This is a genomic window from Rhizobium sp. PRIMUS64 (assembly GCF_023006465.1).
GTDB lineage: Bacteria > Pseudomonadota > Alphaproteobacteria > Rhizobiales > Rhizobiaceae > Rhizobium > Rhizobium leguminosarum.
Map to the genome: position 1 here is coordinate 1 of NZ_JALBGX010000021.1, position 57531 is coordinate 57531.

The 57531-nt window shown below is 61.6% G+C and carries 49 protein-coding genes, 1 pseudogene and 1 riboswitch (1 of these 51 only partly in view); of the genes and pseudogenes, 26 read left to right on the forward strand and 24 right to left on the reverse strand.

Annotated elements, in window-relative coordinates; genetic code table 11:
- The 3 genes and pseudogenes from MOV76_RS11455 to MOV76_RS11465 form a co-directional block, all read left to right on the forward strand.
- Positions 1-326: pseudogene (locus MOV76_RS11455) on the forward strand (alanine--glyoxylate aminotransferase family protein); the annotation flags it as partial.
- 71 nt (positions 327-397) lie between these two features.
- Complete coding sequence (locus MOV76_RS11460) at positions 398-1261, forward strand: glycerophosphodiester phosphodiesterase family protein (RefSeq protein WP_247264539.1); 864 nt, start codon at positions 398-400, stop codon at positions 1259-1261.
- Between the two features lie 128 nt (positions 1262-1389).
- Positions 1390-3048, forward strand: a complete 1659-nt coding sequence (locus MOV76_RS11465; protein ID WP_247264540.1) for a GGDEF domain-containing protein — start codon at positions 1390-1392, stop codon at positions 3046-3048.
- Between the two features lie 75 nt (positions 3049-3123).
- On the opposite strand, the gene MOV76_RS11470 is transcribed toward MOV76_RS11465, so the two are convergent.
- From MOV76_RS11470 to MOV76_RS11500, 7 genes are all read right to left on the reverse strand, one after another.
- Complete coding sequence (locus MOV76_RS11470) at positions 3124-3933, reverse strand: inositol monophosphatase family protein (RefSeq protein ID WP_247264541.1); 810 nt, start codon at positions 3931-3933, stop codon at positions 3124-3126.
- Complete coding sequence (locus tag MOV76_RS11475) at positions 3933-4937, reverse strand: LacI family DNA-binding transcriptional regulator (RefSeq protein ID WP_247264542.1); 1005 nt, start codon at positions 4935-4937, stop codon at positions 3933-3935. Before MOV76_RS11475 ends, MOV76_RS11470 begins: the two co-directional genes overlap by 1 nt.
- Positions 4921-5700 carry a glycerophosphodiester phosphodiesterase gene (locus MOV76_RS11480; RefSeq protein ID WP_247264543.1) on the reverse strand — a complete coding sequence of 260 codons (780 nt, stop codon included), beginning with the start codon at positions 5698-5700 and terminating at the stop codon, positions 4921-4923. Before MOV76_RS11480 ends, MOV76_RS11475 begins: the two co-directional genes overlap by 17 nt.
- Positions 5700-6755, reverse strand: coding sequence for an ABC transporter ATP-binding protein (locus tag MOV76_RS11485; protein WP_018247003.1), 1056 nt, complete (start codon positions 6753-6755; stop codon positions 5700-5702). The genes MOV76_RS11480 and MOV76_RS11485 overlap by 1 nt, the downstream gene beginning before the upstream one ends.
- Positions 6755-7597 carry a carbohydrate ABC transporter permease gene (locus tag MOV76_RS11490; protein ID WP_018448958.1) on the reverse strand — a complete coding sequence of 281 codons (843 nt, stop codon included), beginning with the start codon at positions 7595-7597 and terminating at the stop codon, positions 6755-6757. The genes MOV76_RS11485 and MOV76_RS11490 overlap by 1 nt, the downstream gene beginning before the upstream one ends.
- 2 nt (positions 7598-7599) lie before the next feature.
- A complete protein-coding gene (locus MOV76_RS11495) occupies positions 7600-8901 on the reverse strand; it encodes a carbohydrate ABC transporter permease (RefSeq protein ID WP_168278604.1) in 1302 nt (433 codons plus the stop codon).
- Between the two features lie 63 nt (positions 8902-8964).
- Complete coding sequence (locus MOV76_RS11500; protein ID WP_247264544.1) at positions 8965-10311, reverse strand: extracellular solute-binding protein; 1347 nt, start codon at positions 10309-10311, stop codon at positions 8965-8967.
- 247 nt (positions 10312-10558) lie between these two features.
- Between MOV76_RS11500 and MOV76_RS11505 the strand changes: the two genes are divergently transcribed.
- Both MOV76_RS11505 and MOV76_RS11510 read left to right on the forward strand, forming a co-directional pair.
- Positions 10559-11017, forward strand: coding sequence for a YbaK/EbsC family protein (locus MOV76_RS11505; RefSeq protein ID WP_003549231.1), 459 nt, complete (start codon positions 10559-10561; stop codon positions 11015-11017).
- An 84-nt stretch (positions 11018-11101) separates the two neighbouring features.
- Positions 11102-12097 carry a Tim44 domain-containing protein gene (locus tag MOV76_RS11510; protein WP_247264545.1) on the forward strand — a complete coding sequence of 332 codons (996 nt, stop codon included), beginning with the start codon at positions 11102-11104 and terminating at the stop codon, positions 12095-12097.
- Between the two features lie 131 nt (positions 12098-12228).
- On the opposite strand, the gene MOV76_RS11515 is transcribed toward MOV76_RS11510, so the two are convergent.
- Positions 12229-13260, reverse strand: coding sequence for a hydroxyacid dehydrogenase (locus tag MOV76_RS11515; protein ID WP_247264546.1), 1032 nt, complete (start codon positions 13258-13260; stop codon positions 12229-12231).
- 276 nt (positions 13261-13536) lie between these two features.
- Between MOV76_RS11515 and MOV76_RS11520 the strand changes: the two genes are divergently transcribed.
- The 7 genes from MOV76_RS11520 (at position 13537) to cydX (ending at position 21473) form a co-directional block, all read left to right on the forward strand.
- On the forward strand, positions 13537-14136 hold the full coding sequence (locus MOV76_RS11520; RefSeq protein WP_018247009.1) for a HupE/UreJ family protein: 600 nt from the start codon (positions 13537-13539) through the stop codon (positions 14134-14136).
- Positions 14137-14416: 280 nt separating this feature from the next.
- Positions 14417-14995 (forward strand): GbsR/MarR family transcriptional regulator, encoded by a 579-nt coding sequence (locus tag MOV76_RS11525; protein WP_026188818.1) that lies wholly within the window; start codon positions 14417-14419, stop codon positions 14993-14995.
- Between the two features lie 4 nt (positions 14996-14999).
- A complete protein-coding gene (cydD, locus tag MOV76_RS11530; protein ID WP_247264547.1) occupies positions 15000-16745 on the forward strand; it encodes a thiol reductant ABC exporter subunit CydD in 1746 nt (581 codons plus the stop codon).
- Positions 16742-18433, forward strand: a complete 1692-nt coding sequence (locus MOV76_RS11535) for an amino acid ABC transporter ATP-binding/permease protein (protein WP_247264548.1) — start codon at positions 16742-16744, stop codon at positions 18431-18433. Before cydD ends, MOV76_RS11535 begins: the two co-directional genes overlap by 4 nt.
- Positions 18434-18508: 75 nt before the next feature.
- Positions 18509-20089, forward strand: coding sequence for a cytochrome ubiquinol oxidase subunit I (locus MOV76_RS11540; RefSeq protein ID WP_130654143.1), 1581 nt, complete (start codon positions 18509-18511; stop codon positions 20087-20089).
- A gap of 6 nt (positions 20090-20095) precedes the next feature.
- The gene (cydB, locus tag MOV76_RS11545) at positions 20096-21250 is read left to right on the forward strand and encodes a cytochrome d ubiquinol oxidase subunit II (RefSeq protein WP_130654142.1); all 1155 of its coding nucleotides are present in this window, start codon (positions 20096-20098) and stop codon (positions 21248-21250) included.
- A gap of 100 nt (positions 21251-21350) precedes the next feature.
- Positions 21351-21473, forward strand: a complete 123-nt coding sequence (cydX, locus tag MOV76_RS11550) for a cytochrome bd-I oxidase subunit CydX (RefSeq protein ID WP_017957645.1) — start codon at positions 21351-21353, stop codon at positions 21471-21473.
- A gap of 43 nt (positions 21474-21516) precedes the next feature.
- Here the strand turns inward: cydX and MOV76_RS11555 are convergent, their stop codons facing one another.
- From MOV76_RS11555 to MOV76_RS11575, 5 genes are all read right to left on the reverse strand, one after another.
- Positions 21517-23520 carry an aldo/keto reductase gene (locus MOV76_RS11555; protein ID WP_130654141.1) on the reverse strand — a complete coding sequence of 668 codons (2004 nt, stop codon included), beginning with the start codon at positions 23518-23520 and terminating at the stop codon, positions 21517-21519.
- Between the two features lie 38 nt (positions 23521-23558).
- Positions 23559-24641, reverse strand: coding sequence for an ABC transporter ATP-binding protein (locus tag MOV76_RS11560; protein WP_247264549.1), 1083 nt, complete (start codon positions 24639-24641; stop codon positions 23559-23561).
- Between the two features lie 20 nt (positions 24642-24661).
- On the reverse strand, positions 24662-25498 hold the full coding sequence (locus MOV76_RS11565; protein ID WP_018247017.1) for a carbohydrate ABC transporter permease: 837 nt from the start codon (positions 25496-25498) through the stop codon (positions 24662-24664).
- Positions 25495-26355 (reverse strand): carbohydrate ABC transporter permease, encoded by an 861-nt coding sequence (locus tag MOV76_RS11570; protein ID WP_018247018.1) that lies wholly within the window; start codon positions 26353-26355, stop codon positions 25495-25497. The genes MOV76_RS11565 and MOV76_RS11570 overlap by 4 nt, the downstream gene beginning before the upstream one ends.
- 83 nt (positions 26356-26438) lie before the next feature.
- Positions 26439-27713, reverse strand: a complete 1275-nt coding sequence (locus MOV76_RS11575) for an extracellular solute-binding protein (RefSeq protein WP_018247019.1) — start codon at positions 27711-27713, stop codon at positions 26439-26441.
- 86 nt (positions 27714-27799) lie between these two features.
- On the opposite strand from MOV76_RS11575, the gene MOV76_RS11580 reads away from it, so the two are divergent.
- The 8 genes from MOV76_RS11580 to atzF all read left to right on the forward strand — a co-directional run bounded on the left by MOV76_RS11580 (position 27800) and on the right by atzF (position 38730).
- A complete protein-coding gene (locus tag MOV76_RS11580; RefSeq protein WP_018448943.1) occupies positions 27800-28717 on the forward strand; it encodes a helix-turn-helix domain-containing protein in 918 nt (305 codons plus the stop codon).
- Positions 28718-28931: 214 nt separating this feature from the next.
- A riboswitch (guanidine-I (ykkC/yxkD leader) is annotated at positions 28932-29040 on the forward strand.
- Between the two features lie 74 nt (positions 29041-29114).
- The gene (locus MOV76_RS11585; RefSeq protein WP_018448942.1) at positions 29115-30188 is read left to right on the forward strand and encodes a putative urea ABC transporter substrate-binding protein; all 1074 of its coding nucleotides are present in this window, start codon (positions 29115-29117) and stop codon (positions 30186-30188) included.
- 65 nt (positions 30189-30253) lie between these two features.
- Positions 30254-31072, forward strand: coding sequence for an ABC transporter permease (locus tag MOV76_RS11590; RefSeq protein WP_247264550.1), 819 nt, complete (start codon positions 30254-30256; stop codon positions 31070-31072).
- Complete coding sequence (locus tag MOV76_RS11595; protein WP_130654136.1) at positions 31069-31899, forward strand: ABC transporter ATP-binding protein; 831 nt, start codon at positions 31069-31071, stop codon at positions 31897-31899. The genes MOV76_RS11590 and MOV76_RS11595 overlap by 4 nt, the downstream gene beginning before the upstream one ends.
- Positions 31896-32717 (forward strand): urea amidolyase associated protein UAAP1, encoded by an 822-nt coding sequence (locus MOV76_RS11600; protein ID WP_113543959.1) that lies wholly within the window; start codon positions 31896-31898, stop codon positions 32715-32717. The genes MOV76_RS11595 and MOV76_RS11600 overlap by 4 nt, the downstream gene beginning before the upstream one ends.
- A gap of 12 nt (positions 32718-32729) precedes the next feature.
- A complete protein-coding gene (locus MOV76_RS11605) occupies positions 32730-33380 on the forward strand; it encodes an urea amidolyase associated protein UAAP2 (protein ID WP_247264551.1) in 651 nt (216 codons plus the stop codon).
- Between the two features lie 3 nt (positions 33381-33383).
- Complete coding sequence (gene uca, locus MOV76_RS11610; RefSeq protein WP_247264552.1) at positions 33384-36923, forward strand: urea carboxylase; 3540 nt, start codon at positions 33384-33386, stop codon at positions 36921-36923.
- A 1-nt stretch (position 36924) separates the two neighbouring features.
- On the forward strand, positions 36925-38730 hold the full coding sequence (gene atzF, locus MOV76_RS11615) for an allophanate hydrolase (RefSeq protein WP_247264553.1): 1806 nt from the start codon (positions 36925-36927) through the stop codon (positions 38728-38730).
- Positions 38731-38827: 97 nt separating this feature from the next.
- On the opposite strand, the gene MOV76_RS11620 is transcribed toward atzF, so the two are convergent.
- Genes MOV76_RS11620 through MOV76_RS11630 form a run of 3 tightly spaced genes read right to left on the reverse strand, consistent with a single transcriptional unit; the run spans position 38828 to position 41375 of the window.
- Entirely contained in the window at positions 38828-39238 is a 411-nt protein-coding gene (locus tag MOV76_RS11620; protein WP_131647142.1) for a VOC family protein, read from the reverse strand.
- Between the two features lie 18 nt (positions 39239-39256).
- The gene (locus tag MOV76_RS11625) at positions 39257-40354 is read right to left on the reverse strand and encodes a Gfo/Idh/MocA family protein (RefSeq protein WP_247264554.1); all 1098 of its coding nucleotides are present in this window, start codon (positions 40352-40354) and stop codon (positions 39257-39259) included.
- 10 nt (positions 40355-40364) lie between these two features.
- On the reverse strand, positions 40365-41375 hold the full coding sequence (locus tag MOV76_RS11630; RefSeq protein WP_018247030.1) for a Gfo/Idh/MocA family protein: 1011 nt from the start codon (positions 41373-41375) through the stop codon (positions 40365-40367).
- Between the two features lie 366 nt (positions 41376-41741).
- On the opposite strand from MOV76_RS11630, the gene MOV76_RS11635 reads away from it, so the two are divergent.
- Positions 41742-42902, forward strand: coding sequence for a fumarylacetoacetate hydrolase family protein (locus tag MOV76_RS11635; RefSeq protein WP_247264555.1), 1161 nt, complete (start codon positions 41742-41744; stop codon positions 42900-42902).
- A 63-nt stretch (positions 42903-42965) separates the two neighbouring features.
- On the opposite strand, the gene scpA is transcribed toward MOV76_RS11635, so the two are convergent.
- Positions 42966-45104, reverse strand: coding sequence for a methylmalonyl-CoA mutase (gene scpA, locus MOV76_RS11640; RefSeq protein WP_168278577.1), 2139 nt, complete (start codon positions 45102-45104; stop codon positions 42966-42968).
- 233 nt (positions 45105-45337) lie between these two features.
- On the opposite strand from scpA, the gene MOV76_RS11645 reads away from it, so the two are divergent.
- Positions 45338-46696, forward strand: coding sequence for an LLM class flavin-dependent oxidoreductase (locus tag MOV76_RS11645; RefSeq protein WP_026231070.1), 1359 nt, complete (start codon positions 45338-45340; stop codon positions 46694-46696).
- A 1-nt stretch (position 46697) separates the two neighbouring features.
- Here MOV76_RS11645 and MOV76_RS11650 read toward each other — a convergent pair whose 3' ends face one another.
- The 5 genes from MOV76_RS11650 to MOV76_RS11670 form a co-directional block, all read right to left on the reverse strand.
- Positions 46698-47351, reverse strand: a complete 654-nt coding sequence (locus MOV76_RS11650; protein WP_018448929.1) for a methionine ABC transporter permease — start codon at positions 47349-47351, stop codon at positions 46698-46700.
- The gene (locus MOV76_RS11655) at positions 47332-48417 is read right to left on the reverse strand and encodes a methionine ABC transporter ATP-binding protein (RefSeq protein ID WP_247264556.1); all 1086 of its coding nucleotides are present in this window, start codon (positions 48415-48417) and stop codon (positions 47332-47334) included. The genes MOV76_RS11650 and MOV76_RS11655 overlap by 20 nt, the downstream gene beginning before the upstream one ends.
- An 89-nt stretch (positions 48418-48506) precedes the next feature.
- Entirely contained in the window at positions 48507-49337 is an 831-nt protein-coding gene (locus MOV76_RS11660; protein ID WP_247264557.1) for a MetQ/NlpA family lipoprotein, read from the reverse strand.
- 243 nt (positions 49338-49580) lie between these two features.
- The gene (gene msuE / locus MOV76_RS11665; protein ID WP_018247037.1) at positions 49581-50141 is read right to left on the reverse strand and encodes an FMN reductase; all 561 of its coding nucleotides are present in this window, start codon (positions 50139-50141) and stop codon (positions 49581-49583) included.
- 219 nt (positions 50142-50360) lie between these two features.
- Entirely contained in the window at positions 50361-51563 is a 1203-nt protein-coding gene (locus MOV76_RS11670; protein ID WP_247264558.1) for an MFS transporter, read from the reverse strand.
- 355 nt (positions 51564-51918) lie between these two features.
- Between MOV76_RS11670 and MOV76_RS11675 the strand changes: the two genes are divergently transcribed.
- Both MOV76_RS11675 and MOV76_RS11680 read left to right on the forward strand, forming a co-directional pair.
- Positions 51919-52377 carry a helix-turn-helix domain-containing protein gene (locus tag MOV76_RS11675; RefSeq protein WP_247264559.1) on the forward strand — a complete coding sequence of 153 codons (459 nt, stop codon included), beginning with the start codon at positions 51919-51921 and terminating at the stop codon, positions 52375-52377.
- A gap of 27 nt (positions 52378-52404) precedes the next feature.
- Positions 52405-52842, forward strand: coding sequence for a hypothetical protein (locus tag MOV76_RS11680; protein ID WP_247264560.1), 438 nt, complete (start codon positions 52405-52407; stop codon positions 52840-52842).
- Positions 52843-53677: 835 nt separating this feature from the next.
- Here MOV76_RS11680 and MOV76_RS11685 read toward each other — a convergent pair.
- Entirely contained in the window at positions 53678-53824 is a 147-nt protein-coding gene (locus MOV76_RS11685) for a DUF1127 domain-containing protein (RefSeq protein WP_003552150.1), read from the reverse strand.
- 817 nt (positions 53825-54641) lie between these two features.
- Between MOV76_RS11685 and MOV76_RS11690 the strand changes: the two genes are divergently transcribed.
- A complete protein-coding gene (locus MOV76_RS11690; protein WP_247264561.1) occupies positions 54642-55571 on the forward strand; it encodes a TauD/TfdA family dioxygenase in 930 nt (309 codons plus the stop codon).
- Between the two features lie 201 nt (positions 55572-55772).
- Here the strand turns inward: MOV76_RS11690 and MOV76_RS11695 are convergent, their stop codons facing one another.
- Entirely contained in the window at positions 55773-57149 is a 1377-nt protein-coding gene (locus MOV76_RS11695) for an FAD/NAD(P)-binding protein (RefSeq protein ID WP_247264562.1), read from the reverse strand.
- 372 nt (positions 57150-57521) lie between these two features.
- On the opposite strand from MOV76_RS11695, the gene cysE reads away from it, so the two are divergent.
- Positions 57522-57531, forward strand: partial view of a serine O-acetyltransferase gene (gene cysE, locus MOV76_RS11700; RefSeq protein ID WP_247264563.1) — the start only. Its footprint extends 839 nt past the window's final position; the window shows 10 of its 849 coding nt (coding positions 1-10); the start codon lies at positions 57522-57524; its stop codon lies off the right edge, out of view.

Below are 57531 nucleotides of genomic sequence, written 5' to 3' on the forward strand. Positions count from 1 at the left end.
CGACACGGGCGGGGCTTGACGCGCTCGGCGCCCCGGACTGGGTACCGGCAGCAAAGGCTTCGAACCTGGTGACGGCGGTGCCGGTGCCGGAGGCACTGGCGCCTGCCGCGCTGATCGCAGCCGCCGGGCAGTTGGGAGTCGAGCTTACCGAAGGCGTCGGAACTGGGCCGGCCCGTCTCTTGCGGCTGAACCACACTGGTCCGCGCGCCGCATTCCAGACGGTGCTCTCGAACGTCGTGGCGTATGGCGCGGCCCTCAGGCAGACCGGCCATCCCTCGGATATATCAGCCGCTGCGGAGGCAATATCCGCAGCCTACAGCCGATGAAAGCCGTATTCGGCCCTTGATAATCATGGCTCATCAAGGCAGGAGAGTGGTATCGCGGAGACTTGGTGCAGATGACGAAATTGCTGGATGCGCAGGGCCTGGAGATTTCACATGAGGGGCATCGCACCCGCCTGAAATGGCACCGATTGCGCAAGCGGTTTGCCGATCCGTTGTTCTCAGCCGAAGTGATGGCGGAGGGATTTGCGTCAGGCGCCTCGATGGAGCTCGATCTGCGCGTGCGCGCCGATGGCGGTTTCGTCGTGCTGCACGACGAGGACCTCGAAGGTGAAACGACCGGGCATGGACCGATCACCGAAAAGAGCATCGGTGACCTCGGCGATATCAGAATGCAGGAGGGCGACCGGCCGCTGATCCTCAGTGAGGATCTCGCCGCCATGATGCAATCGACGAATCCGGCCGCGCTGCTGCAATTCGATATGAAGGACGACTACGAGGCGATCGGCGCCAGGGGCATTGAGCATCTTGCCGAGCATTTCCGCGATATCGCGGCCTCGGTGATCGTCAGCGGCGACAGTCTCGATCTCATCGTCGCGGTCAAGGAGAAGCTCCCGCATCTGCTGCGTGGGATCGACCCCACCGACAAGCTCTACGATATCAGCAAGGCTCGCGGCTGGAAGGCGGTCGAGGCGGAATTGCGCGCCGACCTGCTCGGCCCGACGGAACCGGACACGATCTATCTCAATTGGCGGCTGATCCTTAATGCCGCCAATGAAGGTCTCGACATGATCGCGCTCTGCCAGGAGCAAGGCAAACGCGTCGATGCCTGGACCTTCACCCTGAAGGATCCAGAGGCCGGCTTCAGTGAAGAGGAATGGCTGAGCTTTTCGGCGCTGATGGCCCTGAAGCCGGATCAGATCACCACCGACGAGGCGCCGGCGACCGAACGCGCCTGGGAACGCCGCATAGCGGATTAACCGGCGGGCGTCGGCGCATGGTGTCGAAAGATATGAGAGATTTTCGATAGCCTATTTCCGGGCTTGTCGCGTACTTTTTGCAATTTGCATCATTTTAAACTTCTGATGCTATCCATATCAGCAGACAAATGTTGGTGTTCGAGATGCAAGTTGTTGATACTGAAGCAGTTACTCAGCAGGCAAATCCCAACTTACAAGAAGCGTGGCATCTTGGATGTACAGGCCATTCGCTTGAGGCACTCGCACTGGCCGGCGAAATCCTTGCTGATGCCAAGGCGCGGGGCGACGATCGGCTCGCCGCGCAATGCGACACCGACATTGCCTGGTACTGTTTTCAAATCGGCAAGGCCGAACTTGGGCTGACGCATATCCGGCGGGCGGTAGACTTCTGGAAATTGAACGGGGAGCGCAAACAGGAAGCCTGCGCCCGGGCGTATTTCGGATGGCTGCTCTTGGAATTGGGCTTGCCGGAGGAAGCGATCGAAGAAGCGACCCGCGCCTTGGATCTGGCCGACAAGACAGCAGACCCGAAAGCGCAAAGCCTGGCGACCAACGTCGTTGGAATCATCTTCTGGTACAACAAGCAGCCCGACCGGGCCATCTTGATGAGCGAGAGGTCCGTCGAACTCGCCAGGTTGATTGGCGACAGAACCTATGAATGCTGGTGGCTGATGAATCTCGGCGGCGCTCATTCGGAAGGCGGATATATCGCGGAGGCGCTCGGTCGGCCGGAGGAAGGACACCAGATGCTGGTCAGAGCACTGGAACTGACCGAACAGGCGCTCGACATCGCAACCGAGATCGGCGACAGCTGGGCTGCTCGTATCTGCCTCGGCAACAAAGCCGAGTTCCACAGCCATCTGGGCGAGCATGACAAGGCGCTGCAATGCATGGAGCGCTACCGGCTGTTTCAAGAGAACAGCTATGTCCGGGACAGGCAGCAATATCTCTACACCCTGGGCCAGATCTACAACAATTCCGGAAAATTCACGGAAGCCCTGTCGCCGCTGCTCGAGGCGCTGGAGCTGATCGACGCCGGCGGCAGTTTCGATTCCTATGTTCAGATCTATCTTTATCTGTCGCAGGCCTATGAGGGGCTGGGGCAGTTCGATCAGGCGCTGGAGGCACATAAGAAATACCACCAGGCCTATTTGCGCAATAGCGCCGAGAGTACCCAGCGGCGCGCACGTCTCGCCGAAATCTACTATGAAACCAAACGGTTCAAGGAAGTTGCCGAAACGGAGTCGAAGCGCGCAGAAACGCTGGAGGCCTCCTATCAGAAATTGCAGGAGCAAACCGATATCCTTGCCAATGCCGTCTATCTGGACGCACTGACCGGGCTCTATAATCGCAAATATCTCGACAGCCGGTTTAAAGCGCTGACATCTGAGAAACGTCCATATTCGATCGCGATGCTGGATGTCGATCACTTCAAGTCGATCAACGATAACTTCTCTCACATGATCGGCGACCGGGTCCTGAGTGCCATTGGAACTATACTGCGCGGCCAGCTGCGCATTACCGATCAGGCAATTCGCTTTGGCGGCGAGGAATTCGTCGTCTTGCTCGCCGGCACTCCCCGAGGCGCTACCGATATCTGCGAGAAGTTGCGTTCGGCCATTGAGCGGTGGGACTGGTCCGAGGTCTGCAACGGGCTGCATGTGACGATCAGCATCGGTGTCGCCGGTAGTACTCTATCCACCAATTCTCCGAACGAGATTTTGGCGATCGCAGATCAGAATCTCTATGCGGCGAAAAAGAGCGGCCGCAATCGCGTTGTTGCGTAACGGGCGTTCCGTAACTTTCGGGCGAAGTTCGCAGTCTCACAAATCGGGCGGATCGCGTCTGTGGGAGAGGTGTATCTATAGCCCCTCGATGTCGAGAATGAACGCGAATTCGCCGGCAAGCCCCGGCGAGTAGGCGATGACGGGTCCGCCCTGTGCAAGCAGCCTATCGACCGGCGGCATCGCCACCACAGCGCCGGCCTCTTCGGCGATCAGCGCGCCGGCGAGCATGTCCCAGGCATTGAGGTGGCGTTCGTAATAGAGATCGGCAGCACCCTCGGCGACACGAACGAGGTCGATCGCGGCCGCGCCCATGCGGCGATAATCCATGCCGCGTTCGTGGAGCCGCCGCGAGAGCGCGAGATGGTCGTCGAAGCTCGTCTTGCGGGAATGGCCGAGAATGACAAGCGCATTGGCTGGATCGGCGGTCGCCGCCGCATGGACCGGAATCTCGTCCTTGAAGGCGCCACCGCCGCGGACGGCGTGAAAGACTTTGTCTCCGGCGGCGTCGTAGACCACGCCGACCTCCACCTTTCCGCCGACGACAAAGGCGATCGAGACACCCCAGTGCCGGAAGCCCCTGATATAGTTGGTCGTGCCGTCGATCGGATCGACGACCCAGGTGCCGTCCTTACCCGATCGTCCGCCGCTCTCTTCACCCATGAAACTATCACCCGGAAAGCGCGAGAGCAGCCCGTTGTGGATCGCCTGCTCGGCCCTCCTGTCGGCGATGGTGACGAAATCCTGCAATCCCTTGTTCTCGACGGCGAGGGTTCCGGGGTCAGAGTCGCGCCGAAACCGGGCCGTCTCCCGTCCGACCTCGAGGGCAACGGTGATGGCGACCTCCGCCCGTGCGCGGATGGCAGCGGCGTCGAATGCGGAATTCATCAGGCAGTCCTTCTTCTGATCAGTGTCACCGGCGTGAATTCGACTCGCGCCGTCAGGTCCGGCTCGGCCATCCGGCTCATCAGCAGGTCGACCGTCTTTTCGGCCTGGACGTCGCAGGGTTGGCGGATGGTCGTCAGATTGTAGGCGGTCCAGCTCGCCTGAGGAATGTCGTCATGGCCGATGATGCGCAGCGGCGGCGCATCATCACGGCCGCGGCCCTGCAAGACGCGGTCGATCACGCCGCAGGCCATGTAATCGTTGGCGCAGAACAGCCCGTCGATGCCGGATGCGGCAAGTTCGGCTGCCGCATCATAGCCGCTCCGGTAATCATTGATCCTGATCTGCAGGAACTGCGCCTCGACGCCGAGCTGCTTGCAGCGTGCGATGAAGGCCTCGCTGCGCCGCCGCGCCGTATAGGATATGGCGGGGGCGGCCATTACAGCGGGCTTTCGCACGCCGCTGTCGATCAGGTGGGTGGCGGCGAGATGGCCGGCCATGCGGTCGTCCGAGATGATGCGGTCGACGAAGGGGATGTCGTTGCCCTTGTTGATCAGCACGATCGGCACGCCTTCGGCCGCGCATTGCTCGCAGATCTCGGTCGGCGGGGCGTCCGAGGTGACGATGACGCCCGACACGGCGTAATGGAGCAGCTGGCCGATGACGGTCGAGGTGTCCGCCTCTTGCGAGGTCGGCAGCAGGATGGGACGGAAATTGCGGGCGATCAGCACTCTCGCCAGATTCTCGATCTGCAACGTGCGAAACGGATTGTCGAGGCCGGCGGCGACGACGCCGACGAGATCGGAGCGTTTGTTGGTCAGGCTTCGGGCAAGATAGTTGACCCGGTAGCCAAGTTCCTTGGCGGCCTGATAGACCTTCTCGCGCGTCTTCGGCGAGACGCTGGCATCCGGGGTGAAGGCGCGCGAGACGGCAGCGCGCGAGACGCCGGCCACACGCGCCACGTCGAAGGAGGTTGCCTTGCGTGGTCCCTTATCCCTGTCTGCCAACTGCATTTTCCTTAACCGCAGGCGGCCGCATCAGATCGGGCAGATCCGTGCAGATGCCGAGAACCGGAAGCTTCATGATGTCATCGAGAATGGCCCGCCGCTCCTCGTGCCAGAGCACGATCTCGCGGCCGGCCTCGAAAGCGCGGCGCATCAGCGCGTCGGTCACCAGATCCTGCGGACGCTCGCCTGCCCTCTCCCAGCAGAGGTGCAGGATATCGGCGCCGGCCTCGTCGCCGAGCGCATGCGGATCGTGGCCGACACGGATCAGCACCGAGAGCGGAAAATCGCAGGCGGCGTCGCTGAGTTCGCGCACCTGCGCCGTGTCGAAGGAGCCGAGGCAGGCGAAACGCTGGTTCATCTCGACAAGGTGCCGCCAGCAGCGCATGCCGGTTCCAGGCGCCTTCAGCTCGACATAGAGACCGGTCCCGGTCTCGCGGCCGAGTGCGGCGACCTGCGAAAAACTCGGCACGTCGACGCCGTCAAGTGCGCCAAGCTCCGCCGCCGTCATTTCGGAAATGCGGCGGTCGATGCCGAAGACACGCTCGAGATGGTCGTCATGCGAGACGACGACCACGCCGTCCTTGGTCAGTTGCGTGTCGAGCTCCCACATCTCAGCGCCGAGTTCGGCAGCGCGGCGGAAGGCGGCAAGGGTGTTCTCGCGTTCATGGCCGCTTGCGCCACGATGGCCGATGCAAAAGGGAAGCCGACCCTTGCCTGACGGCCAGCCGTAACGCTGGAAAAATGCTGAGAAATCTCGGGTCATCAGAGCCTCCTGCCATTTTCGTCGAAGACGAATATGCCGCGGCTGTCGATCGCCCACCGGACGTCGTCGCCGACGTGAACATCGCTGCGCACCGGCTGGATGGAGCGCAGCAGCGGTCCGCCGGCAAGAGCCACGTCGTAGAGGTTCTCGCGACCTTGCGTTTCGGCGAAGGTGATCTTGCCGGGCACGGTGATGTCGCCTGCCGGCGTAAAATGTTCCGGCCGGACACCGAGCATCAGCTTCGTGCCCTCGGCGGCTCCGACGGTATCGGGCAGCGGCACGCGGATCTCGCTTTGCGGGATTGTGAAGGCGCCATTGTCCACAACGCCGCGCAGGAAGGTGATCGGCGGATTACCAAGGAAGCCGGCAACGAAGGCGGTCTTCGGATCATTGTACATCTCGGCCGGCGTAGCGATCTGGACGATCTCGCCTTCCTTCATGATGGCGATGCGGTCACACATGCTCATCGCCTCCACCTGGTCATGGGTGACGAGAATGGCGGTGATGCCGGTCTCGCGCTGCAGGCGGCGGATTTCCGATCGCATTTCGAGGCGCAGCTTGGCGTCGAGATTGGCGAGCGGTTCATCGAGCAGCAGCACATCTGGCTTGCGGATCAGCGCGCGCGCCAGCGCCACGCGCTGCTGCTGGCCACCGGAAAGCTCGGCCGGCCTGCGGCCCATCAGGTTGCCGATCTGCACGAGGGCGGCGATACGGTCGACCTCCTTGCGGATCTCGGCGGCGGGCATGCCCTTCACCTTCAGCGGAAAACCGATGTTCTCGGTAACCGTCATGTGCGGATAGAGCGCATAGGACTGGAAAACGACGCCGACATTGCGAGCCTGGCTCGGCAGGTCGGTGACGTCGCGGTCGCCGAAGAGGATGCGTCCGCCGCTCGGCCGGTGGATGCCGCAGACGGAAAAGAGCGTCGTCGATTTGCCGCAACCGGAAGGGCCGAGCAGCGCCAGCATCTCGCCGCTGCCGACTTCGAGCCGCATGTTCTCGATGACCTTGGTGGAGCCGAAGCTCTTCGAAAAATTGTCGAGGAGGATGCGCATCAGCCTTTGCTCCCGCCGCCGTAGATGTTCATGAGATATTTGTTGAAGAGCGCATAAACGATCAGCACCGGAACGAGGTAGAAGACGCCGACCGCCTTGAACATGTTGAAATCATAGTTGTTGTCGTCGGCGAGGAAGGCCGCGAGATAGACCGAAAGCACCTGCACCTGATTACCAGGTGCCAGCACCTGCGGCAGGATGAACTCGCCCCAGCCGGAGAGGAAAGAGAACAGGCCGAGCGCCATGATGCCGGGCTTGACCTGCGGCAGCACGAGGCTGCGCCAGACCCGGAAGCGCGAGGCGCCGTCGACGACGCCGGCCATTTCGATTTCCCACGGCACGGTGTCGTAGAAGCCCTTCATCAGCCAGATGCCGAGCGGCAGGTCAATCGCCGCCTTCACCAGGATGACCCCGATCAGCGAATTGTAGAGACCGATCATCTGCAGCACGATGAAGATGGCGATGATCAGCGTCACCGACGGGAAGGCATGCAGCACCATGACGCCGGCAAGGAAGAAGCCGCGCGCCGGCACGTTCAGCCGCGATAGCACATAGCCCGCCATCGATGAGACGATGAGCACGAGGCTGGTGGTGCAGGCCGAAAAGAGCAATGTATTCAGCGTCACCTGCCAGATGTTTGCCTTGCCTTCCGTCGTCTGCCAGAGGAATCGCCAGTGACTAAGCGTCAAGCCGGAGGGCAGCAGAGCGTCCGCCTGCTTGACGGTCACCGTGTCTAGGAAGAGATAGACATACATCAGGAGCAGCGGCAGGCTGACGATGGTCAGCGCCGATATGACAGGCCAGCTGCGATAATTTGCCGAGGGCTGCGATCGTTCGGCCATGGTCAATCCTCGATCAAGGGCTTGGCGACAAGCGTGCCGTAGTTGAAGACGCGCAGATAAAGGAGCGACAGCATGACGCCGATGACGACGAGCACCAGCGCCATGGCGGCACCCAACCCGTATTCGAGATTGCCGGCATAGTTTCTGAGCGCAGTGTGATAGGCGGAGAGCGCCCAGACCTCGGTCGCGTTGCCCGGTCCGCCATTGGTGGCAAGCAGGATTTCATTGAAGGAGGCAAGGAGCGACAAGGTTTGGTAGCAGGTAACGAAGAGGATCGGCCAACGCATCTGCGGCAGGATGATGTAGCGGATCTGCTGCCAGCGCGAAGCGCCGTCGACCTCGCTCGCATAGAACTGGCTCTTCGGAATGGCCTTCATCGCCGAGGAGAAAACCAACATGCCCATCGAGGCGCCGATGAAGCCGTTGATCAGCACGACGAAGAACCATGCGTTATAGGCGTTGTCGAGAAGGTAGTTCTTCGGCGGATAGCCGAACTTGCCCATCAGGATCGAAATGAAGCCGGTATCCCAGGCAAGCCACTTCCATAGCATGACGTAGATGACGACGGGGGTAATGCGCGGCAGGAGCCAGATGCCGCGGAAGATCGAGGCTGGCGTCGGCGGCATGTAATGCGTCCAGATGGCAAGCAGCAGCGCATAGCCGACATTGAACAGCATCAGCACCAGCGCGACGTAGAGCACGGTATTCAAGAGCACGCGCGCCATGTCGGGTGAGGTGGTCATGCGCGAGAAATTGTCGGTCGTCCAAACCCAGCCGGTATAAGTGGCCTTGGCGACCGTTTCCTTCTGCTCAGGTGTCAGTTTGAAACCCAGACCATCCAGCGCCGAAAAGAGTTGTTCCTTGCTGTCGAAGCGGGTGTTGAGGACGGAGCGGTTGAACTGTTCGGAAATCTGCTTGACGTCGCGCGTCGAAGGCCGGTCGGCGAGATCCTTGAGCATGCGCTCGACGTCGCGGCGTGCCGTGAACACCTCACCTGCATGTTTGGCGCGCAATTCCCCAGCAATCCCCGGCGCAAGCCCGAGACCTTCAACGGCCTTGAGGCCCGCCTCGTCGATCGCGTAGCGCGGTTCGGCCATCTCGGCGGCAATGTCTGGTACCGCCGATTTCAGCGCGATCAGGGAATTCGGTGCGATCTGGTAGACACCGCCGGATATGCCGGTCGCCGTCGTCATGCTGGTCATCGAGAAGACCGCCGTCAGAACGACCGGCATCAGGAAGAAGAGGATGATCATGATCGCGGCAGGCGCGATCATCACCAGTCCGAGCGTTCTGGACGATTTCATGGAAGCCCCCTCGTCGCGGACCGACCGGGCGGCGCTGCCGCCGCCCGGAAGAGTGCTTCAATCTTAACGGATGACGATCTTGGCGCCGAGCGTGCTCTTCAGCTCGCTCTCTGCATCACTGACCGCGGCGTCTACGGTCTTGGCGCCGGTCCAGGATGCTTCGAGGTTCTTCCACATGATGTTCCAATATTTGCCGAAATCGGAATTGTTCGGCATGGCATTGGCATGCGGCAGCAGGCGCTCGGTGGCTTCGCGGGTCCAGCGGTCAGCCGAGTAGAAGTCGACCGTCGATTCCGACTTGGAGATGCCGAGATGGGCTGATTTGACCGCATGCAGCGCGTTGGTGCGCGGCTCGGAGGCGATCTTGACCAGCTGGGCGGCGATCTCGGTGTCTTCCTTGTCGTGGCCTGCGGTCAGAAGGTAGACGAGTGGATGGGTCAGCGTGTTGGCCTTACCGCCTTCGCCGGCGGGGATCAGCGTGAAGATCACGTTGCCGAAGAAGTCCTTCAGGCCTTCCTGGTTGACGAGGCGGGCATAGTGCCAAGTGCCACCATCCCAGATGCCGGCCTTGCCGGTGGCGACTTCCTTCCACCACTGGTCGCCCGGCATGCCGATGTGGTTCTTCTTGGTAACACCGGCCTTCACGGCATCGGCGAAGAACTGATAGGTGCGGGTCATCGCGGCCTTGTCGAAAACGAGCTTGCCGCCTTCTTCCATCGTGCCGCCGAAGCTGGTGTAGAACTGCCAGTAATCAGGGCCGTTGCTGGTGCGCGGATAAAATCCGTAGCCGGCCTGGACGAGGCCCTTGTCCTGCATCTTCTTGGCGTCTTCGAGCAGGTTCTTCATGGTGTACTTGCCGTCCTGGACGCTCTGCGGCAGCGCGTCCAGATCGGCATCGCTGTAACCGATCGCCTTCATGTAAGGCTTCCAGAAGAACATCGGGCGGGATTCAGCGTCCTGCGGGATACCATAGACGGTGCCGTTGTAGGACGCGATCTTCAACAGGTTTTCATAGATGTCGCTGAGCGGCCATGAATCGAGATCGACATAATCCTCGATCGGAACGATCAGTCCGGCCTGCGACCAGGGTGCGATGTCTTCATGGCCGCTGACGACGATATTCGGGGCGGTCTTGGCTTCGGCGGCAAGGGTCAGCGCCTGCTTGAAGTCCTCCCAGGCGGAATAGGGCTTCTTCTCGACGGTGATCTTCAGATCTTCGCCCTTGAGGGCGGCTTCACGCTGCAGCTGCTGGGCTGCGATCTCGATGGCGTCGAGGCGATAGACGTCGTTCGGGCCGGTGCCGCCGGCCCAGACGCTGATGTGAACGTCCTTGGCGAGTGCAATTGCAGAGGTCGACGCCAGGATGGCGGCTGCGACGGCAAAGGATTTCAGTGTCGGCAAAATGGTCATCTTCTTCGTCTCCCTAGAAGAGCAGTGTGAGGCCTCTTGACGGGTCAGCACTGCTGATGATGACCGCTCCGAAACCCCACGAAAACGTGGCGTATCCCGCTCTAGGGGTTGAACGTAACGGCCGAATGACAAAATTGAGCACGTGTGCAAAATTATTATGACGATGTCTGCACGACTTGCAAGCGGCGGTTTTCGACGGGCGTCTTTTACGCTTCAAATTGCGCTTTTCCTGGTCTAGCATTGCGCCATGAGCCTTGAATCTGTCCGCGCCTTTCTCAGTGCCCACGCACCCGATATCGAAATCATCGAAACCGCCGAGAGTTCCTCGACGGTGGCACTTGCCGCCGAAGCCCATGGCGTCGAGCCGGCCCAGATCGCCAAGACGATCTGCCTGCGTGTCGGCGAGCAGATGATGCTGGTCGTTGCCGGTGGCACGGCGCGGCTCGACAATCGCAAGTTCAAGGACACGTTCGGAGCCAAGGGGCGCATGCTCGATGCCGAAGAGGTCGTAGCGGTCACCAGCCATCCGGTCGGCGGCGTCTGCCCCTTCGGCCTGCCATCGCCGTTGCCCATCTATTGCGATATCTCATTGAAACGCTTCGATGAAGTCGTGCCGGCGGCCGGCTCGACGAACTCGGCCGTGCGCATCGAAACCGGACGGCTGGCTGAGCTGACTGGCGCCAGCTGGGTCGACGTCTGCCAGTAACGGAGCTGAAGAGCTTCACACGGAGGAAAGACTACCTATATTAGGTCTCAACATGCCGTGATTGCGCATGACAGGAGATCAGGAATGCCAAGTGCCGTTTCGCGTTTTGCCAAGATCGCGGCAATTGCCGCTCTGACGAGCGCTACCGTTTTTGCTTCCCTTGACGATGCCGAGGCGCGCCGCGCCGGAAGCGGCGGTTTCGGAAGCCGCGGCACGCGCACCTTCCAGGCACCGCCTGTCACCAGCACCGCGCCTGGAACCGCAGCACCGATCGAAAGGTCGATGACGCCACGTCCGCAGACCACCGCGCCTGCTACCGCGCAACAGCCCCTCGGCGCTCAGCGCCCCGGTTTCTTCGGCGGATTCGGCCGTTCGATGATCGGCGGCCTGATTGCCGGCGGCCTTCTCGGCATGCTGCTCGGTCACGGTTTCGGCGGCGGCTTCGGTTTTCTCGGCATGCTGCTGCAGATCGTCTTGATCGGCGGCGCCGTCATGCTCGCCATGCGTTATTTCGCCAACCGCCGCCAGCCTTCCTACGGCGTCGGCGGCCAGAGCCAGTCCTATAACATGTCGCCCACGAACAATTCGTCCTTCCAGATCCCGACGATCGGTTCGGGCGCCGGTTCCGGCCAGCCGTCGCGCGGCAATCGACCGAGCGACGAGATCGGGCTGGCGCAGGCCGATCTCGATCAGTTCGAGGAATTGCTGACCCAAGTGCAGACCGCTTACGGCGCCGAGGATTACGGCACCTTGCGCCGGCTGACGACGCCCGAGGCGATGTCCTATCTTGCCGAGGAACTCGGCGAAAATGCTACCAACGGCGTGCGCAACCGCGTCTCCGACGTCAAGCTGCTGCAGGGCGATATCGCCGAGGCCTGGCGCGAAGACGGCCAGGAATATGCGACGCTCGCCATGCGTTATTCCTCGATCGACGCCATGGTCGAACGCGACAGCGGCCGCGTGGTTTCCGGCGACGACCGCCACCCGAGCGAAAGCACGGAGGTTTGGACCTTCGTGCGCAGGTCTGGCGCCGATTGGAAGCTTGCGGCGATCCAGGGTGCCGAACAGCGCGCCGCCTAACGCGACGCGCCAAATCAGCATTTTGCTCTAAAGCGCGTCGCAATCTTTCAGATCCGCTCCTCGCGCTTTAGATTCTAATCTTCACGCATGTCGTTATCGCAAAACCGCCGCACACTTTTGCGCGACATGCTTTAATTCACCGCGACCGGTTTGGAACGCATGCGTGAGACTGTTTCGCGTTCCGCCCGCTTGCACCGCATCGGCGGCAGGCCGCGATCCATCAGGTCCATGTCTTCGAGCACCATGTCGCCCATCTTCTTGAAGGCGCTGTCGAGTGCTCCGGCCCGATGCGCCGAGCGGATGAAACCCTTCAGGCTTCGCACCGGATGATCGGGCGGCAGCGGCTCTTGCGGGTAGACGTCGCTCGCCGCGACGATGTGGCCCGAGGAAACGGCCGCCATCAGCGCATCGAAATCGACGACATCGGCGCGGCTGAGGAGGATGAAGGCCGCGCCTTTGCGCATGCTGGCAAAGGCCTCCGTGCTGAGAAATCCCTTGTTTTCGCTGGTGACGGCGGCGACGACGAAGACGAAATCGCTCTTCGTCAGGACGTCCTCCAGGCTCGCCGGCTCGACGCCGTTTTCCTCGAGGATCGAGCGCGGCAGCCAGGGATCGAACACTCTGATACGGGCCCTGAAGCCGGACAGTAACCGGCGCAGCGCCTTGCCAAGATCGCCGAAGCCAACGATGCCGATCTCGGAACCGGCGAGCAGCCGCGCACTCGAATTGCCCTCGCCGCCCCAGAGTTCGGTGCCCTGACGGAAGGCGACGTCCGCATCGACGATGCCGCGCGCCAAGGCCAGTGCGAAGCCGAGGCCGATTTCGGCGACCGGCTCGGCAAAGACCTGGCCTGTCGTCACGACATGGATGCCGCGCTGGAAGAGCACCTCATAGGGCATGTTGTTGAGAAGATTGCTTTCGACATTCAGGATCGAGCGCAAGGCCGGCATACGTCCCAGCGTGTCGGCCGAAAGCGGCGGCTGCCCGATGATGTAGCGCGCCTTGCCGAGGATCTCGTCGCCGAGACCGGCGATGTTCTCGGGATCGGCCTCGACGATCTCATATTTCGCATGCAGTTCGGCGCGCGCGCTGTCGCTGAAGATCAGATCGAGCGTGCGCGGCTCGGGCGCGCTGATCGCCAGCGCCCGTTTGGTATTCGTCATGGCGTCTCCTCCATCACGGCGGTCTGCGCCGTCTCTGCCGGACGATTGATAGCCTCTGTGGGGGACCGTTTCCAGTTCGATCTTGAGTCGCTGGGCGTTGGAAGGAGCTATCGAAAGCGGCATCTGCCTATCAGATAAGCACTTGAATTGGCTTGTATTTCATGGAGTTTTCGTTGACGGCGAGAATTCTTTGAACTAGCGTAATGCGCGCGACTTGGAACCATGCCGGTGTTCGGCCGCCGCAGGATATTCGAAAACTCACGAGGGAATCGAGCAATGAAATCAGCAATCAAGAGCGGCCTGCTTGCCTTGGCTGCCGCAGCGCTTCCAGCCGTCGCCTCCGCCCATCCCGCCATCGGCGAAGCTGCCGGCTTCAGCCATGGCTTTGCCCATCCGATGTCTGGCCTCGATCATGTCCTCGCCATGGTGATGGTCGGTGTTTTCGCATTTCAGCTCGGCGGCCGCGCCACCTGGCTCGTGCCGACGACCTTCGTTCTGGTTATGGCACTCGGTGGTGCTCTCGGCGTTGCCGGCATTGCTGTTCCCTTCGTTGAAACGGGCATCGCGCTTTCCGTCGTCGTCCTCGGCGCCGTCGTTGCGCTCAACGTCAAGGCGCCGCTGGCCGCAGCACTCGGCATCATCGGCCTCTTCGCCATCTTCCACGGTCATGCACATGGCGCCGAAATGCCGGAAAATGCCGCTGGTGTCGCCTATGCTGCCGGCTTCATGGCCGCGACGGCGCTGCTGCATGTCGCCGGTCTCGCCATTGGTTACATCATCGGCCGCGCCGGTGAACGCCAGGGCGTCTTCGTGACGCGCACGGCAGGTGGCATTGCCGCCATTGCCGGCGTCGGCATCCTGGCCGGCTTGATCTGAGCCTGACGGCATTAACTAGGCCGCGGCCTAGACATCGCGATCCGACAGAACGCCCGGCATGCGTAACGCACCGCCGGGCGTTTCTGTGTCATCGCTGCAAAGTGCTGTGGACTTGACCCAAGTCAAATCCAGCCACGTCGCACCCGGCTATATCTAGCCAACGATCGACGAAGGGATATCCAAATTGACGCAGGCCTGCCTTGCCGATTGCCGGCGAGACGCGAAAGTCAGTATAGTGATTTCAGAAATTTCTGAAATCACAGACGCAACGGAAATGACCATGAACCTTCCGCCTCTCGTCCAGTCCTTCGTTCTCCATTTCGGCGAAATGGGATCGCGCTGGGGAATCAACCGCACGGTCGGCCAGATCTATGCCCTGCTCTTCGTTTCGCCCGCGCCGGTCTGCGCGGAGGAGATCGCCGAGTCGCTCGGCATCTCGCGCTCCAATGTTTCGATGAGCCTGCGCGAACTGCAGGCCTGGAACCTCGTCATCCTGAAACACAGGCCGGACGATCGTCGCGATTTCTTCACCACGCCGGATGATGTCTGGCACATATTGAGGACGCTTGCCGAAGAGAGAAAGAAGCGTGAAGTCGATCCGACGCTGTCGGTTCTACGTGAGATCCTGATGCAACGGCCGGCCAGCGAAGCCGAGCGGCATGCGCAGCAACGCATGAGCGAGATGCACACGCTGATCGAGCAGCTGACGCATTGGTATGAGGACGTAAAACAACTTGAAACAGAAAGGCTTGCAACGCTACTCTCGCTGGGCGCGAAAGTGACCAAGCTTCTGGAGGCCAAGGACCGGGTCGTTTCGCTCGGCCGCAGCCGCCGGCCGAATCCTGCGAACAAGAGTTAGCGCCATGGGCACTGCTTTCTTCGACGCGAAGGACAGACAAGCGGCCGAGCCGTTGCCGGACGGCGATGCAGTCTCGCCCATCACCGGTCCAGATGATGCGAAAGGCGGGCTGCGCAGAGCGGCAATGCTGCAGGCGCTGGCCGCTGCCGTCTGGATCCCGCAGGCGGGGTTGTTGGCCGTCTCGGTTGGCCGCATCGCCGATGGCGGCGGATTGCATGACGTCCTCTGGCCAGCCCTCGGCATCCTTGTCCTCGGATTTGCAAGAAGCTGTCTCGACGCACCTGGCGGCCGCCTGGCCTTTCAAGCCGCCCGCGGCGAGCTCAGCCGCAGGCGGCAGATTGCCGCCGCGGCACTTTCCATGTCGTCGCCCATCGATCGCGGCCGGCCTGCCTCGGGCAAAGCCGCGAGCGTGCTTGGCGAACAGGCCGAACTGATCGTGCCCTATCTTGCCCGTTTCCAGCCGGCGCGCATGAAGGCGAGCCTTGTGCCGCTCGTCATCCTTGCCTTCATCCTTCCAGTCTCCTGGATCGCCGCGCTGGTTTTGCTGTTCGCCGCGCCGCTGATCCCCATTTTCATGGCGCTGATCGGCTGGCGTGCTCAGGCGGCCAGCGAAAAACAGCTCGTCGCCACCGGCGGCCTCAACGGCTTCTTGCTCGATCGACTGCGCGGACTGGCGACCATCCGTGCGCTCGACGCAGTCGATGCAACGGCACTGCGCCTGCGGTCGGAGGCGGAGTCGCTGCGTGTGCGCACCATGGCGGTGCTGAAGATCGCCTTTCTGTCCTCGGCGGTGCTCGAGCTTTTCGCCGCACTCGGCGTGGCGATGATTGCCGTATATGTCGGTTTCAGCCTGCTCGGCGAGATCCGCTTCGGCACTTGGGTGGGCCGGCTCGACCTGACCGAGGGACTGTTCATCCTGCTGCTGGCACCGGCCTTCTTCGAGCCCCTGCGCGAACTCTCGGCTGTCTGGCACGATCGGGCGGCCGGCGAAGCGGCGCTGAAAGCCCTGGACGCCCTCGCTGCCGGCGGCCTGTCCATCCAAGGAACAGCCGAAGTCGCGCCAGCAGCATCTGCCGTCGTCGAAGCGCCGGCCATCCGTCTTGAGAATGTTGATTTCCGTTACAACGCCGCCGAGCCGTTGATCCTTGACGGTTTCAACCTCGATATCGCGACCGGCGAACATCTGGCGCTTCTCGGCGCAAGCGGTTCCGGCAAGTCGACGCTTCTTTCGCTCATATCAGGGCTGACGCCCTGTACCGGCGGACGCATCGTCATCGGCGGCATGGAACTTGCGGATGACACCGCTGCCGCCTTGCGGGCCAGCATGGCATGGATCGGCCAGAGACCGCATATTTTCGCAGGCACCATCGCCGGCAATATCGCGCTCGGCAGGCCCGGTATCTCAAGCGGCGACGTGACGGATGCGCTCGGCGCCGCCAGGCTCGGAAAGGTCGCCGCCGCCTATGGCAACCGGCCGCTTGGCGAAGGCGGGATCGGGCTTTCCGGCGGCGAGGCGCTACGGCTTGCGATCGCGCGGGCCGCCTGCAACCCGCGTCTCCGGATCATCCTGGCCGACGAGCCGACGGCGCATCTCGACGCCGCCACAGCCGCCGAGGTTGCCGAGAGCCTGCTTTCGCTCTCCAGGGGCCGTACTTTGATCGTTGCGACTCACGATCCGCTGCTTGCCGCCCGCATGCATCGCGCCATGCGCGTCGATGCAGACATCGTCATGAGGGAGGCCGCCGAATGAGCGGATTTGCTGCAGACCTCAAGCCGATCCTGCGTCTGTTCCTTGCCGAGCGCCGGCGTGCGCTGCTGCTCGGCGCAGCCCTTTCGGCGGCGACGATGACAGCTGGCATCGCCCTGCTCGGCCTGTCCGGCTGGTTCATCACCGCCACCTCGCTCGCCGGCCTTTCGGCCGCTGTCGCCATCACCTTCGACGTCTTTGCGCCGTCAGCCGGCATCCGCCTTCTCGCCATTGTCCGCACAGTCGCACGCTACGGCGAAAGGCTTGCGACCCATGATGCAACGCTCGGCGTGCTCGCCGCCCTGCGCGAAAGGCTGTTTCGCGGCTTTGCCGAACCGAGTGCTGCCCGCGCGCTAGCACACCGTCCCGCACGGCTGCTCTTCCGTCTGACGGCCGATATCGATGCGCTCGATTCCCTCTACCTGCGCATCCTCGTGCCGGCTGCTGTCGCGATCGGTGCAGCACTGGCGGCAAGCCTCGTGCTGGGGCTGATCCATCCCTTGTTCGGCCTGTGCTTCGGCCTTTTTCTCGCCGGTGCCGGCCTTGGCCTGCCGTTGATTGCCGGCCGGGCGGCGCGCAAACATGCCCGCCAACGCGCCCATGGCATCGAGGCGCTGCGGTCTCGAACGATCGATCTTGTCGCTGGCCAGACCGATCTGCTGATGGCCGGCCGCCTTACGGCGCAGAGGAAGGCGATTACCGCGGCCGATCGTTACGCCGCTCGCGCCGACGACCGGTTGAACCGCGTCGAGACCCTCCTGACATTCGGCTTCGGCCTTGTCTCCACCGTGCTGCTCACAGCATCGCTGCTTGCCGTTGCGGTACTTGCGGAAACGAAGGTGATTACCGCTCCTGTCGCCGCACTCGGCCTGCTTGTCGCCTTTGCGGCAGTCGAACCCTTCGCTGCGCTGCGCCGCGGTGCCCTGGAACTCGGCAGGACGCTGCTTGCGGCAAGGCGTATCGCGCCGCGGCTTGCCGTCGCGGCGGCACCTGGAGCATTGGCGGCGCCGTTGCCGGGATGCGCTTTTTCGCTGGCGAACGTATCAGCCTTCCATGAAAACTCCGCCGTGCCGGCGCTCCAGGGCATCGAGCTCGCGCTTCAACAAGGCGAACACCTGGCCATCATCGGCAGCAGCGGCGCCGGCAAGTCGAGCCTGCTTGCCCTCCTTGCCGGCGAATTGCCGGCAAAGACGGGAAGTGTTGCCGTGATGGCGACGACCTTGCTGACGCAACGGACGGAGCTCTTCGAAGACAGCCTGCGCGGCAACCTCTGTCTCGCTAACCCCAATGCGAGTGAGGCCTGCCTTCGCGAAGCGCTCGCTGCTGCCGGCCTGCTTGCCGATATTGAGGCCATGCCGGGGGGGATCGATACGCCGCTCGGCGAAGGCGGGATCGGCCTTTCCGGTGGCCAGTGGCGCCGGCTGGCGCTTGCCCGGCTCTTCCTGCGCGACACGCCACTCTGGCTGCTCGATGAGCCGACGGAGGGCCTTGACGGCGTCACCGCCCGCGACGTGCTCCGCCGTCTCTCGGCAATGGCGGCGGGCCGCTCGCTGCTGATCGCCACGCATATCCGCCGCGAGGCTGCGATCGCAGACCGCATCGCGGTCATCGAAGGCGGTCGCATCACAGAAATTTCGCGCCGCGGAGAGGCGGCGTTCGAAAAGGCGCTCGACCGGCTTCGGCCGGACTGAGCAAGATTGCATGCCCTCACGCGCCGTCGGCGCTGAGGAACGCCCTGTACCGCGTGGGACCGTGGGAGAAAGACAATGGAACTAGATATCGTAGCACTTTCGCGCTTCCAATTTGCGCTGACGGCGCTTTACCACTTCCTGTTCGTGCCCTTGACGCTCGGCCTGTCCGTGCTCCTGGCGATCATGGAAACCGTCTATGTCATGACCGGCCGCCAGATCTGGCGACAGATGACGAAATTCTGGGGCACGTTGTTCGGCATCAATTTCGTGATCGGCGTCGCCACCGGCATCGTCATGGAGTTCCAGTTCGGCATGAACTGGAGCTATTACAGCTATTATGTCGGCGACATCTTCGGTGCGCCGCTGGCGATCGAAGGCCTAATGGCCTTCTTCCTCGAGGCGACCTTCGTCGGGCTGTTCTTCTTCGGCTGGGACAAACTGTCGAAGGTCGGCCATCTGGTCGCCACCTGGGCTGTGGCGCTCGGCTCGAACTTCTCGGCGCTGTGGATCCTGATTGCCAATGGCTGGATGCAGAACCCGGTGGGATCGGCGCTCAATCCGCAAACGATGCGCATGGAGATCACAAGCTTCTTCGATGTGGTCTTCAACCCGGTGGCCCAGGCGAAATTCGTCCATACGGTATCGGCAGGTTACGTCTGCGCTTCGATCTTCGTGCTCGGCGTCTCGGCCTGGTATATAATCAAGGGCCGGCATATCGAGCTTGCCAAGCGTTCGATGACGGTCGCCGCCTCCTTCGGCCTCGCTTCGGCGCTTTCGGTCGTCGTCCTTGGCGATGAGAGCGGTTATCTCGCGACCGAGAACCAGAAGATGAAGCTCGCGGCAATCGAGGGCATGTGGAAGACGGAACCGGCGCCGGCCGCCTTCACCGCCTTCGGCTTCCCCGACCAGGAAGCCCGCGAAACGCATTTTGCCGTGCACATTCCCTGGGTCATGGGCCTGATCGGCACGCGGTCGCTGACGACCGAAATCCCCGGCATCGACAAGCTCGAACAGCAGGCCGAAACCCGGATCCGGGACGGTATCAAGGCTTACGACGCGTTGATGCAGATCCGTTCGGCACCGGCACAGGACCAGGTTGCGCAGGAAGTGCGCGGCTCCTTCGAGGATCTCGGCCACGATCTTGGTTATGCTCTTCTACTGAAGCGCTACGTCGACGATCCGCGCCGGGCGACCGAGGAGCAGATCGTTCAGGCCGCGCGCGATACCATCCCGCACGTGCCGACGCTCTTCTGGTCCTTCCGCATCATGGTCGGCCTCGGTATCTTCTTCATCCTGCTGACCGCCACCTTCTTCTGGCTGTCAGCGCGCCGCCACCTCGACAAATATCCGTTGCTTCTGAAGATTGCCGTGCTGGCGATCCCCCTGCCCTGGGTTGCCATTGAACTCGGCTGGGTCGTCGCCGAATTCGGCCGCCAGCCCTGGGTGATCGAAGGCGTGTTGCCGACGGCCGCCGCCGTCTCCAGCCTTGGCGCCGACACCGTGCTTCTGACCATCATCGGTTTTGCGGCGCTCTACACGACGCTGATCGTCATCGAGATGGGCCTGATGATCAAGGCAATCAAGCAAGGACCGGAGCCGGACGACGAGCCGGAAGCGGTTCTGATTTCCGAAACCCTCATCCCCGCCGCGGAGTGACCTGCCATGATCCTTCACGAACTCATTGACTATGAAACCCTGCGTCTCATCTGGTGGCTGCTGCTCGGCGTGCTGCTGATCGCCTTTGCGACAACAGGCGGTTTCGATCTCGGCGTCGGCACCCTTCTGCCTTTCGTTGCCCGGACCGATACGGAACGGCGCGTGGCGATCAACACCATCGGCGCCACCTGGGAGGGCAATCAGGTCTGGCTGATCCTCGGCGGCGGCGCCATCTTTGCTGCCTGGCCGCCGCTTTATGCGGTGTCCTTCTCGGGCTTCTATCTGGCGATGTTCGCGATCCTCTTCGCGCTCATCCTGCGCCCAGTCGGCTTCAAATATCGTTCGAAGCGGGAAAGCGCCAGCTGGCGGAGCGGCTGGGACTGGGCGCTGTTCGTCGGCGGTTTCGTGCCGTCGCTGATCTTCGGCGTTGCCGTCGGCAACGTGCTACAGGGCGTGCCTTTTCGCTTTGCCGACGATATGCGGATCTTCTACGAGGGCTCGTTCTTCGCCCTGCTCAACCCCTATGCTCTGCTCTGCGGCCTGCTTTCGCTAGCCATGCTGACGATGCATGGTGCGGCCTGGCTGGTGTTGAAGTCGAGTGGCCCGGTCGCCGTGCGTGCCAGAACCTATGGCAGCATCGCCGCCCTTGCCGTTATCATGCTTTTCGCACTCGGCGGCCTCTTCCTGTGGATCGGCGTCGGTGGCTATCGCATCACCAGCGATATCAGCCCGATCGGTCCCTCCAATCCGCTGCTGAAGACCGTGGCGCTTGAGAAAGGCGCGTGGCTGACCAACTACGCCGCTCATTCCTGGATGATCATCGCGCCCGTCCTCGGCTTCGTCGGCGCGGCGCTGGCGTTCATCGCCATGCGGGCAAGGCGCGAGGTCATGACGCTGCTGTTCAGCAAGGTGGCGATCTTTGGCATCATCTCGACGGTCGGCTTGTCGATGTTCCCGTTCATCCTGCCCTCCTCGCTTGATCCGCGATCGAGCCTGACGGTCTGGGATGCGTCCTCCAGCCACATGACGCTGTTCATCATGCTGGTCGTGACGGTGATCTTCCTGCCGATCATCTTCGCCTACACAGCCTGGGTCTACAAGGTTCTGTGGGGCAAGGTCGATGAGAAGTCGATCACCGACAAGAACAGTCACGCTTACTAGAGCGATTCAGGAGAACCGCTCTAACCTTTTGTTTTTACGCAATTCCGGACGGAAAACCGCTTCGCACTTTTCCTGGAATTGCTCTGAGGGAGACCAAACGATGTGGTATTTTGCATGGATCCTCGGCCTGCCGCTGGCCGCGGCTTTCGCCGTCCTCAACGCCATGTGGTATGAGCTGATGGACGACGCGGCCAGGAAGAAAGCTTCCGAGCCGCGCAAGTAGAAAAGCAAAGGGCGCGGTTCAAACCGCGCCCTTGGCTGTTGCATCAGCCTTCCAGCCACTTCACCTGATCGGGCGTCAGCTTGATGTCGAGTGCCGAGAGACTGTCTTCCAATTCGGCGACGGTGCGCGGCCCGATCAGTGGAATGACCGGGAAAGGCTGGGCGATCACATAGGCAAGCGCGATGTGGATCGGATTGCGGCCGAGTTTGTTGGCAAGCTCGATGGCGCGGTCGCGACGTCCGAAGTTGCGCTCGGAATACCAGACCCGGACGATTTCCTCATCATCCCGCTTGTCGCGGCCGGCACGATCGGTAAAGAAGCCGCGACCCTGGCTCGACCAGGCGAAGTTCGGGATCTGCTTGTCGTTCAGCCACTTTTTCCAGTCGTCATCGGAAGCGGCAACGCAGCCGGCCCAGATCGGGTCGAGCATCTCGGCGAGCGAGAAGTTGTTGGACAGCGCTGCCGGCGCCGTCTTGCCGGTCTTTTCGGCATAGGCGATCGCTTCGTCGAAGCGCGCCCGCGTCCAGTTCGAACCACCGAATATGCCGCGGATGCGTCCGCGCTTGACCTCGGCATCCATGGCATCGACGAACTCGCCGACGGGCACGTCGGTGTTGTCGCGATGCATGAAATAGATGTCGACATAGTCGGTCTTCAGCCGGGAAAGCGACTGGTCGAGCTGCTTTGCGATTATATCGGGATAGCAGAGCGGCGAATGGGCGCCCTTGCCGATCAGCACGATCTCCTCGCGCGGCACCTTGCGGCTCGTGTGCCAGTCGCCGAAGATCGCTTCCGTCTTGCCACCGCCATAGACATAGGCCGTGTCAAAGGCATTGCCGCCGGCCTCGTAGAAGGCGTCGAGCGTCAGCGAGGCAGAGGCGAAGTTCGGAAAGAACTCGAAGCCGAGGGTCACGACCGAGGCCGGCTTGGAAATGCCGGGAATTTCACGCTGCGGAACGCTGTTGCCGCGCGCGATCGCGCCGCCGGCAATGTTTGCTGTGCGTTTGCTGGCTTTTTCCACGCCGTATTCGAGGCCGACCGAGGCACGCCACTGGTCGAGCACTCGCAGGTTTCCGATCGAATCTGCCCAGCTCATGCCTGGAGAGCTGAATTCGGTCTTGCCGGCGCGGATGGCATCGCCTGCCGCGTCCGCCTCAAAGGAATAGAGCCAGCGATCCTCCCTGAGTTCGACGGTTTCTCGGCTGCCGCCCTTGAAGATCTCGATCTTGCCGACGCCGCCCTTGTGGCCGGAGGCAAACCAGAAGTCCTGGACCTCGATCCGGCCCTCGGAGCCGATGATGCGCAACACATTGTCCTGCTGGGCCATGATCGAGCAGGAGACTTCGGCGATGATCTCGTTCGGGAACTTGAGCACGGCAGATGCCCATTCATCGACGCCGCTCTCTCCGAGATGGGCGACGCCCGAGACCTTCTCCGGTTCGAGGAAGGCCTTGCCCTCTGCGGCGCCGGCAATCAGTCTGGCCATCGAGACCGGATAACCGCCGACATCGAGAATGCCGCCGCCGGCGGTGTCATTGGCGAAAAGCCGGTGTTCCGGCTTGTAGCTGCCCATGTTGAAGCCGAAGCTCGAGCGGATGATGCGAACGGTGCCGATGACGCCGCTTTTGACGAGTTCGACCAGTTTCTCCGTCTGCGGATGCACGCGGTACATGAAGGCTTCCCCGGCAAAGACGCCGGCTTTTTTCGCCTCGTAATAAACCGCTTCGGCATCGTAGGCCGAGAGTGCGATCGGCTTTTCCACCAGGATGTGCTTGCCGGCACGTGCCGCCTTGATCGCCCATTCGGCGTGGCCGGTATGGGGCACGGAGATATAGACAGCATCAACCTCGGGGTCGGAAAGCAGCGCCTCGTAGCCATTGACGATGCGGGCGCCGGGGAAGTTTTCGGCAAGGCCTGGCTTTGCCGGATTGCGGGTAGCGATCGCCACCAGCTTCCCCGTGCGAGAATGGGCGACGCCATCGGCAAAGGTGCGGGCGATGGTGCCGGGGCCGATGATGCCCCACCGGATCGGTTGATCTGAAGTCATGGAAAATCCTCTTTCGTCTTTCTGTCCTGGGATTTGGTTCAGCGAAGCCGTTTACCGGCGCCGTCGAAAAGGAATGTGCGATTGGCGGGAAGGCCGACTGTCAGCGTCTCGCGGTTGCCGGCGACGCGCGATTCCGGCCGCTCGAAGATCAGTTGCTCGGGACCTATGGTGGCGTAGATGTAGCTGGTATTGCCGAGGTGTTCGGCGACGTCGATGGTGACGGTGATGTCGGCATCGCCCATCCCCGCATCGACGAAATGTTCGGGACGGATCCCGAGCGTCACCTTTGCGCCGGCTTCGATCGGAACGGCGACAGGCAGCGGCAGGCGCGTATTGGCGTCGCTTTCCAGGGCAATCACCACCCGACCCGGCTGCGTGTCAACCACCACGGCCTTCAGGAAATTCATCTTCGGCGAACCGACGAAACCGGCGACGAACTGGTTTGCGGGGTCGTCGTAAAGGTCGAGCGGCGCGCCGATCTGTTCGATATTGCCGGCGCGCAGCACGACGATCCTGTCGGCGAGTGTCATCGCTTCCGTCTGGTCGTGGGTGACGTAGATCATCGTCGTGCCGAGCTGCTTGTGCAGTCTTGATATTTCGACGCGCATCTGCACGCGCAGTTCCGCATCGAGGTTCGACAAAGGTTCGTCGAACAGGAAGACTTGGGGTTCGCGGACGATGGCTCGGCCAATTGCGACGCGCTGGCGCTGGCCGCCGGAAAGCTGCTTCGGTCGCCGCTTCATCAACTCGGTGATCTGCAGGATCTCGGCGACATGGCGCACGCGCCGCTCGGTATCGGCCTTCGGATTGCCGTTCATGCGCAGGCCGAAGCTCAAATTTTCCTCGACGGTCAGGTGCGGATAGAGCGCATAGGACTGGAAGACCATGGCGATGCCGCGATCAGCCGGCTCGACGTCGTTGACCACCCTGCCGCCGATCTGAAGTTCGCCTGATGTAATGTCCTCGAGGCCGGCGATCATCCTGAGCAGCGTGGACTTGCCGCAGCCGGAGGGGCCGACGAAGACAACGAATTCGCCGTCCTTCACCTCCAGATTGGCGCCGTGGATGATCTCAAAGCCGCCGAAGCGCTTGACGATATTGCTGAGTGAAAGCTCTGCCATGCGGCCTCCCTATTGTTCGATTATTTGATTGCGCCGGCCGCGATGCCGGCGATGAAATGGCGCTGGAGAGCCACGAAGACGACAAGGATCGGCGCCGTCAGCAGCACCGCGCCGGCCATGATGCCGCCCCATGACACCTTGGTGAGGCCGATCAGCGTTCCCAGTGCCACCGGCGCCGTCATCATTCCCGGTTTGGAATTGATCAGCAGCGGCCAGAGATAGTTGTTCCACGAGGCGAGGAACAGGATGATCGCCAGTGCCGCCATGGTCGGACGCGCCAGCGGCAGGGCGATGCGCAGGAAGATCTGCCATTCCTTGACGCCCTCGACCCGGGCGGCATCAAAGAGCTCGCCTGGCATCATCGAGAAGGATTGCCGCATGAACAGCACCCCGAGCGAATTGAACAGCGGTGGCACGATCAGCGCCACCCAGGTGTTTGCCAGCTTGAATTCGCGTGCCACCATGATGAATTGCGGGATCACCACCACCGAAAACGGCAGCGTGATCGTACCGAGGATGATGGCGATGACGATGGAGCGGCCGACGAAACGGTACCGCGCCAGCGCCCAGCCCGCCATCGAGGTCAGCAGTACCGACAGGACCGTATAGATGAGCGCGACGCCGACGGAGATCACCATGGCGCCGATGAAATCGGTATCGGCCTGCAGGTTCTTGAAATTCTCGACGAAGTTGGTCGATGGCCAGAGCACGATGTCAGGGCTGAAGATGCCGTTGTCGGGCATCGTCGAGAAGACGAACATCATCCAGAGCGGAAACAGCCAGATTATCGCAAGCGGCGCCAGTGCGGCATGCAGCGCGATCTGACGCAGCAGAAGGGATTGCGATTTGGATCTCATTTCGGATCCCTCCCGACCCAGAGATTGAGAAGCGAGATCGCCACGGCAAGGGCAGCCATCGTATAGGCGATCGCCGAGGCATAGCCGAAGTTCAGCGAGGTGAAGCCCTGGCGATAAAGTAGCAGGCCAAGCGTCTCGGTGCCGCCGCCAGGACCGCCGCGATTGGTGATCAGGAAGGGCTCGGTGAAGAGCTGCATGGTGCCGATCACCGAAAGAACCACGCAGAAGAGGATGATCGGTTTCAGAAGCGGCAGGGTGATATGAAAGAATTGCTGTACCTTGCTCACCCGGTCGAGTGTCGCTGCCTCGTAGACATCGTCGGGAATCGACTGCAGACCGGCGAGGATGATGATGGCGTTGTAGCCCGCCCAGCGCCATGTGACGGCGAGAATGATCAGCGCCATGGCGGCATTCGCATTGTCGAACCAGGAGACCGGGCTCAGACCGACGGCCGAGATCAGCTTGTTGATGATACCGAAATCGAGGCTGAACATCAGCCGGAAGACGGCAGCATAGGCGACCTCGCCGACGACGACAGGCGCAAAGAAGGCGAAGCGGAAGAGCGGCCGCGCTTTCAGCAGCGGCGAATTGAGCATTACCGCCATGACCGTCGCGAGTGCGATCATCACCGGTACCTGAATCAGCAGGATGATCAGCGTATTGTAAAGAGCATTGTAAAAGGCCGGGTCATAGAAGAGCCGGCCCCAATTGGCCTGGAAACTGAATTTCCACGGATTGATTCGGGTGTTCTGAAACGAAATCAGGAACGAATTGATGATCGGCCAGACCCAGAAGGTGGCAAAGACCAGCAGATAGGGGGCGAGGAACGCATAGGCGCTCCGGGTTCTGAACGGCATCAAGCCTCCTCCTCACGAACGAATGACCGGCCGCTTTGCAAACCGGGGGAAAGCCGGGCGCCTGAAGCGCCCGGCATCGTCATTCATTGCGCGATAGGGAGGCCGGTCGCCGAAGCAATCTGCTTGGCGGCGTCGTCGAGAGCCGCCTTCGCATCGGGATAGCCGCCAGCGAAGAACTTCGTCTGCGTTGCCTTGAAGATGGCTTCCGCATCGCTCTGGAAGGCGGTGCCGCGGCTCGGTACGATCTTCGGCAGTGTCGCCAGAATATCCGCCCAGACCTTCTGGCCGCCCCAATAGGGCTGCGGCTCATTGACGAAGGGATCCTTCTCAGCCGAAAGCAGCGACGGGACCAGACCGAACTCCTTCAGCATGGTGATCTGACCCTCATCCGTGCCGAGGGCGTAATTGACGAACTTCCAGGCGGCTTCCTTATTCGCGGATGTCGCCGAAATGGCGAGCGACGAACCGCCGAGATTGGCCGCATGCGGGCCATCGGCGGTCAGGCTCGGCATTCTGTAGACGCCCCACTTGCCCTTGAGATCGGGAGAGGTCGAGCGCACGGTGCCCTCATACCAGCCGCCATATAGCTGGCTTGCGGCCTTGCCGGCGGTATTGGCCTGGATCTTTTCGTCCCAGTTGGCCGACGTCAGCGTCCCGGCATCCTTCATCTCCTTCACCTTTTGCAGCGAGGCGACGCAGGCCGGCTGGTTGATGGTGATGTTCTGACCGTCGGTCGAATAATAGCCGCAGCCCTGTTCGTTGGCGATCATGCGAAACCATTCGCTGTCGCCGTTGAAGTCGGCCTGCGCCATGACGACGCCGGGATTGGCGGCGGAAATCTTTTTGCCGGCAGCGATGAAATCGTCCCAGGTGCTGATCGTGCTCGGATCGACGCCGGCCTTTTCGTACAGATCGCGGCGGTAGAAGACGGCGACGGGACCGGAATCCCACGGCATGGCATAGGCGACATCGCCGACTTCAAGCTCGGTGCGCTTGAAATCAGGGAATTTCGCCTGGATATCGGCCGTATAGCCGAGCTCCTTCAGATTGGCGAAGCAATCCGGGAAACGGCTCCAGAAGATTTCAGCCTCGAAATTCTCGATGCTGACGATGTCGGGCAAGCCGTCGCCACCGGCAGCGCAGGCAGCGAGCGTCTTGTCGAAGACCTGGCTGTTGCCGAGGTCCTCGACGGTGATCTTGATATCGGGAAACTGCTTGTTGAAGCCTGGAAGCGTGGACTTCAAGGCCGATGCAGCGACATTCCAGCTCCAGATGGTGAGATTGGCCGACTGCGCGAATGCGGAGCCGGAAGCAAGCACTGCGACAGCTGCGGTCGCAGCGAGAAGTTTGAAGCGCATTGAAAATCCTCCCTTTTCAATTGCCGATCTTTCACGAACGCGGTTAGACTATCTGTAAGGGAGCGGGTGTCTCCTAAAAAGGGAACATGAATTTGGCGGAAAGTAAGGTCGGCACACGTGCAATCTACCAGCCCGGCGCGAGCAGCATCGAGGGTTTGCCGACAGCGCTGCAGATGTTTCATGCCCATCCGCCTGTTATGGCCATGCCGCACTGGCACGCGCAGGTCGAGGTCAACTACGTGATGCGCGGCACCGTGCACTACCGGATGAGCGACCACGAATTCCGGCTGAACGCCGGCGAAATGTGCCTCTTTTGGGGTGGTCAGCCGCATCAGATGGACGAATCCTCGGATGATTCGCTCTATGCCGGCGCCCATCTGCCGCTCGTCTATTTCTTCCGGCTGCGCCTGCCGATCAGCGTTTCCAGCCGGCTGATGAAGGGCGAGACGCTGCTGACCTCGGCAACGGATGCCGCCGACAGGGAGAACTTCACCCGCTGGTTCCGCTATGCCAACTCAGGCGATCCCGCCAAGGCCCAGCACGCCGTCGACGAACTGCTGCTGCGCATCGAACGGATCGCGCTCGAACCCTATTCGATGACGTCGCAGGCGGCCATCAATCTCGACGGCGATCACCCGTATCCGCATTCCTCGCGCAGCGTCGCGCGCATGTGCGATTTCATCGCCGCCAATTTCCTGCACGATATCGATTCGGTCGATATCGCCCGCGCCGCCGACCTACATCCGAAATATGCGATGAACCTGTTCAAGCGATCGACCGGCATGACGCTCAGCAAATATGTGACGCTGCTGCGGCTGTCGCGCGCTCAGGCGATGCTGATGAGCGAGGGCGCCAACGTGCTGCAGGTGGCGATGGACAGCGGCTTCGGCTCGATCAGCGCCTTCAACAAATCCTTCCGCCATATCGCCGGCATGTCGCCCTCGGACTTCCGCCGTGACATCCGGCTGGTGACGACGGTCCCGGCCGGCGCTTTCCGGAACTAGCTCAGGGCAGCCGCACTTCGGCGTCTTGTGCGTTTCTGCCTGCGACTTGTTTTTCACTGGGCAAAAAAGAACCAACGCCTACGGTGGCGGCAGAATGTGCACATTTTATGTGCAAGTGCATGCACTATTGCATTTGCTGGGGAATTGATGCCAGCGCAACTCTCAATAAAATCAATGATTTATAATTTGGCACACACTTTGCTTCGATAGTTGCAGAGTTGGTGGCTAGGGTTCCGGCGTCGCAAGGCGTGGCTGGTCCGAGAGCTACCACCGGCAGGGGAGACATCCCGCCGGGTGCACGGCGGGACAAAAGCCCGGGAGACCTCGTAAGCCAAGGGATTGGCGGCACGATGGTCATTGCCGATCCCTTTTGAAGAAAAGCAAAAGGGGAATTTCAATGCAGACTTTTTCGAAGATTCTATCGATTACCGCGCTGACGGCGTCCCTGGCGCTGGGACTCGGCTCCATCGCGAAGGCCGAACAGAAGACCGACTTCAAGGTCGCCTGGTCGATCTATGTCGGCTGGATGCCCTGGGGTTATGCCGCCGATCACGGCATCGTCAAGAAATGGGCCGACAAATACGGCATCAAGATCGAGGTGACCCAGTTCAACGACTACGTCGAATCGATGAACCAGTATACCGCTGGCGCCTTCGACGCCGTGACGCTGACCAACATGGACGGCCTGTCGATCCCGGCTGCCGGCGGCGTCGATACCACAGCCGTCATCGTCGGCGACTTCTCGAACGGCAATGATGCCGTCATCCTCAAGGACAAAGCGAGCCTTGCCGACATCAAGGCACAGAACGTCAATCTCGTCGAATTTTCCGTCTCGCACTACCTGCTCGCCCGCGCGCTCGAAAGCATCAAACTAACCGAGCGCGACGTGAAAGTGGTCAACACCTCCGACGCCGATATGGTCGCCGCCTACAAGACGGCAGACGTGACCGCGGTCGTCACCTGGAACCCGCTGGTCTCGACCATCCTCGAGGATCCCACGGCCAAGAAGGTCTTCGACAGCTCGCAAGTGCCGGGCGAGATTATCGACCTGATGGTCGCCAATTCAGGCGTGCTGAAGGACAATCCGAATTTCGGCAAGGCGCTCGCCGGCATCTGGTATGAAACCGCAGCATTGCTGACTGCCGACAGTGCCGACGGCAAGGCTGCACGCGAGGCGATGGGCCAGGCATCGGGTACCGATCTCAAGGGCTTCGAATCCCAGCTTGCCGCCACCAAGCTGTTTGCCAAGCCGGCCGATGCCGTTGCCTTCACTGCCTCGGGCAGCCTGCCGAAGACAATGGATCTCGTCCGCAACTTCCTGTTCGAAAAAGGCCTGCTCGGCAATGGCGCGCCGTCGGCCGACGTCATCGGCATCGAAATGCCGGATGGCAAGATCCTCGGCGACAGCGGCAACGTCAAGCTGCGCTTCACCGAGACCTACATGAAGGCCGCCGCCGACGGTTCGCTCTGAGCGATGTAAAAGCCGCGGCGCGGCGTTGACCGCGCCGCCCGACCTTCATCAGCGGAGCTTTCCTCATGCGCTGGATCAACACAAGGCCGAGCCGGGGCGCGCAGCTTGCCTTGACGCTGCTGCCCTTCGTGCTGCTGATCGTTGCCTACACTTTCGGCTCGGTGGCACGATTGGCGGAAAATGCCAATGACAAGCTGCTGCCCGGTCTTGCCGGTTTTGCCGATGCGATCGATCGCCTGGCCTTCATCGCCGATCCGCGCACCGGCGAATACCTGCTCTGGTCCGATACCGGAGCGAGCCTGATCCGGCTGTTCGCCGGCCTCGGCATCTCGACCCTCACCGCGCTCATCATCGGCATGTTGATCGGCATGCTGCCATATCTCCGAGCCCTGCTCTCGCCCTTCGTCGCCGTCATCTCGATGGTGCCGCCGCTGGCGCTGCTGCCGATCCTGTTCATCGCCATGGGGCTTGGCGAAGCCTCGAAGATCGCGCTCATCGTCATCGGCGTTGCGCCGACGATGATCCGCGACCTGGCGCTGAAGGCGCTGGAGCTGCCGCGTGAGCAGATCGTCAAGGCTGAAACGCTCGGCGGCTCCTCCTGGCAGATCGGCCTTCGTGTCGTGCTGCCGCAGATCCTGCCGCGGCTGATCACCTGCCTCAGGCTTCAACTCGGTCCTGCCTGGCTGTTCCTGATCGCGGCCGAAGCGATCTCGTCGGATTCCGGCCTCGGCTACCGCATCTTCCTCGTCCGCCGCTATCTCTCGATGGACGTCATCTTCCCCTATGTCGTCTGGATCACGCTGCTCGCCGTGATCATGAATTATATCCTCGATCGCATCCGCATTGCCGTCTTCCCCTGGTCGGACCTGGAGAAGCAGGCATGAGCGAACTGGTGATCGAAAAGGTCTGGAAGGAATATGGCGACCAGATCGTCCTCGAAGATGTGTCGCTGACCGTCGCCTCGCGCGCCTTCGTCGCGCTCGTCGGACCGTCCGGCTGCGGCAAGTCGACGTTCCTGCGCATGCTGCTCGGCCAGGAGCGGCCAACAAGAGGGACCATCCTGCTGGACGGCGAAGCTCTGCCGCAGGAGCCAGGTCCGGATCGCGGCGTCGTCTTCCAGCGCTACTCCGTGTTCCCGCATCTGACCGTGCTCGGCAATGTGCTGCTTGGGCGCGAACTCTCAGGTTCTCGCTACAAAGCCAAGCTTTTCGGCGCTGCCCGTCGCAACGCCGTCGATGAAGCCCGGCGGCTGATTGCCGAAGTCGGTCTTTCCGGCGCCGAGGACAAATATCCGGCGCAACTGTCAGGCGGCATGCAGCAGCGCCTGGCACTGGCGCAGGCGCTGATCATGAAGCCGAAGGTGCTGCTGCTCGATGAGCCCTTCGGCGCGCTCGACCCTGGCATCCGCGCCGAAATCCACACATTGATGAAGCGGCTCTGGCACGAAACGCAGATGACCGTCGTCATGGTGACGCACGACATGCGCGAGGCCTTCACGCTGGCGACGCGCGTTGTCGCCTTCGAGCGTCGGCGTGACCGCCCGGAGGAAAAGGAGCGCTACGGCGCGACGATCACCAAGGACATTTCCATCTGGCCGCCCAGGCTTGCCGGCGCGCCCTCCGTCTTCAGCCCCGACCGGGACGGCCCGGTCATTTCTCTGGGCCTTCGCCGGGACGACCCGGCTTCCAGTCCGTCAGGAGAAAAGCCATGATGCATGTCAGACGTTCGCCCGAAGAGATCGCCGCCAACCGGCAGCGTTATGAGGAACATCAGAAGAAGGGGCTGGAATTTGCGCCGAAGGCCTTGCCGGCGCCGAGCCCCCTTCCCGCCGCCGCCATCGATGCGGCTGCGATCATCCATCAGGAAACCATCCCCGGCGGCTGGTACTGGTCGACCGCGCTGAAGCGCGGCGAGGCGCTCCGCATTGATCAGGGCGAAGGCGGATCGACTGTGGCGCTCGTCGCCTGGAACGCCGCTGACACGAGCGAACGGCTCAATCTCGTCGATACGGTCAAGGTGCAGTGGACGACCGCCCTCGGCAAGGGCCGCGTCATCTTCTCAGACATGGGCCGGGTGATGTTTTCGCTGATCGAGGATAGCTCCGGCGCCCACGACTGCCTGATGGGCGGCTCGACGTCAGCTTCGAATGCCGCAAAGTATCCGGGCGTCAAGACCCGCAATACCCGCGACAATCTCGTGCTCGTCGCCGGCAAGCTTGGTCTTGCCAGGCGCGACATTCCTGCGATCCTCAATCTCTTCGCCCCGGTCCGCGTCGACGATGACGGCGGCTTCCACTGGCGCGGCAAACTCTCCAACAGCGGCGATTATGCCGAGCTGCGCGCCGAAATGGACATGATCGTCGGCCTTTCCAATTGCCCGCATCCGCTCGATCCCGACCCGGTCTATGCACCGAAGCCGATCATCGTCACGCGCTTTCGCGCGCCCGCACCCGCAGTCGACGATCTCGCGCGCACGGCAACCGCCGAAGCCCTTCGCGGCTTCGAGAACAACGCCTCGATGCTGGCCTGAGGGAGGATTGTCATGACCGATTTCATCAAGACTTCAGCTTCGCGCAGCCTCGAAAACGCCGTGCAGGAACATTTCATCCCGGCCGAAGCGCCGTGGTCCGGCATCGTGCGCAAGGGTCAGACCATCCGCATCGAGGACAGCTACGGCCAACAGGCAATCGATACACTGTTTTATCGCGCCGATGACTTTGCCGAGCGTTATTCCAACCAGGATACGATGCGGGCGCAAGGTGGCGCCTATATCGGCACCGGCACGAAGATCATCTCGAACGAGGGCAACGTCATGCTGGTCATGACGGCCGATAGCTGCGGCCGGCACGATACATCAGCCGGCGCCTGCTCCTGCGAGAGCAACACGGTGCGCTTTGGCCACGGCACCAAATACCTGCATGCCTGCCGCGACAGTTTCGTGATCGAGGTGACCAAACACGGCATGAGCAAGCGCGACATCGTGCCGAACATCAATTTCTTCATGAACGTGCCGATCAAGCCGAACGGCGAGATGACCATCGTCGACGGCATTTCCGCGCCTGGCGACTATGTCGAACTGGTGGCGGAGATGGACGTGCTCTGCGTCATCTCCAATTGCCCGCAGATCAACAATCCCTGCAACGGTTTCGATCCGACGCCGATCCGGGTGCTGATCTGGGACGGCGAGGACTGATCGATGTTCACCAAGGTTCTTATCGCCAATCGCGGCGAAATCGCCGTCCGCGTCATCCGCACATTGAAGAGGATGGGCATTGCCTCAGTTGCCGTCTATTCCGATGCCGATCGATTCTCGAAGCCGGCGCTGACCGCTGATGAGGCCGTCCGCCTCGGCCCGGCGCCTGCTGCCGAAAGCTATCTTGACGTCGATGCCGTCATTGCCGCCTGCAAGGCGACGGGCGCTGAGGCCGTGCACCCAGGCTATGGCTTCCTCTCGGAGAATATCGGCTTTGCCGAGCGGCTCGCCGCTGAAGGCATCGTCTTCATCGGCCCGCGCCCAGAGCATCTGTCGGCCTTCGGTCTGAAGCATACGGCGCGCGAATTGGCGAAAGCGAGCGGCGTGCCGCTACTGCCCGGCACCGATCTCTTGCAGAGCGTCGATGAGGCGCTTTCGGCTGCCGAGACCGTCGGTTATCCCGTCATGCTGAAGAGCACGGCCGGCGGCGGCGGTATCGGCATGCAACTCTGCGCCGATGCCGCCGGCCTCAAGGCTTCCTTCGAAAGCGTGCAGCGGACCGCGCGCGCCAGCTTCGGCGATGCGCGCGTCTACATCGAGCATTTCGTTGCCGAAGCACGCCATGTCGAGGTGCAGATCTTCGGTGACGGCAAGGGCGGCGTGATCGCGCTCGGCGAACGCGACTGCTCGCTGCAGCGGCGGAACCAGAAGGTCGTCGAGGAGACGCCTGCGCCTGGCCTTACCGCGGAGACAAGGGCGCGGCTGCACAAAGCGGCGGTCGATTTGGGAAGCTCGGTCTCCTATGAATCGGCCGGCACTGTCGAGTTCATCTATGATCCCCAGCGCCAGGAATTCTATTTCCTCGAGGTCAATACCCGCCTCCAGGTCGAGCATCCCGTCACGGAAGCTGTCTTCGGCATCGACCTCGTCGAATGGATGATCCGACAGGCGGCCGGCGAGGATGTGCTCTCGGGTGCTGGGGGTCTGACGCCGAAGGGTGCGGCGATCGAGATGCGGATCTATGCCGAGATGCCGCATGCCGATTTCCGCCCGAGTGCCGGCCTTTTGACCGAAGTCATTTTTCCGGACAGTGCCCGCGTCGACGGCTGGATCGAGACGGGAACCGAGGTCACGCCCTTCTACGACCCGATGCTTGCCAAGCTGATCGTGGCGGCGGCAGACCGGCCGGCGGCGATCGAGAAGCTGAAGGCGGCACTCGCCGAAACATCGATATCGGGCATCGAGACCAATCTCGCTTACCTGAGGGCGATCGCCGCTTCCGAATTGCTTGCCAGCGCCAAAGTTAAGACGACGGCGCTACGCGACTTCGCCTTCGTTCCCGATGTCGTCGAGGTTCTCGCGCCCGGGGCGCAGTCAAGCATCCAGGAACTGCCGGGCCGGCTCGGCCTCTGGCATGTCGGCGTACCGCCGAGCGGGCCGATGGACGAGCGCTCCTTCCGCCATGCCAACCGGCTGGTCGGCAATGCCGATGTGACGGCTGCGCTGGAGTTGACCGTTTCCGGTCCGACATTGCGGTTTTATGCCGACCAGACGATCGCGCTCGCCGGCGCGCGGATGCCAATGACATGCGACGGCGTAAAATTGCCGCATGACGCCCCGGTGACAATCCGCGCCGGTCAGGTTCTGTCGATCGGTTCGATCGAAGGACCGGGACAACGCGCCTATCTCGCCGTCGCCGGCGGTTTTGCCGCTCCCGTTGTGCTCGGCTCGCGCGCGACCTTCGGCCTTGGCCAATTCGGCGGTAACGCCACCGGCACCCTGAAGACAGGGCACGTGCTGCATTTTGCCCGGCAGGTGCCGGCCGAACCGGTGAGACCGGCGACGCAGCCAGCCGCCTTGACGCGCGAGTGGGATGTCGGCGTCGTCTATGGCCCGCACGGGGCTCCCGATTTCTTTCAGGACAGCGATATCGAGACGCTGTTTTCGACGGCTTATGAGGTGCATTTCAACAGTGCCCGCACCGGGGTGCGCCTGATCGGCCCAGCCCCGCAATGGGCACGTAGCGACGGCGGTGAGGCGGGGCTGCACCCCTCCAACCTGCACGATAATGCCTATGCGATCGGGGCGATCGATTTCACCGGCGATATGCCGATCATTCTCGGGCCCGATGGTCCAAGCCTTGGCGGCTTCGTTTGCCCGGCGGTGATCGCCCGCGAAGAGCAGTGGAAGATGGGCCAGTTCAAGCCCGGCGACCGTATCCGTTTTCATGCGGTGGCGCGGCCGGAAGACCCGATCGCCGGCCCGGCGGAGCGGCGGCCCTCGGAAGAAACAGGTTCGCCGATCCTCGGCATCAACGAGGATGGGCCGGTTTCTGTCGTCTATCGCCGCCAGGGCGACGACAATCTGCTCGTCGAGTATGGGCCGATGACGCTCGACATCGCGCTCCGGCTGCGGGTGCATCTGCTGATGCAGGCGGTCGTCGAGGTCCGCCTACCCGGCGTCGTCGACCTCACCCCCGGTATCCGCTCGCTGCAGATCCATTATGACGGCACGCAGCTGACGCGCCGGCGCCTGCTCGGGCTGCTCTCCGAGATCGAGGCGACCCTTCCGGCAGCCCAGGACGTCACGGTGCCGAGCCGCATCGTGCATCTGCCGCTCTCCTGGAACGATCCGGATGCGGAACTTGCGATGCGCAAATATCAGGAGCTCGTGCGCCCGAACGCGCCCTGGTGCCCGTCGAACATCGAGTTCATCCGCCGCATCAACGGTCTTTCCGACGAACAGGCCGTCCGCGATATCGTCTTTGATGCCAGCTACCTGGTGCTCGGTCTCGGCGACGTCTATCTCGGTGCGCCGGTTGCGACCCCGACTGATCCACGCCACCGCCTCGTGACGACGAAGTATAATCCCGCCCGTACCTGGACGCCGGAAAATGCCGTCGGCATCGGCGGCGCCTATATGTGCATCTACGGCATGGAAGGACCGGGCGGCTACCAGCTCTTCGGCCGCACCATCCAGGTCTGGAACACATGGCGGGAGACGCCGGCCTTTGCCAGGGGCAAGCCCTGGCTGCTGAATTTCTTCGACCAGATCCGTTTCTTCCCGGTCAGCAATCAGGAATTGACGGAGGCGCGCGCCGCCTTCCCGCATGGGGGTTATCCGATCAGGATCGAGGAGACGGAATTCTCCTATGCCGCCTATGAGAGGGAATTGCAGGCTAACGCGGCGTCGATCGGCCGTTTCAAGGCAACGCAGCAGGCCGCCTTCGATGCCGAACGCCAGCGCTGGAAGGACGCCGGGCTCGACAGCTTCGTCACCGACGAAGGCACGGGCGAAAGCCCGGATGGGGATATTCCCGACGGCTGCTTCGGTGTTGCCAGCGCCGTGCCCGGCAATATCTGGAAATTGCTGGTCGAGCCGGGCGCCCCGGTTGCGGCTGGCGATACACTTGCCATCATCGAATCGATGAAGATGGAAATCAACGTCACCGCCCATGCGGCAGGCCGCGTCCGCGATCTGCGCGCCGGGCCGGGAAGAAACGTCAAAGCCGGCGATATCATCGTCGTTCTGGAGGAATGCTGACATGCTGCCGACCATCCTCGATCTCTCAAGCCTTCGCGCCGCCTATCAATCCGGTCTGACGCCGCTCGATGCCATCGAAGAGGTGATCTCCCGCCGCGCCGCCTCTAGAGATGCGGCAATCTTCATCACCCCGGTGCCGGATGAGGAGCTGCGCGCTGCCGCCAAAGCCTTGATGGCACGCGCGCCTGAGGCAAACAGCCTGCCGCTCTGGGGCGTTCCCTTTGCCGTGAAAGACAATATCGATGCCGCCGGCCTGCCGACAACTGCCGCCTGCCCGGCCTATGAATATCGGCCGGAGGCGGACTCCACCGTCGTTGCCCGGTTGAAGGCGGCCGGTGCCATCGTCATCGGCAAGACCAATCTCGACCAGTTCGCGACCGGCCTCAACGGCACGCGCTCGCCCTATGGCGCGCCGCGTTCGGTCTTCGATGCGGCCTATATCTCAGGCGGTTCGAGTTCCGGATCGGCGGTCACTGTGGCCTCCGGCCTTGCTGCCTTTGCGCTCGGCACGGATACGGCAGGCTCCGGCCGGGTGCCGGCTGCCTTCAACAATCTGGTCGGCATCAAGCCGACGCCGGGCCTCTTGCCGAATACCGGCGCTATACCGGCCTGCAAGAGCGTCGACTGCATCACCATCTTTGCTGCGACCGTCGGCGACGGTGTTGCGATCCGCAAGGTCGCCGAAGGCTTCGATGCCGCCGATGCTTTCTCGCGTCGCGCCAAGCCGGCGAACCTGCCTGTGTCGGGTTTGCGCATCGGCGTCCTGACCGACGCCGAGCGGGAGTTCTTCGGCGACAAGGAGGTGGAGGCGCTCTACGACCAGGCGATCGAGCGGGCCAGAGCGCTCGGCGCGACCATCGTGCCTTTCGATTACGCGCCATTCCGCGAGGCCGCCGCGCTTCTCTATGACGGGCCGTGGGTCGCCGAACGTCTGGCGGCGGTCGAGACCTTCCTCGCCACGAACGCGGCCGATTTCGACCCGACGGTGCGGGGGATTATCGAAGGCGCCAAGGGCAAGACCGCGGTCGAGGCTTTCAACGGCCGATACCGGCTGGAAGAATTGCGTCGCAAAACCGAGGCCGAATGGGAAAAGGCCGACGTGCTTCTGCTGCCGACCGCACCGACCACCTACACCGTTGCGGACATGCTGGCCAATCCCGTCGTGCTCAACGGCCGCCTCGGTCGCTACACCAATTTCGTCAACCTTCTCGATTGCGCGGCGATCGCCGTTCCGGCCGGCTTCGGCAAAGGTGGGCTGCCGGGCGGCGTTACCGTCATCGCACCTGCCTTCACCGACGACGCGCTGGCGCCGCTCGCCGATGCGCTGCACCGCGCAGCAAGCTCCGGCATGGGCATCGACCGGCAGGCTGCGATCCCCGAAGCAAGCCGTGTTGTGCCTGGCGATGACGGTTTCATTGAAATCGCGGTTGTCGGTGCGCATCTGACCGGCATGCCGCTCAATCACGAACTGGCAGGCGCCGGCGGGCGTCTGGTCAAGACCTGCCGCACATCAGGCGACTATCGCCTCTTCGTCTTGCCCAATACCACGCCAGCGAAACCAGGGCTGCTGCGCGAACCCGGCCATAAGGGTCAGGGGCTGGAGGTCGAGGTCTGGGCACTGCCGGCCGATGCTTTCGGCAGGTTCGTCCAGAAGATTCCGGCACCCCTCGGCATCGGTAAGCTGACGCTCGAAGACGGTTCCAGCGTCTCCGGCTTCGTCTGCGAAGCCCATGCGGTGAAAGGTGCCGAGGAAATCACCGCACTTGGCGGCTGGCGCAACTATATCAGCGCCAAGCTGGCGAGCTGAGGAGAGCCTTGCATGGCAGCAAAACTTGTCCGGCGCCTGATCGATCTGCTGCGGGACGGTCTGACCGCCCGCAGCGAAGCGATCGGCAGCACCTGTGTCAGCCCTGGCGGTTCTGAGAGCGTTCGGCAAGCTCGACAATGATGCCGTCGGGATCGCGAACGAAGGCGATCTTGTTCAGCATCTCGGAGTGGACGGCGAAGCGCGGCCGCTCCTTGATCTCGACGCCCGCCTGTTCAAGGCGGGTGAAGGCCTCGTCGACATTGTCGAAATGGAAGGTGAGGTGCCGGACGCCGGCCGTATCTTCAGGCACGTCGACCGCCCTCGACGCGCCGCCGGGCGGCGCAAAGACCTCCAGCATGCCGCCGCCTGCATCGAGGAATGCTACCTGCATGCCATTCGCCATCGTCTTACGCAGCACCAGGCTGAGGCCGAGCAGGCCACAGTAGAAATCGACGGTGCGGTCCATGTCGCTGACCGTCATGCCGACATGCTCGAAGGATTTCAGCATGGGAGAGCCCTTCCCGATTCAGACGGTGGCCGCAGCACGCCATTCCCCTGCCGGCAGCCAGGAGCGATAGAGCGGATGATCGGCGGCGATCGGCATCGGCGTCGGTTGTCCGGTGCGCTGCGAGAAATAGGCGGCCGTTACCAGTTCCAGCGAATTGCGGGCATCCTGCAATGTCACCGGTGGGTCGGAGTCCTCGACGATCGCCTTGTGGAAGAGCTCGAACTGACGGGTGTAGCCATCCTCGCCAGGCACATAGGCGGCGAGCACTTCGTCGATCCGCGCCTGATGTTCCTCTGTCCCGGCGACGAAAGTCCACGGATCACGGCCCATCGTATAGGGTTCGATGATGCTTTCGGCGACGAGGTCGTTGAAGCAGAAGCGCAACCGCGAGATCTCCTTGCGCGAACCCAGCGTCATCGACAGCGTCGCCAACGAGCCATTCTGCATCCTCACCGAAAGGGCTGCCGTATCCTCGACCTCGATCGGATTGACCAGCGTCGCCCCATAGGAAAACACCTCGGCGCAGGGGCCATGTACATAGTTCAGCATGTCATGAGCGTGGATGGCGTGGCCGAGAAGGCCGCCGCCCAGTTCGCTCGCCCATTTGCCGCGCCACGGCACGGCATAATAGTCCGGACCGCGCCACCAATGGGTTTCGATCGTTGTCAGGAACGGCTTGCCGGCCAGGCCGCGCTCGATCAGCAGCTTCAGCTTCTGCAGGCCGGAGCCGTAGCGATACTGGAAGATCGGCATCAGCTTCCTGCCGGGGTAACGATCGAGGATGCGCCCCATCTCGTCGACCTCGGCGATCGAGCCGAAGAGCGGCTTCTCGCAGATCACGTGCTTGCCGGATTCGATGCCCTTGCGGCAAAGTTCGAAATGCGAGCTCGGCGGCGTCGAAATGTCGATGATGTCGAGATCGTCACGGGCAAACAGCGCATCCGCATCCTGCGTGTATTCGCCAATGCCGTATTCCTCGCACAGCGCCTTGCCGCGTTCCTCGTCGAGCGAGCAGAGCACAGGAACCTCGAAAAGCTCCTTGTTCCAGCCGAAGCCGGCCAGATGCCGCGCAGCGATGCCTGCGCCGATGACGCCGACGCGCAATTTCCTGGTCATGATATCCTCCTCAGCGAGCGCCGATGCGCGCGGCTTTCGCCTGGGCTTCGAGCGAAAGACGGCAGACTTCGAAAACGTGATCCTGGGTCATCGCCGTCTGCGTGCGGTTGCCAACGTCGGCGGTGAACGCGTCGAAATAATCGAGCTTTTCGCCGCTGCAATCGATATGGGTCATTTCCTTGCCGTTGACCAGGAAGAGGTGATCCTTGCCCGGCCGGCCGGCAATATCGATATACTTGCGCAGCTCGATGTAGCCTTCGGTGCCGAGAATGGTCAGGCGCCCGTCACCCCAGGTCGGCAGCGCCTCCGGCGTGAACCAGTCGACACGGACATAACCCGCCGCCTTGTCGGAGCGCAGAAGGACCTCGCCGAAATCCTCGAAGGCGGGCTTGTCAGGCATGCCGAAATTGCCGATCGAGCTTGCGATAACCTCGCCTGTGGTCGAGCCGGTATAGAACAGGAACTGGTCGACCTGGTGTGAAGCTATATCGACGATGATGCCGCCGAAGGCCTCGGGATCGAAGAACCAGTCCGGCCGGGTCGGCAGTTGCAGCCGGTGGGGACCGACGCCGAGCGTCTGGATCACTTTGCCGATCGCGCCTTCGGCGACGAGCTTGCCGGCCTTGACGGCGGAGCGCACGCAGTGGCGCTCGGAAAAGCAGATCGAGAAGATCTTGCCGGTCTCGGCAACGGTGCGCCTGACGTCCTCGAGTTGGGCGAAGGTCGTCACGCCAGGCTTGTCAGTCATCACGTCTTTGCCCGATCTCATCGCGCGAATGGCAAGTCCGGCACGATCGCGGGGGATTGCGGAAATGCAGATGACGTCGATCGACGGATCGTCGAACAGCTTTTCCCGGTCAATCTGCGGCGCGTCAGGATAGGTCTTCTCAAAGGCCTCGCGCAGTGCCGGCACCGAGGTCTGCGGGCAATAGCCGACGAATTCGCCGCCCGAAGCAAGCAATCCCTTCACGTGATCAAACGTATGCCCATGGTCGATTCCGACGACGGCAAATCTCAACATCGCTGCAATATCCTCCTGGGATTTTCGTGTGGCCGGCTGACGCCAGCCTCCTCCATGTCGCGCAAAACAGATAACGAAAGCCGGCTCCTGTCAAGGCGAGATGGAGGGCGAAATCGTCACAGCCTGTATTTAAATATTTGAAATTTAACAGTTATTTTGTATCTAAATAGTTATTTTGTGGCTTTTTGCAATTGGATTCCCGAGGAAGCCCGCCGCTTGAGCCGATCAGACAAAGGTCTTTTTCCCCCGCGCATCTTGCCCCGCCTTCATGAATGTGATCGATTTTGGTCGTCGCCGGGTCGGAGGGCGGCAACACCCCGCAATTGTTAAAAGAGCTCTTCTCGCTCGCCTTGATGAAAGATCACCATGTCTCAAGCTCTTCTCGATGTCGCCGCTTCGGATGGTCTTTTTGTCGGTCGAATCTGGAATCCCGAAGTAGAGGGACCGAGCATTGTGACGTTACGCGAGGGCATGCTTCTCGACATCACGTCGCGCGAGGCGCCGACGCTGAGCGCCCTGCTCGAGCGGCAGGATGCCGCCGCCTTCGTCCGCGCAGCAAGTGGCAAGGCGGTTGGCTCGCTGGCGGACATCGCCGCCAACAGTACCGGAGCTCCGGATCAAACGCGCCCGTATCTCCTTGCGCCCGTCGACCTGCAGGCAGTCAAGGCCTGCGGCGTTACGTTTGCGCAGTCGATGATCGAACGCGTCATCGAGGAGAAGGCGGCCGGCAATCCGGAGCGTGCCGCCTCGATCCGCGAGCGAGTCAGCACGCTGATCGGCGGCAGCCTCACCAATCTCAAGGCCGGCTCGCCGGCGGCTGCCAAGGTCAAGCAGGCGCTGATCGACGAGGGCATGTGGTCGCAATATCTCGAGGTCGGTATCGGGCCGGATGCCGAAGTCTTCACCAAGTCGCCGGTGCTTTCCTCCGTCGGTTGGGGTGCGGATGTCGGCCTGCATCCGATCTCGACCTGGAACAACCCCGAGCCCGAAATCGTGCTGGCGGTCAACAGCCGCGGCGAGATCAAGGGGGCGGCCCTCGGCAACGACGTCAACCTGCGCGACGTCGAGGGCCGCTCGGCACTGCTGCTCGGCAAGGCCAAGGACAACAACGCCTCCTGCTCGATCGGTCCTTTCATCCGCCTGTTCGATGCCGGTTACAGCCTGGATGACGTACGCAAGGCCGAACTCGACCTGAAAGTCACCGGCCAGGACGGTTTCGTGCTGCACGGCAAGAGTTCGATGTCAAAGATCAGCCGCGACCCGACCGATCTCGTCAAGCAGACGGTCGGCGCCCATCATCAGTATCCCGATGGTTTCATGCTTTTCCTCGGCACGCTGTTTGCGCCGACGCAGGACCGCGACGCGCCAAAGCAAGGCTTCACCCACAAGATCGGCGATGTCGTCGAGATTTCCTCGGCGGGCCTCGGCGCGCTGGTCAACACCGTGCGCCTTTCCACCGAATGCCCGCCCTGGACCTTCGGTATTTCGGCGCTGATGAGCAATCTGGCGAAGCGCGGGCTTCTCTAACTTTTTTATTTTGCGAATTTCCAGGCGGAAAATCGCGTCGCACTTTTCCTGGAAATGCTTCAGCTACTGGTTTCTTCGCCTGCCCTGCAGCAGATCGAGGACGGAGTTTGCCGCCTCGAGAACATTTGTCCCCGGGCCGAACACGGCTGCAACGCCGTGTTCGTGCAGGAATTCATAGTCCTGACGCGGGATGACGCCGCCGCAGACGACGATGATATCGCCACCGCCCTGTTCCCTCAGCCTGTCGATGAGCTGCGGTAGCAGCGTCCTGTGACCGGCCGCCAGCGACGAGACGCCGACGACATTGACCTTTTCGCTGAGTGCGACGCTGGCAGCTTCCTCCGGTGTCTGGAAGAGGGGACCGGCGAGTACATCGAAGCCGATGTCGCCGAAAGCCGAGGCGATCACCTTGGCGCCTCGGTCGTGTCCGTCCTGACCGAGCTTGGCGACCATGATCTTCGGCCGGTGCCCCATGGCTTCCGTCACCTCCGTCATGCGAGTCTTGAGCACGGCGAGTTCCGGCTCATTTTCATAGGCCTCGCCATAGACGCCCTTGATGACTTCAGGGGTCGCGGCATGATCGCCGAAGGCAGCGCGCATGGCATCCGATATTTCGCCGACCGTGGCGCGGGCTCGGGCCGCCGCGATGGCGGCTTCCAGCAGGTTGCCCTTGCCGCTCTGTGCGATCTCTGCCAGGGCCGCCAGCGCCTCGCGCACGGCTCCGCCATCGCGGCGCCGCTTCGTTTCCTCAATACGTCTGATCTGCGCTTTGCGCACCGCGCTGTTGTCGATCTCCAGAATGTCGATCGGCTGCTCGGTGTCGAGCCGGTAGCGGTTGACGCCGACGATGACCTCGTCGCCCTTGTCGACGGCCGCCTGGCGGCGCGCGGCCGCTTCCTCGATCAGCCGTTTCGGCAGGCCTTCCGCTACGGCCTTGGTCATGCCGCCCAGTGCCTCGACTTCCTCCATCAAGGCCCAGGCCTTGTCGGCAAGCTCCTTCGTCAGGCTCTCGACGTAATAGGAGCCTGCCAGGGGATCGACCACCCTGGTGACGCCGGTTTCATGGCTCAGGATCAGCTGCGTATTGCGGGCAATGCGTGAGGAGAATTCCGTCGGCAGCGCGATCGCCTCGTCGAAGGAATTGGTGTGCAGCGACTGCGTACCGCCCAACACTGCCGACATCGCCTCGAAGGCAGTGCGTATGATGTTGTTGTAAGGGTCCTGCTCCTGCAAGGAGACGCCGGAGGTCTGGCAATGGGTGCGCAGCATCAGCGAGGACTGTTTCTTCGGATGAAACCCTTCCATGATCCGCGTCCAGAGCAGGCGGGCGGCGCGTAGCTTGGCGGCTTCCATGAAGAAGTTCATGCCGATGGCGAAGAAGAAGGACAGGCGGCCGGCGAACTCGTCGACGCTCAGGCCTTTGGCGATGGCGGCGCGGACATATTCGCGGCCGTCGGCCAGCGTGAAGGCCAATTCCTGCACCAGCGTCGCGCCGGCTTCCTGCATGTGGTAGCCGGAGATCGAGATGGAGTTGAACTTTGGCATCTCGCGGGCGGTATAGTCGATGATGTCGGCAACGATCCGCATCGAGGGTTCGGGCGGATAGATGTAGGTGTTGCGGACCATGAACTCCTTGAGGATGTCGTTCTGAATGGTCCCCGAGAGCTCGGCCCGTGGAACGCCCTGCTCCTCGCCGGCCACGATGAAGGAGGCAAGGATCGGGATGACGGCACCGTTCATGGTCATCGACACCGACATTTCGCCGAGCGGAATGCCGTCGAACAGGATCTTCATGTCCTCGACGCTGTCGATTGCCACACCCGCCTTGCCGACGTCACCCTCGACGCGCGGATGATCGCTGTCATAACCGCGGTGGGTGGCAAGATCGAAAGCGACCGACAGGCCCTTCTGGCCGGCTGCCAGATTGCGGCGATAGAAGGCATTCGATTCCTCTGCCGTCGAGAAGCCGGCATATTGGCGGATCGTCCAAGGCCGGCCGGCATACATCGTCGCCCGCGGGCCGCGGGTGAAGGGGGCAAAACCGGGAAGCGAACCAAGGTGCCCGGCGCCGTCGAGATCCTCGGCCGTATAGAGCGGCTTGACGGCAATGCCTTCCGGCGTCTGCCAGGTCAGCGTTTCGGGCGAGTTGCGCAGTTCCTTTTGCGCAAGCTCGGCCCAATCCGACAGCGTCTTCTTCGTCATGCGGTTCCTCCGGCTTTCTTCATCCCCACCCTACCATTTCACAGGCTCCTCGTGCGATAGAGCCCGAACAGGATGATTTTAGGCCGAGCCGGCCTAAAATCTGAATCCTGTTCTACATTATATAGTTAGAGCATGATGTCGTCCGAAAACCGCTCGCACTTTTCGCCATCATGCTCTTGGATAATTAATGCGGCAAATCCTTGATTTCTATTGCCGGCTATGGGACCCGCCTCATGAAGACCATGCAGATCTATGCCTTCGACATGAACTGCGTCGGGCACATCAATCACGGCCTGTGGACGCACCCGCGCGATCGCTCAGCGCATTATACCGATCTCGACTACTGGACCGAGCTTGCCAAAACCGCCGAACGCGGCAAGCTGGACGGCATCTTCCTGGCCGATATCGTCGGTGTCTATGACGTCTACAGGGGCAGTCCGGCGCCGGTGATCGAGACGGGCGCGCAGATCCCGGTCAACGATCCGGTAATCCCGATTTCGGCGATGGCCTATGTGACGAAACATCTGGGTTTCGGCGTCACCGTCAACACCACCTATGAGCCACCCTTCCTGCTGGCGCGGCGCATGTCGACGCTCGATCACCTGACCAAGGGACGGATCGGCTGGAACATCGTCACCGGCTATCTCGACAGTGCCGCCCGCAGCATGGGTTTCGACAAGCTGCCGGAACATGATGCGCGCTACGACGCCGCCGAAGAATATCTCGAAATTCTCTACAAGCTTTGGGAAGGGAGCTGGGACGACGATGCGGTACTGCGTGACAAGGCAGGCGGCACCTATGCCGATCCCTCTAAAGTGCGCACTGTTCGTCACGACGGCAAATATTACCGGATGGAAGGCATCCATCTTTCCGAGCCCTCGCCGCAGCGCACGCCCCTGCTCTTCCAGGCCGGCGCCTCTGCACGCGGGCAGAACTTTGCCGCCCGCCACGCCGAATGCGTCTTCATCGCCGGGCCCAATCCCAAGGCGGCCAGGCCGACCGTCGATGCGTTGCGGGCGAAGGCGGAGGAATTCGGCCGCGGCGCCGACGCATTGAAAATCCTGAGCCTGATCACTGTCGTCGTCGGGCGGACGGAGAAGGAAGCACGGGACAAGCTGGAGGAGTACCGCCGCCATGCGAGCGTTGAGGCCTCGCTTGCGCATTACTCCGCTTCCGTCGGCATCGATTTTTCGAAGTATGGATTGGACGACGTCATCGACCAGAGCTCGACTAACGCCAATCAATCCGCACTTGCGGCCATTACGAAACAGGCGGCGAAGCCGGTAACGTTGCGTGACATCATCGACCAGATGGTGCTCGGCAGCCGGATGAAGCCGATTGTGGGCTCACCCAACCAGATCGCCGATCATCTTACGACATGGATCGAAGAGGGTGGAATCGACGGCTTCAATCTGGCGCGGACAGTGGCGCCGGAAAGCCTGCGCGATTTCGTCGAGCTGGTCGTCCCGGTGCTGCAGGAGCGCGGTACCTTCAAGGCGGACTATGCTGCAGGACCCTTGCGGCAGAAGCTTTTCGGCGGCGGGAACGGCAGGTTGCCCGCCGCTCATCCCGCCGCCCAATTCCGGCGCTGATTTATCGGTGGTCCAGTCTGGCGACCAGCCGGTCGCCAAGCCACTGGATGCCGCAGACGAGCACGATGAGGACGGCCACCACAGCGATCATCACACTGGTTTCGAAACGCTGATAGCCATAGCGGATGGCGAGATCGCCGAGGCCACCGGCGCCAATCGCGCCCGCCATGGCCGAGGCGCCGATCAGGGTCACCAGAGTGACGGTGAAACCGGCGACGATGCCAGGCAGCGCTTCGGGCACCAGCACCTCACGGATGATCGTCCAGCGGTTGCCGCCCATGGCGCGCACGGCATCGATCAGCCCGCGGTCGACCTCGCGCAGGGACACTTCGGCGATGCGGGCATAATAGGGCGTTGCAGCGATGGCGAGCGGCACGATGGCCGCCCAGGTGCCGAGCGCGGTGCCGACGATCAGCCGCGTCAGCGGGATCAGCGCCACCAGCAGGATGATGAAGGGCACCGAACGGAAGCCGTTGATGACCCCGCCGAGCACGCGATTGATCCAGAGGTTTTCGGCGATGCCGCCGCGCGCCGTCGCGACCAATGCAAGGCCGAGCGGCAGGCCGGCGACGAGCGAGATCACTCCCGAGGCGACGGTCATCAGGATCGTCTCCCAAAGGGAGCGAACCAGCAGTTCAAGCATGATCGGTGTCATAACCAAGTACCTCCACCCGGGCGGACCGGGCCGTCAGGAATTGTTCGACCTTTCCGGCAAGCGCGGGGTCGCGCGCGGGAACGGCGATGAAGAACCGCGCCACCGGCTGGTTCTGGATGTGGTCGATGCCGCCATGGACGAGGCGGAAGGAATGCGGCAGTGCCGCCGAGAGTTCGGCAAACAGCGCGCCCTGCGCCTGCGGCCCGGCAAGATCGACGCTAAGGATCGCTTCGCTGCCCGCCGTCGCCGACAGCCGACCGGCGATATGCTCAGGAAGCTGCGGCCGGATGCCGCCGAGCAGACTCCCGGTGATATCAGCCTGCGGGTTGGCGAAGATTGACCAGACCTGTCCCTCCTCGACGATCCGCCCGGCATCGATGACCGCGACGCGATCGGCAATGCCGCGGACCACTTCCATCTCATGGGTGATCAGCAGAATGGTCAGCCCGAGCTTACGGTTGATGTCCTTGAGCAGCGCCAGGATCGACCGGGTCGTTTCCGGATCGAGCGCCGATGTCGCCTCGTCGGACAACAGCAGTGCCGGGCGTGCCGCGAGCGCCCGGGCGATGCCGACGCGTTGTTTCTGGCCACCGGACAGCGATGAGGGGTAGGCCTTCGCCTTGTCGGCAAGACCGACGAGCTTGAGCAGCTCATGCGCCCGTTTCAGGCGCTCACTCTTTGCAAGACCCTCGATCTTCAGCGGCAGCGCGACGTTTTCCTCGACGGTCTTGGCGGAAAGCAGATTGAAATGCTGGAAGATCATGCCGATACGGCGGCGCAGCGGCTGCAGGTCCTGTTCTGAAAGTCCGGTGATATCTCGCCCTTCGATGAGGATCTCGCCGCTATCGGCGCGCTCCAGGCCGTTCAAGCAGCGGATCAGCGTCGATTTGCCGGCGCCGCTGCGGCCGATGATGCCGAGGATTTCGCCTCTCTTCACCGTCAGCGAAATGCCGTCGAGTGCTGCAGTGGTTCCGAACCGCCGCTTCACGTCGGTAAGCCTCACCACTTCTTCGGTCGCCGTTTGCGGCTCTGCCTCGATCGCCGTGGTGGAAACAAAGGAATTCATGTGTTTTTCCTTACAAATGCTGAAGGCGGCCCGGGCAAAGAACGCCCGGACCGCCTCTCGGCAGGCCTTAACCCCAGCCCTGCTCCGGATCAATAGGCGCTGAGACCCGTCCCCTTGTAAACCTTGTCGAACTCGGTCTTGACGGTCTCGTTCTGATAAGAAGACACAAGCGTCTTGACCCAGTCGGCATCCTTGTTCTCGTCCTTGACGGCGATGAAGTTGCGGTATGGATTGTCGGCGATCGGCTCCTGGGCAATGCGTTCGGCCGGAGAAAGACCGCTTTTCAACGCCCAGTCGGTGTTGACGATACCGGCATCCAGATCGTCGATCGAGCGACCGACGATGCCGGCGTCGAGTTCCTTGATCTCGATCTTCTTCGGATTGTCGGTGACGTCGGCGACGGTCGCAAGAATACCGGTGTCGTCCTTGAGCTTGATCAGGCCTTCGTTCTGGAGAACGCGCAGCGCACGGCCTTCGTTCGAGGGATCGTTCGGCACGCCGATGACGGCACCTTCCGGGATCTCGGCGACGGACTTGTACTTCTTGGTGTAAAGGCCGATCGGCCAGACCCCGGTATAACCGACGCGAACGATGTGATAACCGTGCTGCTTGATCTGGTTGTCGAGATAGGGCTGGTGCTGGAAGGCGTTGGCGTCGAGTTCGCCGCGTTCCAGCGCTTCATTCGGCTGCGTATAGTCGTTGAAGGTGATGGTCTCGATCTTGAGACCCTTCTTCGCCGCCTCGCTCGCGACCACGCGCCAGATGTCCTCCTCCTCGCCGGCCATGATGCCGACCTTGATCGACTTGTCCTCGGCAAAGGAAGGAGCGGGCGCTGCAAAGGCAAAGAGTGCGGCAGCGGAAACGGCAAGAGCCGACCGGCGCGAAAGGTGGAAGCCGTGAAGATTTTTGTTCTTGATCATTTTATATCCCGTCTGACTGAATGAGGCCAACGCCCCGAGCAGGCCGATCATGGCAAATGCGCGTATCGGCGGCGAAGCACGAATGTCTGATGTGGAAGAAGGGCTGGAAAAACTCTTGCCCTGCCATCGATATCGGCAGGATAAATTTCCATCAAATTTGTGGACTATGACGACTTGAAAAGGACAGACTTAAAACGAAAACGGCGCCTCCATGGCGCCGTTTCAAGCCTATCCCGACATTCTTCATTCGGCAGCGATAAGCGCTTGATTCCGGCTGGGAAAGAAGGCCGTGAGCTCGCCGATGACCTCCCCGATCCGATTGGAAAGCGGGTCGGATGAGACACGGTAATTGGTGAAGTCACGGTCGGACGCGTAAACGGCGGTCGGCAGCGTGTGCGCCATGAAGAAACCGAAGAGCGGGCGAAGCTGGTGCTCGACCATCAGCGCGTGCCGGTCGCCGCCGCCGGTCGCGGTGATGATGATCGGCTTGGCGCGCAGCTCATGCGGGTCGATCAAGTCGATCAGATGCTTGAAGAGGCCGGGATAGCTGCCCTTGTAAGTTGGCGCTCCGATGACCAGCACGTCGGCATTGACGATATCGTCGATGACTTCCTTGGCGCGACTGTCGAGATCGTCACGGCGCAGCGCCTGGCCGAGCGAAGGGCCGACATCGGTCAGGTCGTAGATGGTGTTGTCGAAGCCGTATTTCTCGGCGGCGAGACCAGCAATGTTTTCAACAAGCGCAAAGGTCTTCGAGGGGCGGTTGAAACTACCCGCAAGGCCGACCAGTTTGGGAGCAGACATGCCATTTCCTTCCAATATCGTGCCGAAACCGACGTCATTATTGGACGAATATTATCTATAAAAATAGTGGATTAAAGGAATGGTGATCCCTCTTCCCCATATGAGGAGAAAAATACGTTCGGGCCTGTGGGCGATGGCGACGTGCGAAACTGCATGATGCATCGAGCCGGAGTGTCAGTGACATTCCGGCTCGATCGATTGTCCGTAAGCGGTATCGCCTCAGACTAGTTTCCGCTTGGGAATACGCGGCAGGAAGACTGTCAGGAGACCGAGCAGCGGCAGGTAGGAGCAGATGCGGTAGACGAAATCGATGCCGTGGGTATCGGCGAAATCGCCGAGCAGCGCAGCACCGAGCCCCCCTGCCCCAAATGCGAAGCCGAAGAAGACGCCGGCAATCAGCCCGACGCGCCCGGGCACCAGTTCCTGTGCGAAGACGACGATCGCCGAGAAGGCCGAAGCGAAGATCAGGCCGATGACGATGCTGAGCACGCCCGTCCAGAAAAGGTTCGCATAGGGAAGCAAGAGCGCGAAGGGAATGACACCAAGGATCGAGAACCAGATGACGAAACGCGCGCCGAAGCGATCGCCGATCGGCCCGCCGAGGAACGTGCCGACGGCGACCGAGCCGAGGAAGAGAAAGAGCATCAGCTGTGCCTGCTGCACGCTGAGCTCGAACTTGTCGATGACATAGAAGGTGAAGTAGCTCGACACGCTGGCCATGTAGACATTCTTCGTTGCCGTCAGCAGCACGAGAATCAGCAGCGCCCAGATGACCCGGTTCTGCGGCAGCGGCAGGGTCCGGCTTATTGCTGGCTTGCTGGCATTCTGGCGCCTGTGGCTCATGTACCAGTTGCCGACCCAGCTCAGCACGACCATGCCGACCATGGCGATGGCGGCGAACCAGGAGACGCTGTGCTGGCCGAGCGGCAGCACGATGAACGCGGCAAGCAGCGGACCGATCGCCTGGCCGGCATTGCCACCGACCTGGAAGAAGGATTGCGCGAAACCGTGGCGACCGCCGGAGGCAAGACGGGCCACGCGCGAAGATTCCGGGTGGAAGACTGCCGAGCCGAAGCCGATCAGGCTTGCGGCAACCAGCAGCAGTTCGAAGCTGCCGGCATTGCCGAGCAGGATGAGGCCGCAAAAGGTACTCGCCATACCGACCGGCAGCGAATAGGGCATCGGCCAGCGGTCGGTGACGATACCGACCAGCGGCTGCAGCAGCGAAGCCGTGACCTGGAAAGTCATGGTGAGGAGGCCGATCTGCACGAAATCGAGATCGTAGTTCGCCTTGAACAGCGGATAGAGCGAGGCGAGCAGTGACTGCATGATGTCGTTCAGCATGTGGCAGAAGCTGACCGCCATGAGGATGGACATCGTTGTTTTTTCGAAACGGGGCGCGCTCTCGGCAACGGTTGCCATCAATGCTTCTCCTGCACAGGCCCGGCCGGTGCCGTGCCACGTCGCTTTGTTCGATGGATTTTCGGGCGATCGGGGCTGGGAAGACTCTCGGGCGACGGTCGCTGAAGTGGATTTAGCGTAAGCCGGGACGCAATTACAGCCCAGTTCTATCCGTATTGGTACGGCTTTTGTTCGATTTTCTCTTCGGACAAGTGATTTCTGCCTAACTTAACGTCTTTCCAGGCGGGCTTTCATATCACAGTCGGTCGCGATCATCACATATCCAGTATGCTATGTGAAAACAACCATGGAAAAGCCATGCAGGGGATACTACAGCTTCCCCGATTGAAAAAGCGATCGAGGCTGAAAACACACGATGAATGTCAAGACAGCGAATGCGATAGACAGCTATGTCGGAGCGCGCATAAGAATGCGCCGGCAGTTGCTCGGGATGAGCCAGGAACGGCTTGCCGAGCAGATCGGCGTGACCTTTCAGCAGGTTCAGAAATACGAGAAGGGCATCAACCGCATCGGCGCGAGCCGTCTGCAGCGGATCGCCGATGTGCTCCACACGTCGGTGAGTTTCTTCTTCGAACAGGAGAACTCCGAGCCGTTGACGCTGCAAGGTCTGGATCTGTCGGCGAACAATGATCCGGTTGCCGAATTCCTGCGAACGAAAGAGGGATTGGCGCTCAATCGCGCCTTTCTGAAGATTGCCGACCGGAATATCCGCGAAACGGTCATCGCGCTGGTGAAGGCGATGGCGCAGGCGGAAAGTCGCGGCGTAACATTGGGAGCCTCCGTAGCGGATATCACTCTTCCGCTCGGAGAATAGCCAGGGATATCGGCAGGCAGTATCCGCATGAAGCTCAGGCTCGAGTCATTTGGTGAGTTGCGGCTGATCGATCTGGCCGGGCAATCTGTGGCGTTCCCCGAAAAGGGTCTGCTTACGATTTGCTATTTGCTGGATCGTTATCTGCAGGACAGAGCCAGGAGCGAATATCCGCGCTCGGCGTTGGCTCGGTTTCTGTGGGACAGCCATGACAATCCCGACATGATGGCCAACCTGCGCAAGAGCATATCACGCATTCAGGCGCGCCAGACCGAGCTCGGCACCGAACTTCTGGTCTTCACGGCGACCGGCGTACGGATCAAGCCGGATGCATTTGTTTGCGATCTTTCCGAGCTCGCCAACGCCGATAGCGGAGGCGCTCTTGAAAAGCTGCGGCGGCTGGTTGGCGTCCTGCGCCAGGACTTCCTGGCTGTGCTCGCCGACCAAAGCGTCGGCGGACGGTTATGAACTCTTCGAATTTCAGACCGGCCGGTTCTTGATTGGTTCGAATGGGGCCCGACCGCTTGTGGAATAATCGGCGAAATTATATTTCGATTCCGTTTGTCTTTGCCGGCGCATGGTCGGATGAGGTCCGCGTGCTTGGAAAAACATTCGACGAGTTCATTGAAGCCGTTGACGCGGGCGAAGGTTCATAGCGATCCGCTTTGCCTGCCGGCACCTCCTTCATGGATGATGTCATAGCCGACAGCCACTTCTCGGACTACTCGCGAAACCGAGACATTCGGTGGGTCAGCTGTTGGGCGGATATCGCGCCAAAGCGGGACCCGGCCCCCTGGCAAACAGACCTCCTTTTAGGACGACAGAGTCCGAGGGTCTGCGACAGGCGCCTCCAGGGAACCCCCAGCCGGTTCCAAAGGAAGACGCCTACGATTGAGTGGGTGACGCGACGTGGGAACAGCCGCACTCAATCGATCTGCAGCAGGGAAGGTTCGGGATACGAAAAAGCCTGCCGCGGGAGGAGGTGCGGCAGGCTCTTTGAAAACCGAACAGCGACTGGGAGGAGGAGTGCCGCTGTTCCGACAGACGTCCCTTGGGAGGAGGATTGGGCCATCTGAAAGTCGAAGCTTTGCGGGAGGAGGTGCATTGCTTCGATGGATCTCATCATACACCGACCATGGATGGTGCCAATGCATTATGCTGCACTGCAGCTATGCAAGAAATACAAGTCGCAAAGCTTACAATACGAATGAGGATGCAACCGACCTCAGCTACGGGATTCGACGCAAAAACGCCCGCGTCAGGAGCGGGCGTCAAGCAGTGTTAGAGACCAAGTGCTGTGCGGTTAGCGCGCGATCGACGCGCGGGCAACGCTGCGGATGTCGGCGCGGTCGATGCCGAGGTCCTGCAGCTCACGGCTGGACATGCGGCCGAGTTCGGTGACGGTCTGACGGAACTTGCGCCAGTTGTTGAAAGAGCGTGCTACGTTCATGATAATCCCCTTTCCTGAGGGCTGTCTGACGTCAGCAACCTTGCTTGGCTCCGGCGTCGTTTCGATGGTTGGAATATAGGCGGTTCAATCGGTTTAAAACAGCGACAATCTCTCACCTCAGCTATGCGACAAACGCATAGGCTGTTTCTTTTTTGCGCGAAATGCTCTCTTCTTTAAGCCGCGAAGGTGCAGGCCGTCGGATCGACGGCGTTCGTATCTCGCGTCACCCAGTGAATCCGATGCTGCGAACAATTATTGATGACACGTGTTGAGTTCCGAGCGCCCGAAGTATCCGACATATCCGGACGGAAGCGCTCAGCGGCATATCCCAACGCCACGGCGTGACGATATCGGGGCCTAAATTCTCCGAAGTGACAAGCAGGATCCCCGCCACGCTGAGCGTCTTGCTGAACAAATCGGTGGCCAAGGCTCTGCTGGTCTGCGGACCCTGATTTGTGGAAGCGACGTTTTCGTTCCAGTCGCGAATCTGCGAGCTTTTTGATGGGTGATTGCCTTGCCTGCGTGTCATTCAGGGGTCACGAAAGTTGGGAGCTCCCAACTTCTGGCTCGAGCGCCTTCGGTGAAACGATGCATCGCTGAAGGCCCCAAGTGAGGAATTCATCGGCGAGAAGGAACTATCGAAGGTGGCTGTTTCGGGCAAACGGACAATATTAGAATATTTTGTCTATGGATTTTATCAGTTATAGCGTTCCATAGCCCTGTCGATTTTAACAATGAGATTTTCGAACGCCCGGCGGATGCTTCGTTGGGCGCATGTGACTTGCCGTCTTCTTCCAAGATCAGCCAGGAGGTTTCCATGAGCAATGCAGTTCTCGTCAATCAGATCATCCCCGAGTCCGATGTCGTGCCGCTGACCGGCCGCGTCGGAGCCGAAATCAGGGGTATTCGCCTCGGCGGTGACCTTTCGGACGCAACGGTGGCGGCCATCAACCAGCTTCTCCTGAAACACAAGGTCATCTTCTTCCGCGATCAGGAACATCTTGACGATGCCCAACAGGAATCATTCGCACGCCGCCTGGGCAACCTTGTGCCTCATCCAACCCAGGGTCCGGTGACCGGCACGGCCTCCATCCTCAATCTCGATTCCAGCCGCGGCGGCGGCAGGGCGGACCAGTGGCACACCGATGTCACCTTCGTGGATGCCTATCCTAAATTCTCGGTTCTTCGCGGCGTCGTCATTCCGGCGGCTGGAGGTGATACGATCTGGTCCAACACCCATGCCGCATACGAAAGTCTGCCAACATCGCTCAAATTGCTAGCGGACAATTTATGGGCCATTCACAGCAATGCCTATGACTACGCAGCCGTGCGTCCTCGTGCTACCGCTGAAGAGAAGAAGCATTTCGAGGAAGTTTTCACCTCGACCATCTACGAGACCGAGCATCCAGTCGTGCGTGTCCACCCCGAAACCGGCGAAAGATCGCTGCTGCTCGGCAATTTCGTTCAGCGCCTGGTCGGCGTGTCGAAGAGCGACTCCGCGAAACTCTACGAGGTGTTCCAGTCCTACGTTACCGCCCCGGAAAATACCGTGCGCTGGCGCTGGAGAGCTGGGGATGTGGCGATCTGGGATAATCGCGCGACCCAGCACTATGCTGTCAACGACTACGGCGACCAGCACCGGGTCGTGCGCCGCGCCACCGTTGACGGCGACGTGCCCGTCAGCGTCGACGGCCGCCGCAGCATAACCCACGTCAAGGCCGCCAAGCCGAAAGCAAAGGCCGCGTGAGCGCAGCCGGACAGAGGACGCCCATGCGGCTTCATATCGCGCGGTGCTTGCCGCCGCGTGCGCCACCGACAGTCATGCAGGCATCGCGAACAGCCTGACGGCACCCCATTCCCGACCCGCTGCATCGCCCAGCGCGGCGATGCAGCTTTGGTCGGCTGTTGCCATCCATTCACAGGTTGGGACAATAACTCTCACACGTCGTCACAGGCTTTGACGACGTCTTGCGCTTTTAGCCACTTCACCAATCCAGCTGTTGAGCAACGACGCAGCCGCATGGCTTTGCTGGACGATCTGAGGCACCAGGTCGATATCCGGAAGGCTGCCGAGGCCAAGCGGTCCCATCGCGAACAGCCCATGCAAGGCGCTCGCCTTGGTCCGCCCGCATTCGTCTACCACGATGCCGATCTCGAGTTCGTCACGCGTTGCAAGACCCGCAACGATAAGCGAGCGGACAAGCGGGCTATCGGTCCCGGACGGCCGGAAGCGGCAGTCTATCGTCAGTTCCGCGGGAAGGACCTCGAGCCCGGTCAGTGCCGAAAACAGCACGCCGTTCGTGGCGATACAGTTCACTTTTCCCTTCCTGACGGCGATCGCGCCGCTGGCGATCGCATGATGCAGGCGCTGATAGTGTTCAGGCGGCAAGCGGTTACGATGGCTGTCGTAAATAGCTTTCACGTGGCGTTTGAACCGCGCCCGCTCTTCCGGCGTCAGTCCCGCCCAAAGGTCGCGCGCACGTGAACGAAAGCCGTTCATAATGCCTTGCCATCCCGAACCTTCCAGATCGGCTTTGCTGGCGGCCTCACGCAGGAAACGGAACGCGCCGCGGAGCGTCCCCGGCATGGGTTGGTCCGTGACAATAGCTCCGACGGCGGCTGGAGTATGTGACTGAGGCAGGAAGCCCGATTCCGAGATCAATGTGACATGGGAAATCTTCGAGTCCGCCAGCAATCCAAGCGCCCTGTCGACCGCGTGGATGCCGCCGCCGATCACGACGGCGCTTTGCGTTTCACCGGCAGGCGCCGCGTCAGAATTTTCCCGCATCCCGTAACCCGTCGCGAGAAACACCGCGTCAAAGCGGGTTCGCTGCTCCGCTCCAAGGAAAACGGAATATCCTCCGTCCAGATGCCTATCGATCGCCGTTACGGTATCCGAGCCAAATTGCACGATGACATCAGGCCGATCAGACAGGGCCTCGGCGAAGCGTTTGTACACATAGGTGCTGAAGATTTCTCCGGGCACAAAGGCGTGTTCGAGACCGGCAGGATCCGAGATCAGGCGATCGCGCCATGTGTCATCCGTTTCCAGCCACCGGCGAAAATCGCCCGGCAGTCCGGGATCAACGGAAAGGTCGCGAACGCGGCTGGTCAGCACCGTCGACGCGGGCTGACTTATGCCCTCGCCGATATCTATCTTTGCTCGCGGATCGAACATCACCAGATGGAAAGGCCGATCAACTCTTTTGAAAAGAGCGATTGCGGTCATGATCCCCGTGAAGCCTCGGCCGACAATCGCAATCCTTGCGAGATGGTCCGCATTCTGGCTCTCCGAATTCGAAGAACGTGACGAGAGAAGAGTCATTCATCGGCTCCTTCTGCGTTGGACCGGTCCGCCTACATCCGCCCGATCCGCCCAGTCGCATAATTCTCTACCAAAATAATAGAAAATGATATCCGGAACGCAAGCACTATTCGACTTGGAACGATGACTGCGTGGTTTTGGCGTCTGGCGGGCCTTGGCCTCCCTTCTGGCTGCCGGCTTTGTGCATTCCGGAGCACGGCTGACGGGCGATGCAGTGACTTGGAAATAATTTCCCGGTTCTTGCGAAAAAAGAGAGGAATTTTAGAGTGGCTGCAAAGATCCACGTAATTTTAGACCATCTATCGCGGGCGAGATTAACCTAACGTCTCCATGCCGGATGTCGCGTCATCCCGCATGCAGAAGGAAGCTAGCATGACGGTTC

What these genes read in the sequence shown, in the direction of transcription:
- uca (WP_247264552.1), top strand. Translation starts at nt 33,384, where the DNA reads ATGTTCACCAAGGTTCTTATCGCCAATCGCGGCGAAATCGCCGTCCGC.
- cydB (WP_130654142.1), top strand. Translation starts at nt 20,096, where the DNA reads ATGATCCTTCACGAACTCATTGACTATGAAACCCTGCGTCTCATCTGG.
- MOV76_RS11470 (WP_247264541.1), bottom strand. Translation starts at nt 3,933, where the DNA reads ATGAATTCCGCATTCGACGCCGCTGCCATCCGCGCACGGGCGGAGGTC.
- MOV76_RS11630 (WP_018247030.1), bottom strand. Translation starts at nt 41,375, where the DNA reads ATGTTGAGATTTGCCGTCGTCGGAATCGACCATGGGCATACGTTTGAT.
- MOV76_RS11525 (WP_026188818.1), top strand. Translation starts at nt 14,417, where the DNA reads ATGAACCTTCCGCCTCTCGTCCAGTCCTTCGTTCTCCATTTCGGCGAA.
- MOV76_RS11575 (WP_018247019.1), bottom strand. Translation starts at nt 27,713, where the DNA reads ATGCGCTTCAAACTTCTCGCTGCGACCGCAGCTGTCGCAGTGCTTGCT.
- MOV76_RS11645 (WP_026231070.1), top strand. Translation starts at nt 45,338, where the DNA reads ATGAAGACCATGCAGATCTATGCCTTCGACATGAACTGCGTCGGGCAC.
- atzF (WP_247264553.1), top strand. Translation starts at nt 36,925, where the DNA reads ATGCTGCCGACCATCCTCGATCTCTCAAGCCTTCGCGCCGCCTATCAA.
- MOV76_RS11555 (WP_130654141.1), bottom strand. Translation starts at nt 23,520, where the DNA reads ATGACTTCAGATCAACCGATCCGGTGGGGCATCATCGGCCCCGGCACC.
- msuE (WP_018247037.1), bottom strand. Translation starts at nt 50,141, where the DNA reads ATGTCTGCTCCCAAACTGGTCGGCCTTGCGGGTAGTTTCAACCGCCCC.
- MOV76_RS11540 (WP_130654143.1), top strand. Translation starts at nt 18,509, where the DNA reads ATGGAACTAGATATCGTAGCACTTTCGCGCTTCCAATTTGCGCTGACG.
- MOV76_RS11490 (WP_018448958.1), bottom strand. Translation starts at nt 7,597, where the DNA reads ATGGCCGAACGATCGCAGCCCTCGGCAAATTATCGCAGCTGGCCTGTC.
- MOV76_RS11580 (WP_018448943.1), top strand. Translation starts at nt 27,800, where the DNA reads ATGAATTTGGCGGAAAGTAAGGTCGGCACACGTGCAATCTACCAGCCC.
- MOV76_RS11535 (WP_247264548.1), top strand. Translation starts at nt 16,742, where the DNA reads ATGAGCGGATTTGCTGCAGACCTCAAGCCGATCCTGCGTCTGTTCCTT.
- MOV76_RS11505 (WP_003549231.1), top strand. Translation starts at nt 10,559, where the DNA reads ATGAGCCTTGAATCTGTCCGCGCCTTTCTCAGTGCCCACGCACCCGAT.
- MOV76_RS11495 (WP_168278604.1), bottom strand. Translation starts at nt 8,901, where the DNA reads ATGAAATCGTCCAGAACGCTCGGACTGGTGATGATCGCGCCTGCCGCG.
- MOV76_RS11595 (WP_130654136.1), top strand. Translation starts at nt 31,069, where the DNA reads ATGAGCGAACTGGTGATCGAAAAGGTCTGGAAGGAATATGGCGACCAG.
- MOV76_RS11510 (WP_247264545.1), top strand. Translation starts at nt 11,102, where the DNA reads ATGCCAAGTGCCGTTTCGCGTTTTGCCAAGATCGCGGCAATTGCCGCT.
- MOV76_RS11500 (WP_247264544.1), bottom strand. Translation starts at nt 10,311, where the DNA reads ATGACCATTTTGCCGACACTGAAATCCTTTGCCGTCGCAGCCGCCATC.
- MOV76_RS11650 (WP_018448929.1), bottom strand. Translation starts at nt 47,351, where the DNA reads ATGACACCGATCATGCTTGAACTGCTGGTTCGCTCCCTTTGGGAGACG.
- MOV76_RS11520 (WP_018247009.1), top strand. Translation starts at nt 13,537, where the DNA reads ATGAAATCAGCAATCAAGAGCGGCCTGCTTGCCTTGGCTGCCGCAGCG.
- MOV76_RS11670 (WP_247264558.1), bottom strand. Translation starts at nt 51,563, where the DNA reads ATGGCAACCGTTGCCGAGAGCGCGCCCCGTTTCGAAAAAACAACGATG.
- MOV76_RS11620 (WP_131647142.1), bottom strand. Translation starts at nt 39,238, where the DNA reads ATGCTGAAATCCTTCGAGCATGTCGGCATGACGGTCAGCGACATGGAC.
- MOV76_RS11480 (WP_247264543.1), bottom strand. Translation starts at nt 5,700, where the DNA reads ATGACCCGAGATTTCTCAGCATTTTTCCAGCGTTACGGCTGGCCGTCA.
- MOV76_RS11675 (WP_247264559.1), top strand. Translation starts at nt 51,919, where the DNA reads ATGAATGTCAAGACAGCGAATGCGATAGACAGCTATGTCGGAGCGCGC.
- MOV76_RS11685 (WP_003552150.1), bottom strand. Translation starts at nt 53,824, where the DNA reads ATGAACGTAGCACGCTCTTTCAACAACTGGCGCAAGTTCCGTCAGACC.
- MOV76_RS11585 (WP_018448942.1), top strand. Translation starts at nt 29,115, where the DNA reads ATGCAGACTTTTTCGAAGATTCTATCGATTACCGCGCTGACGGCGTCC.
- cydX (WP_017957645.1), top strand. Translation starts at nt 21,351, where the DNA reads ATGTGGTATTTTGCATGGATCCTCGGCCTGCCGCTGGCCGCGGCTTTC.
- MOV76_RS11690 (WP_247264561.1), top strand. Translation starts at nt 54,642, where the DNA reads ATGAGCAATGCAGTTCTCGTCAATCAGATCATCCCCGAGTCCGATGTC.
- MOV76_RS11560 (WP_247264549.1), bottom strand. Translation starts at nt 24,641, where the DNA reads ATGGCAGAGCTTTCACTCAGCAATATCGTCAAGCGCTTCGGCGGCTTT.
- MOV76_RS11605 (WP_247264551.1), top strand. Translation starts at nt 32,730, where the DNA reads ATGACCGATTTCATCAAGACTTCAGCTTCGCGCAGCCTCGAAAACGCC.
- MOV76_RS11625 (WP_247264554.1), bottom strand. Translation starts at nt 40,354, where the DNA reads ATGACCAGGAAATTGCGCGTCGGCGTCATCGGCGCAGGCATCGCTGCG.
- MOV76_RS11460 (WP_247264539.1), top strand. Translation starts at nt 398, where the DNA reads ATGACGAAATTGCTGGATGCGCAGGGCCTGGAGATTTCACATGAGGGG.
- MOV76_RS11570 (WP_018247018.1), bottom strand. Translation starts at nt 26,355, where the DNA reads ATGCCGTTCAGAACCCGGAGCGCCTATGCGTTCCTCGCCCCCTATCTG.
- MOV76_RS11655 (WP_247264556.1), bottom strand. Translation starts at nt 48,417, where the DNA reads ATGAATTCCTTTGTTTCCACCACGGCGATCGAGGCAGAGCCGCAAACG.
- MOV76_RS11565 (WP_018247017.1), bottom strand. Translation starts at nt 25,498, where the DNA reads ATGAGATCCAAATCGCAATCCCTTCTGCTGCGTCAGATCGCGCTGCAT.
- MOV76_RS11600 (WP_113543959.1), top strand. Translation starts at nt 31,896, where the DNA reads ATGATGCATGTCAGACGTTCGCCCGAAGAGATCGCCGCCAACCGGCAG.
- MOV76_RS11485 (WP_018247003.1), bottom strand. Translation starts at nt 6,755, where the DNA reads ATGCGCATCCTCCTCGACAATTTTTCGAAGAGCTTCGGCTCCACCAAG.
- MOV76_RS11635 (WP_247264555.1), top strand. Translation starts at nt 41,742, where the DNA reads ATGTCTCAAGCTCTTCTCGATGTCGCCGCTTCGGATGGTCTTTTTGTC.
- MOV76_RS11680 (WP_247264560.1), top strand. Translation starts at nt 52,405, where the DNA reads ATGAAGCTCAGGCTCGAGTCATTTGGTGAGTTGCGGCTGATCGATCTG.
- scpA (WP_168278577.1), bottom strand. Translation starts at nt 45,104, where the DNA reads ATGACGAAGAAGACGCTGTCGGATTGGGCCGAGCTTGCGCAAAAGGAA.
- MOV76_RS11695 (WP_247264562.1), bottom strand. Translation starts at nt 57,149, where the DNA reads ATGACTCTTCTCTCGTCACGTTCTTCGAATTCGGAGAGCCAGAATGCG.
- MOV76_RS11465 (WP_247264540.1), top strand. Translation starts at nt 1,390, where the DNA reads ATGTTGGTGTTCGAGATGCAAGTTGTTGATACTGAAGCAGTTACTCAG.
- MOV76_RS11590 (WP_247264550.1), top strand. Translation starts at nt 30,254, where the DNA reads ATGCGCTGGATCAACACAAGGCCGAGCCGGGGCGCGCAGCTTGCCTTG.
- cydD (WP_247264547.1), top strand. Translation starts at nt 15,000, where the DNA reads ATGGGCACTGCTTTCTTCGACGCGAAGGACAGACAAGCGGCCGAGCCG.
- MOV76_RS11515 (WP_247264546.1), bottom strand. Translation starts at nt 13,260, where the DNA reads ATGACGAATACCAAACGGGCGCTGGCGATCAGCGCGCCCGAGCCGCGC.
- MOV76_RS11660 (WP_247264557.1), bottom strand. Translation starts at nt 49,337, where the DNA reads ATGATCAAGAACAAAAATCTTCACGGCTTCCACCTTTCGCGCCGGTCG.